Source organism: Paenibacillus athensensis (genome assembly GCF_004514475.2).
In the GTDB taxonomy this organism is placed as follows: Bacteria; Bacillota; Bacilli; order Paenibacillales; family NBRC-103111; genus Paenibacillus_AL; species Paenibacillus_AL athensensis.
In genome coordinates, this window is sequence record NZ_MYFO02000005.1 from 230,687 (window position 1) to 288,357 (window position 57,671).

Annotated in this window: 48 protein-coding genes (2 of these 48 running past the window's edge); 8 read left to right on the top strand and 40 right to left on the bottom strand. The window is 49.0% G+C overall.

Annotated features, from left to right (window positions below):
• The 3 genes from B5M42_RS11725 to B5M42_RS11735 form a co-directional block, all read left to right on the top strand.
• Window positions 1–157, top strand: partial view of a glycoside hydrolase 5 family protein gene (locus B5M42_RS11725; protein ID WP_134751421.1) — the final stretch only. 1,103 nt of this gene lie to the left of the window's left edge; the window shows 157 of its 1,260 coding nt (coding positions 1,104–1,260); its start codon lies beyond the left edge, outside the window; it ends in the stop codon at window positions 155–157.
• A gap of 127 nt (window positions 158–284) precedes the next feature.
• Window positions 285–1,721 carry an FAD-binding oxidoreductase gene (locus B5M42_RS11730; protein ID WP_134751419.1) on the top strand — a complete coding sequence of 479 codons (1,437 nt, stop codon included), beginning with the start codon at window positions 285–287 and terminating at the stop codon, window positions 1,719–1,721.
• A 7-nt stretch (window positions 1,722–1,728) separates the two neighbouring features.
• Entirely contained in the window at window positions 1,729–2,466 is a 738-nt protein-coding gene (locus B5M42_RS11735; protein WP_134751417.1) for an MFS transporter, read from the top strand.
• Window positions 2,467–2,577: 111 nt separating this feature from the next.
• Here B5M42_RS11735 and B5M42_RS11740 read toward each other — a convergent pair whose 3' ends face one another.
• The 27 genes from B5M42_RS11740 to B5M42_RS11865 all read right to left on the bottom strand — a co-directional run bounded on the left by B5M42_RS11740 (window position 2,578) and on the right by B5M42_RS11865 (window position 33,313).
• Window positions 2,578–3,984, bottom strand: coding sequence for an undecaprenyl-phosphate glucose phosphotransferase (locus tag B5M42_RS11740; protein WP_134751415.1), 1,407 nt, complete (start codon window positions 3,982–3,984; stop codon window positions 2,578–2,580).
• Between the two features lie 26 nt (window positions 3,985–4,010).
• Entirely contained in the window at window positions 4,011–4,883 is an 873-nt protein-coding gene (locus B5M42_RS11745) for a glycosyltransferase family 2 protein (RefSeq protein WP_134751413.1), read from the bottom strand.
• Window positions 4,884–4,986: 103 nt separating this feature from the next.
• Window positions 4,987–5,835, bottom strand: a complete 849-nt coding sequence (rfbD, locus tag B5M42_RS11750; RefSeq protein ID WP_134751411.1) for a dTDP-4-dehydrorhamnose reductase — start codon at window positions 5,833–5,835, stop codon at window positions 4,987–4,989.
• Window positions 5,832–6,854: a dTDP-glucose 4,6-dehydratase gene (gene rfbB, locus B5M42_RS11755; protein WP_134751409.1), complete on the bottom strand. Its 1,023-nt coding sequence runs from the start codon at window positions 6,852–6,854 to the stop codon at window positions 5,832–5,834. The genes rfbD and rfbB overlap by 4 nt, the downstream gene beginning before the upstream one ends.
• Before the next feature lie 18 nt (window positions 6,855–6,872).
• On the bottom strand, window positions 6,873–7,421 hold the full coding sequence (gene rfbC / locus B5M42_RS11760) for a dTDP-4-dehydrorhamnose 3,5-epimerase (protein ID WP_134751407.1): 549 nt from the start codon (window positions 7,419–7,421) through the stop codon (window positions 6,873–6,875).
• An 11-nt stretch (window positions 7,422–7,432) separates the two neighbouring features.
• Window positions 7,433–8,176, bottom strand: coding sequence for a sugar phosphate nucleotidyltransferase (locus B5M42_RS11765; RefSeq protein WP_134751405.1), 744 nt, complete (start codon window positions 8,174–8,176; stop codon window positions 7,433–7,435).
• A gap of 25 nt (window positions 8,177–8,201) precedes the next feature.
• Window positions 8,202–8,579 (bottom strand): GtrA family protein, encoded by a 378-nt coding sequence (locus B5M42_RS25740; RefSeq protein ID WP_134751403.1) that lies wholly within the window; start codon window positions 8,577–8,579, stop codon window positions 8,202–8,204.
• 28 nt (window positions 8,580–8,607) lie between these two features.
• Window positions 8,608–10,428, bottom strand: a complete 1,821-nt coding sequence (locus B5M42_RS11770; RefSeq protein ID WP_134751401.1) for a tetratricopeptide repeat protein — start codon at window positions 10,426–10,428, stop codon at window positions 8,608–8,610.
• Complete coding sequence (locus tag B5M42_RS11775; protein WP_134751399.1) at window positions 10,425–11,372, bottom strand: glycosyltransferase family 2 protein; 948 nt, start codon at window positions 11,370–11,372, stop codon at window positions 10,425–10,427. The genes B5M42_RS11770 and B5M42_RS11775 overlap by 4 nt, the downstream gene beginning before the upstream one ends.
• A 1-nt stretch (window position 11,373) precedes the next feature.
• Window positions 11,374–12,279 (bottom strand): NAD-dependent epimerase/dehydratase family protein, encoded by a 906-nt coding sequence (locus tag B5M42_RS11780; RefSeq protein ID WP_134751397.1) that lies wholly within the window; start codon window positions 12,277–12,279, stop codon window positions 11,374–11,376.
• The gene (gene rfbG, locus B5M42_RS11785) at window positions 12,276–13,346 is read right to left on the bottom strand and encodes a CDP-glucose 4,6-dehydratase (protein WP_209280678.1); all 1,071 of its coding nucleotides are present in this window, start codon (window positions 13,344–13,346) and stop codon (window positions 12,276–12,278) included. The genes B5M42_RS11780 and rfbG overlap by 4 nt, the downstream gene beginning before the upstream one ends.
• Window positions 13,336–14,136: a glucose-1-phosphate cytidylyltransferase gene (gene rfbF, locus B5M42_RS11790; RefSeq protein ID WP_134751393.1), complete on the bottom strand. Its 801-nt coding sequence runs from the start codon at window positions 14,134–14,136 to the stop codon at window positions 13,336–13,338. Before rfbF ends, rfbG begins: the two co-directional genes overlap by 11 nt.
• 14 nt (window positions 14,137–14,150) lie before the next feature.
• Window positions 14,151–15,707 (bottom strand): lipopolysaccharide biosynthesis protein RfbH, encoded by a 1,557-nt coding sequence (rfbH, locus tag B5M42_RS11795; RefSeq protein ID WP_230632866.1) that lies wholly within the window; start codon window positions 15,705–15,707, stop codon window positions 14,151–14,153.
• 33 nt (window positions 15,708–15,740) lie between these two features.
• The gene (locus B5M42_RS11800) at window positions 15,741–17,498 is read right to left on the bottom strand and encodes a hypothetical protein (protein ID WP_134751391.1); all 1,758 of its coding nucleotides are present in this window, start codon (window positions 17,496–17,498) and stop codon (window positions 15,741–15,743) included.
• Window positions 17,499–17,522: 24 nt separating this feature from the next.
• The gene (locus tag B5M42_RS11805; RefSeq protein WP_134751389.1) at window positions 17,523–18,059 is read right to left on the bottom strand and encodes a D-glycero-alpha-D-manno-heptose-1,7-bisphosphate 7-phosphatase; all 537 of its coding nucleotides are present in this window, start codon (window positions 18,057–18,059) and stop codon (window positions 17,523–17,525) included.
• Window positions 18,056–18,742: a nucleotidyltransferase family protein gene (locus B5M42_RS11810; RefSeq protein WP_134751387.1), complete on the bottom strand. Its 687-nt coding sequence runs from the start codon at window positions 18,740–18,742 to the stop codon at window positions 18,056–18,058. Before B5M42_RS11810 ends, B5M42_RS11805 begins: the two co-directional genes overlap by 4 nt.
• A 1-nt stretch (window position 18,743) precedes the next feature.
• Entirely contained in the window at window positions 18,744–19,328 is a 585-nt protein-coding gene (locus B5M42_RS11815; RefSeq protein WP_329959293.1) for a D-sedoheptulose-7-phosphate isomerase, read from the bottom strand.
• Between the two features lie 14 nt (window positions 19,329–19,342).
• Window positions 19,343–20,953, bottom strand: coding sequence for an acyltransferase family protein (locus B5M42_RS11820; protein WP_134751385.1), 1,611 nt, complete (start codon window positions 20,951–20,953; stop codon window positions 19,343–19,345).
• A complete protein-coding gene (locus B5M42_RS11825) occupies window positions 20,953–21,978 on the bottom strand; it encodes a GHMP family kinase ATP-binding protein (protein ID WP_134751383.1) in 1,026 nt (341 codons plus the stop codon). The genes B5M42_RS11820 and B5M42_RS11825 overlap by 1 nt, the downstream gene beginning before the upstream one ends.
• The gene (locus tag B5M42_RS11830; protein WP_134751381.1) at window positions 21,975–25,259 is read right to left on the bottom strand and encodes a glycosyltransferase; all 3,285 of its coding nucleotides are present in this window, start codon (window positions 25,257–25,259) and stop codon (window positions 21,975–21,977) included. The genes B5M42_RS11825 and B5M42_RS11830 overlap by 4 nt, the downstream gene beginning before the upstream one ends.
• The gene (locus B5M42_RS11835) at window positions 25,252–26,463 is read right to left on the bottom strand and encodes an N-acylneuraminate cytidylyltransferase (RefSeq protein WP_134751379.1); all 1,212 of its coding nucleotides are present in this window, start codon (window positions 26,461–26,463) and stop codon (window positions 25,252–25,254) included. The genes B5M42_RS11830 and B5M42_RS11835 overlap by 8 nt, the downstream gene beginning before the upstream one ends.
• On the bottom strand, window positions 26,414–27,292 hold the full coding sequence (locus B5M42_RS11840; RefSeq protein ID WP_209280674.1) for an N-acetylneuraminate synthase family protein: 879 nt from the start codon (window positions 27,290–27,292) through the stop codon (window positions 26,414–26,416). The genes B5M42_RS11835 and B5M42_RS11840 overlap by 50 nt, the downstream gene beginning before the upstream one ends.
• Entirely contained in the window at window positions 27,279–28,406 is a 1,128-nt protein-coding gene (locus B5M42_RS11845) for a glycosyltransferase family protein (protein WP_134751377.1), read from the bottom strand. Before B5M42_RS11845 ends, B5M42_RS11840 begins: the two co-directional genes overlap by 14 nt.
• 9 nt (window positions 28,407–28,415) lie before the next feature.
• Complete coding sequence (locus tag B5M42_RS11850; protein ID WP_167689755.1) at window positions 28,416–29,540, bottom strand: polysaccharide pyruvyl transferase family protein; 1,125 nt, start codon at window positions 29,538–29,540, stop codon at window positions 28,416–28,418.
• Between the two features lie 19 nt (window positions 29,541–29,559).
• A complete protein-coding gene (locus B5M42_RS11855; protein WP_167689753.1) occupies window positions 29,560–30,795 on the bottom strand; it encodes an ABC transporter ATP-binding protein in 1,236 nt (411 codons plus the stop codon).
• An 11-nt stretch (window positions 30,796–30,806) separates the two neighbouring features.
• Window positions 30,807–31,616 carry an ABC transporter permease gene (locus B5M42_RS11860; protein ID WP_134751373.1) on the bottom strand — a complete coding sequence of 270 codons (810 nt, stop codon included), beginning with the start codon at window positions 31,614–31,616 and terminating at the stop codon, window positions 30,807–30,809.
• Window positions 31,617–31,639: 23 nt separating this feature from the next.
• Complete coding sequence (locus tag B5M42_RS11865) at window positions 31,640–33,313, bottom strand: DUF6044 family protein (RefSeq protein ID WP_329959305.1); 1,674 nt, start codon at window positions 33,311–33,313, stop codon at window positions 31,640–31,642.
• Window positions 33,314–33,487: 174 nt separating this feature from the next.
• On the opposite strand from B5M42_RS11865, the gene B5M42_RS11870 reads away from it, so the two are divergent.
• Entirely contained in the window at window positions 33,488–35,935 is a 2,448-nt protein-coding gene (locus B5M42_RS11870; RefSeq protein WP_167689751.1) for an O-antigen ligase family protein, read from the top strand.
• Between the two features lie 114 nt (window positions 35,936–36,049).
• Here B5M42_RS11870 and B5M42_RS11875 read toward each other — a convergent pair whose 3' ends face one another.
• The 3 genes from B5M42_RS11875 to cysD form a co-directional block, all read right to left on the bottom strand.
• The gene (locus B5M42_RS11875) at window positions 36,050–38,953 is read right to left on the bottom strand and encodes a discoidin domain-containing protein (protein WP_134751367.1); all 2,904 of its coding nucleotides are present in this window, start codon (window positions 38,951–38,953) and stop codon (window positions 36,050–36,052) included.
• Between the two features lie 384 nt (window positions 38,954–39,337).
• On the bottom strand, window positions 39,338–40,972 hold the full coding sequence (locus tag B5M42_RS11880) for a GTP-binding protein (protein WP_134751365.1): 1,635 nt from the start codon (window positions 40,970–40,972) through the stop codon (window positions 39,338–39,340).
• Between the two features lies 1 nt (window position 40,973).
• Window positions 40,974–41,897: a sulfate adenylyltransferase subunit CysD gene (gene cysD, locus B5M42_RS11885; protein WP_268999163.1), complete on the bottom strand. Its 924-nt coding sequence runs from the start codon at window positions 41,895–41,897 to the stop codon at window positions 40,974–40,976.
• Between the two features lie 884 nt (window positions 41,898–42,781).
• On the opposite strand from cysD, the gene B5M42_RS11890 reads away from it, so the two are divergent.
• The 3 genes from B5M42_RS11890 to B5M42_RS11900 all read left to right on the top strand — a co-directional run bounded on the left by B5M42_RS11890 (window position 42,782) and on the right by B5M42_RS11900 (window position 44,995).
• Window positions 42,782–43,975: an oxalate decarboxylase family bicupin gene (locus tag B5M42_RS11890; RefSeq protein WP_268999164.1), complete on the top strand. Its 1,194-nt coding sequence runs from the start codon at window positions 42,782–42,784 to the stop codon at window positions 43,973–43,975.
• Between the two features lie 497 nt (window positions 43,976–44,472).
• A complete protein-coding gene (locus B5M42_RS11895) occupies window positions 44,473–44,706 on the top strand; it encodes a hypothetical protein (RefSeq protein ID WP_209280673.1) in 234 nt (77 codons plus the stop codon).
• A gap of 22 nt (window positions 44,707–44,728) precedes the next feature.
• Window positions 44,729–44,995, top strand: coding sequence for a PIN domain-containing protein (locus tag B5M42_RS11900; protein ID WP_329959306.1), 267 nt, complete (start codon window positions 44,729–44,731; stop codon window positions 44,993–44,995).
• Window positions 44,996–45,132: 137 nt separating this feature from the next.
• On the opposite strand, the gene groL is transcribed toward B5M42_RS11900, so the two are convergent.
• The 8 genes from groL to B5M42_RS11940 all read right to left on the bottom strand — a co-directional run bounded on the left by groL (window position 45,133) and on the right by B5M42_RS11940 (window position 51,620).
• Complete coding sequence (groL, locus tag B5M42_RS11905; protein WP_134751361.1) at window positions 45,133–46,767, bottom strand: chaperonin GroEL; 1,635 nt, start codon at window positions 46,765–46,767, stop codon at window positions 45,133–45,135.
• A gap of 168 nt (window positions 46,768–46,935) precedes the next feature.
• A complete protein-coding gene (gene groES / locus B5M42_RS11910; RefSeq protein ID WP_134751359.1) occupies window positions 46,936–47,217 on the bottom strand; it encodes a co-chaperone GroES in 282 nt (93 codons plus the stop codon).
• A gap of 228 nt (window positions 47,218–47,445) precedes the next feature.
• A complete protein-coding gene (gene tatC / locus B5M42_RS11915; RefSeq protein ID WP_134751357.1) occupies window positions 47,446–48,207 on the bottom strand; it encodes a twin-arginine translocase subunit TatC in 762 nt (253 codons plus the stop codon).
• Between the two features lie 57 nt (window positions 48,208–48,264).
• Complete coding sequence (locus tag B5M42_RS25520; RefSeq protein ID WP_329959295.1) at window positions 48,265–48,903, bottom strand: twin-arginine translocase TatA/TatE family subunit; 639 nt, start codon at window positions 48,901–48,903, stop codon at window positions 48,265–48,267.
• Between the two features lie 33 nt (window positions 48,904–48,936).
• Entirely contained in the window at window positions 48,937–49,947 is a 1,011-nt protein-coding gene (locus B5M42_RS11925) for a molybdopterin-binding protein (protein WP_134751355.1), read from the bottom strand.
• Window positions 49,937–50,437, bottom strand: coding sequence for a molybdopterin adenylyltransferase (mog, locus tag B5M42_RS11930; RefSeq protein WP_134751541.1), 501 nt, complete (start codon window positions 50,435–50,437; stop codon window positions 49,937–49,939). The genes B5M42_RS11925 and mog overlap by 11 nt, the downstream gene beginning before the upstream one ends.
• Before the next feature lie 41 nt (window positions 50,438–50,478).
• A complete protein-coding gene (gene moaC / locus B5M42_RS11935; RefSeq protein ID WP_134751353.1) occupies window positions 50,479–50,988 on the bottom strand; it encodes a cyclic pyranopterin monophosphate synthase MoaC in 510 nt (169 codons plus the stop codon).
• A 5-nt stretch (window positions 50,989–50,993) separates the two neighbouring features.
• Window positions 50,994–51,620, bottom strand: a complete 627-nt coding sequence (locus B5M42_RS11940) for a 5-formyltetrahydrofolate cyclo-ligase (RefSeq protein WP_134751351.1) — start codon at window positions 51,618–51,620, stop codon at window positions 50,994–50,996.
• Between the two features lie 187 nt (window positions 51,621–51,807).
• Here B5M42_RS11940 and B5M42_RS11945 point away from each other — a divergent pair, with 187 nt between their 5' ends.
• Complete coding sequence (locus tag B5M42_RS11945; protein ID WP_134751349.1) at window positions 51,808–53,757, top strand: ABC-F family ATP-binding cassette domain-containing protein; 1,950 nt, start codon at window positions 51,808–51,810, stop codon at window positions 53,755–53,757.
• A 372-nt stretch (window positions 53,758–54,129) separates the two neighbouring features.
• Here the strand turns inward: B5M42_RS11945 and B5M42_RS11950 are convergent, their stop codons facing one another.
• On the bottom strand, window positions 54,130–55,233 hold the full coding sequence (locus B5M42_RS11950; RefSeq protein ID WP_134751347.1) for an S-layer homology domain-containing protein: 1,104 nt from the start codon (window positions 55,231–55,233) through the stop codon (window positions 54,130–54,132).
• A gap of 78 nt (window positions 55,234–55,311) precedes the next feature.
• A protein-coding gene (locus B5M42_RS25525) for a glycine-rich protein (RefSeq protein WP_134751345.1) crosses the window boundary here: on the bottom strand, window positions 55,312–57,671 show its 3' portion. It continues 3,640 nt past the right edge of the window; only the last 2,360 of its 6,000 coding nucleotides appear in the window; its start codon lies beyond the right edge, outside the window; the stop codon is at window positions 55,312–55,314.

Below are 57,671 nucleotides of genomic sequence, written 5' to 3' on the forward strand. Positions count from 1 at the left end.
GGTAGGCTGGCATTTGTTCCAGTGGGCCGACCAGCCGCCACAGGGCCGCTTCGACGGGCAGAACAGCCGCTTTGGTCTGGTTGACGTCGACAACCGGCTGCACACTGAATACGCCGATTATATCCGGCAAGCGAACGGATTCCCTTCATCAGTCTGAGAACGCCAGACAGCTGGCCCCTCCGGACAATAAAGGGCTCGGAATAGGCAACTTCGGGTTGTTTTTGTATACTAAATACGACATCCGTGTGATATAATCGTTTCATACCCCGTTAACGGAGATGTCTATGAAACTTAAACTGCTGGCGCTGGCTGCACTCACGGCCGCTTGTGCGCTGAATTATGCCGCGACCGCTACACCCGATCAGGACCCGTTCCTCATTACCGATTACAGCCGGCTTCACCCGGTCAAGGTGGAAAGAATCGAGCATGGACATGAAGAGGAGCAGCTTGTAGAGCTAGTCAAGGAAGCGCGCGACCGCAAGCTGACAATCTCGATCGCCGGTCAACGGCACAGTCAAGGCGGCCATACCTATTATAAAGACGGACTCGTCGTCGATATGACGCCGTTTAATCGCATACTCGCCGTCGACCCGCAGCGCAAGACGGTTCGCGTACAAGCCGGGGCGACCTGGAAGGACGTGCAGGATGCCGTCAATCCGTACGGACTTGCTGTTAAAACAATGCAATCGCAAAATATTTTTACCGTCGGAGGCTCCATCAGCATTAACGCCCACGGGCGCGACATTCGCAACGGCTCCTTGATCAAAAGCGTCGAATCCTTCCGCTTGCTGACAGCCGACGGGCATATTCTTCCTGTCAGCCGTACGGAGAATGCCGATTTGTTCCCGCTGGCTCTCGGCGGCTACGGCTTGTTCGGCATCATTCTCGACGTAACGCTAAGCCTGACCGACGACGAGCTGTATCGGACCGCAGCGGACATCATGACCGTTGACGAATATAGCAATTATTTCCGCAGCCGGGTTCAGGCCGACCCGGACGTCCGCATGCACATCGCGCGCATATCCGTTGCCCCGGAAAGCTTTTTAACCGATATGTACGCAATCAATTACCGTCTGGAGCGGGATCAGCCGCTGAGCGGCCATAACCGCCTGCAAACGAAGGAAGCTTGGGTTGCGCCGCTCAAGCTGCTTTTTCAGTTAAACCGTTCGTTTGACTGGGGCAAAACGCAGCTTTGGTCGCTGCAAAAAAATTACTTCGCCGGCTCGGGAACGCTCATCAGCCGCAACAACGCCATGCGCTCAGATTCCGGTTTCATGGAATACCGTCAGGCCGGAAGCAACGATCTGCTGCAGGAGTATTTCATTCCAGTCGACGCCTTTGCCGATTTTGTCCGCGATATGCGTAGCGACCTGCAGGCCGAACCGCTGAATCTACTGAACATCACCGTCCGTTACGTCAATGAAGACCGCGAAGCCGCCTTGTCCTATGCCACAACCGATATGTTCGCTCTCGTCTGCCTGTTCAACGTACCGCTTTCCGCAGAAGATCAGGCTGAGACCGGAAAGGGCATCCGGCGCATTCTCGATTCAGTGCTGAAGCATGGCGGCACGTATTACTTACCGTATGCCGCCTACCCGACGGAGCAGCAATTTCACGCCGCTTACCCCGAATACGCCGCTGTGAAGAAAGCCAAAGATCGCTGGGACCCCGACCGCTTGTTTATGAACTACTTTTATGAGCAATACCTTCAAGGAGAGTGACGATACGATGAAGCTGCGCTGGCTCATCCGCTCGCAGAGCATAGCCACGCTCGCCGCGGGCATGATCTACCCGTACTACCTGTTGTTTCTCAAAAATCTCGGCAACAGCTATTCCAAATACGGCTTGGCTTTTGCTGTATTTACCATCAGCTCGGCCGCTGCCGCCCATTGGCTCGCCCCGTTCGTCGACCGCCACGGCCGGCTGCTGCTCGCCCTCAGCTCGTTTGGCATGACGGCTGCCATGCTGCTGTTCCCTTGGGCCGGCGCCTACATATGGGTGCTTGGCCTGCAGCTGCTCATGGGCTTGTGCGCCGCCATGCAAAAAATGAGCGAGCGGCTGCTGCTCGCCGACCATACCGAGCCGGGCGCGCGCGGCCGCTTGCTGGGCTCGTATCAATTCTGGACCTCCGTATCGTCCGGCTTCGCCGTTGTGTTCGGAGGTTATCTCATCGATTGGCTGACCATCGATGTTCTGTTCTACCTGAGCGCATTGCTATATGCGCTCAGCGGCTGGGCCGTGCTGCGCGCGGCACGGCAAACAGCCCCGCCCCCTGCGGGTAGGGCTCATCTGCTGCCGGCCACGCGCCGCTGCCGGAGTAAAGCCGCCGGCGCGCGTAGCCGGCCCGACCGGGTATACATCCCCCGCTACCACATATACACAATGCCGCCAATAATCGCGGCCCACAGCAATGCCCCAAGCACAACGCCGACAATCAGCCCTTTACCAATCACCGAATGTTCATGATGGAAAGCGTCTTCATGATCAATCATACAAGAAAACCTCCCCGTACCAAGTATATGCCTTAGTATGGGGAAGTTTCCCACGAATTATGCTGTCGAAATGAATTTTCGCAGCTCAATATGCATTTTTATTAATGAAACCATTCACCACGGTTTTCCAGATGATTTTCAGATCAAATAAAAAAGACCAGTTTTCGATGTAAAAAATGTCGTGCTTAATCCGTTCTTCAATCGACGTATCCCCGCGCAAGCCGTTGCTTTGCGCCCATCCGGTAATGCCCGGGCGGATATGATGCTTGACCATGTATTTGGGGATTTCTTCCTTGAACTGGTCAACAAAATGCGGACGCTCCGGCCTTGGTCCCACAACACTCATATGGCCGAACAACACATTAAAAAACTGCGGCAGCTCGTCCAGACTTGTCTTGCGCAAAAACGTTCCGAACCACGTGCGCCGCGGATCGTTGGCTACGGTCCATTCCGTATCGGAATCCTGCTGCGAGCTGACCCGCATCGTCCGAAATTTGTACATCATGAACGTACGGCGGTTCAGTCCAACCCGCTCCTGCTTGAAAATAACCGGTCCCTCCGAAGTCAGCTTCACACCAACAGCAATCAGCAGCAGCAGCGGAAGCATGGCGATCAGCGCGCATAAAGAAAACAGCACATCGAACCCGCGCTTGAGCGCGCGATTCGACAGCTCGTCGAGCGGAATGTCCCGCACATTAATTAAGGGCAAGCCTGCAAAATAATCAAAATGAGGACGAGAAGGCAAATAATCGTAAAAATCTGGGATGATCATGGTCCGCACTCCAGCTTTCTCGCAAACGCTGATAATCTGACCGAATTTCGTGTGCGCCTCCAGCGGAAGCGCAATGACCACTTCATCCACCAATTGCGTTTGCAGCGTTTGCTCCAAATCGTCGGTTTTGCCGATAATCGGTTTATAATGCTTGTACGGGTACTCGTGCTGCTCGGCATAATCATCCAGAAACCCGGTAATTTCAAAGCCCAATTCGGGGTGCTGCCGCAAATTTTCATAAAAACGGCGGCCCAGCGAGCCCGCGCCCACAATCAGCACAAACTGCTGATTATAGCCTTTTTCGCGCAGCCGTTTCAGCGTTAATTTCAACAAATAACGATAAATCGAAATAAAACAGATGCTGCCGACAAAAAATATGATCAGAAACGCCCGCGAAATATGGACCGCTTTAAAGAAAAACAGCAGGCTGAGCAAGCCAAAAATACTGATGACGTGGACCTGCACAATCTTTAGCGCTTCATCGGAAAAACGCTTCTTGCGCTTGGGCGAATACAAAGAAAGAATATATCCCACACCTACGGCAATCAAGCCGTAAACGACGCTCCACAAAATATAATCGCGAAAAGGAAGCGGAGAATTGTAAGGAATCCAGCCGCTCTTGAATTTCAACCACCAGGAAAGCAAAAAGATGATCTGAATGGTCACAAAATCGGTTAGCGCGTAGGCTTGGGACAGAAATTGTTGATTCCGGCGGATCACTTTCATACCTCCCATGCAGGTTCAACTTAAACGGTTTGTCTCTTTATGATTACATTCTTAATAACGGCTGCTGTCAGCTTTACCGCAACGCCTGTATACACCAGACCGTTGATCCAGAAGGGATAACGGCTGCTATAATGCTTGTTGTGAAAAATCGCCATAGCGCGATGAAACTCATAGACGATTTTCAATGGCTTTCTGCGGCTGCTGGCTCCTTTGTGATGAATGATGCGCGTACCCGGATAATAATAGACGTCCCAACCCGCTTGCTTGATTCGGTAGCACCAATCGATGTCTTCGCCATACATAAAAAACTGTTCGTCCAGCGGGCCGATCTGATCAATGACCGCTTTTCTCACGAGCATAAATGCCCCGACCAAACAATCGATCTTATGGGTTTGCTGCGGGTCCAAATAGCCAAGCTGATATTGATTGAACCGCGGCACGCGTGGAAATAATCGGGCTATACCAAACGCATAATAAAACGAAGCGGACGGTGTAGGAAATCCCCGTTTGCAAGCCTTGTCCAACGAACCGTCAGGCAAATCCACCCTGCAGCCCCCTGCGCCGGCATGCGGATGCTCTTCCATGAAATCCGTCATCTTTTGCAGCGTATCGGCTTCCACAGTCGTGTCTGAATTCAACAGCAGCACATACCGGCCGTTAGCTAAAGCGATGCCTTGATTATTCGCTTTGGCAAAGCCGACGTTCTGACGATTCGCAATAACACGCACCTGCGGGAAATGCTTCCGAATTTGCGATACCGAATCATCGGACGAATCATTGTCAATCACCGTCACTTCAAACTCATATTCGGTTTGCGACGCGTACACGGATTGCAAGCACTCGAGCGTAAGCTTCCGTGTGTTGAAGCTGACAATGAGGATGCTGATATCCACTCAGCAACAACCCTCCAATAATTATTTCATCTTGAATCCATTATAACACGGATTGCCATGCAACTGGCAGTTGGCATTAAAAAGTAAAACAGCGGAAGGAAGCTCAGCTTTCGCCAAGCTCCCGCAGAAAAGCGCTTACCGCTTCAGGCCAAGGTCGCATTTCACTAAAGCCGTTAGTCCGAATGGCCATGTGATTCATCACGGAAAATCGCGGCCGCGGAGCTGGACGGGAAAATTGCTCTGTCGTGCATGGCTCCACCTCTACCGGGACAGCAGCTTGCTTGAATATTTCTTGAGCAAACTCATACCAGGAGCAACTGCCTGTATTCGAGGCATGGTAGATACCGTAACGCTCCGTCTGCACCAACTCACCTAAAAAAGCAGCGAGATCGATCGTATATGTCGGCGAACCAAACTGATCGTGAACAACCTGCAGCCGATCCTTGGTACGGCCCAGCATCAGCATCGTTTTCACAAAATTGGCCCCATGCTTGCCGAATACCCACGATGTCCGCACAATAAAATAACGGCTGCACAAAGACTGTAGCAGTTGTTCTCCCGCAAGCTTGGATTTACCGTAGACACTCTGGGGAAAAGTAGCATCGAATTCAGTATATGGCGTTGTTGCCGTGCCGTCGAATACGTAATCCGTACTAATGTAGACCACCTTGGCGCTGATCGCTTCCGCAGCTACAGCTATATTTCGCGTCCCCCACGCATTGACTGAATAGGCCAGATCCGTTTCGCTTTCAGCCAAATCCACCGCTGTATGCGCCGCGCAATGAATAATCGCTTCAGGCCGGATTGCCTGCAAGCAGGTCCGACAGGCTTGCAAATCGGTAATATCCAGCTCAGTTCGGCTCAAGCCGATAACCTCATGCTGCGCGCGCTGCAATGACTCCAGCACATCGCGGCCTAACTGCCCGCTAGCACCTGTTACCGCGATTCTCATTGGTCCTCCCCCAAACGTTCTTGATATTGTCGGGAGAAGTAGTTGCGGTAGTCGCCGGACAAAATACGCTGCCACCATTCCTCATGACCCACATACCAGCGAATGGTTTCCTGTATACCGGACTCGAAATTGAACCGTGGATTCCAGCCCAGCTCTCGGCGAATCTTAGAGGCATCAATCGCATATCGTCTATCATGGCCCGGACGATCTTTGACGAACTGGATTAACGACTCCGGCTTCCCCAGCGCCGCAAGGATCGTTTTCACGATGGTCAGGTTCGTCTTTTCGTTGTTTCCGCCAATATTGTATACGTCACCGGGAACGCCGCGATGCAAGACCAGATCAATGGCATTACAATGATCCTCTACATACAACCAGTCCCTTACATTCAATCCGTCCCCGTACACGGGAAGCGGCCGATCCGCCAAAGCATTGGCGATCATCAACGGAATCAGTTTTTCCGGAAACTGGTACGGACCGTAGTTGTTGGAACACCTCGTGATATTGACCGGCAGGCCAAAAGTTTCAAAATAAGCCCGCGCCAACAAATCCGACCCCGCCTTACTGGCCGAATACGGGCTGTTCGGTGCAAGCGGCGTTGTTTCACTAAACAGCCCGGTTGCTCCTAAAGTGCCATAGACCTCGTCCGTCGAGACGTGAACAAATTTCTGCACGCCATATTGCCTTGCCGCTTCAAGCAGCACCTGCGTTCCAAGCACATTCGTTTTCACAAATACATCGGGTTCCAGAATACTGCGATCGACATGCGATTCCGCAGCAAAATGAACGACAGCGTCGAGCCCCTGCTCGAACAAATCGTTCACTTGGTTTCGGTCTGTAATATCGCCTTGTACGAATCGATAGCCCGGCGCTGCTTCTACTTCCGTCAGATTCTCCAGATTGCCCGCATAGGTCAAGGCATCCATATTCATCAGCTCATATTGCGGATAATGCTTGAGCATATAATGAACAAAATTGCTGCCGATAAAGCCGGCGCCGCCCGTTACCAGAATTCTCATCAGATCAAACCTCCTGCTTTAGTTAACATGGATCTGGGCATCCTTCAGCAGCGGATGGTTGCGATCCTTTTCCGATAAGATCGGCTTCACAGCAGGCCAAGCAATGCCGATGGCCGGGTCGTCCCATCTAATACCACGATCATGCTCGGGAGAGTAGTAATCATCCACCTTGTAAAGAACCTGCGTATTGGCAACAATCGTACAGAAACCGTGAGCAAACCCGCGGGGAATCAAGAGCTGCTGTTTGTTGCTTTCACTCAAAATGACGCCAAACCACTGACCGAACGTGGGCGAACCGGCTCGAATGTCAACCGCAACGTCGTAGATGGCGCCGGAAATGACGCGAACCAGCTTGGTTTGCGCCTTGGGCGGCAATTGATAATGCAATCCGCGCAGCACGCCCGGCTCTACCGATAGGGAATGATTGTCCTGAACAAATGCGAAGTCGATTCCCTGCTCCTTGAAGTTGTGACTGTTATAGCTCTCAAGAAAAAATCCCCGGTGATCCTCATGAACCTTCGGTCGGATTACATAAAGCCCTTCCAGTCCAGTCTTGACGACTTCCACAACGTCTCCTCCTATAGCTTCAACTTTCCGAACTCTTCACCAAATACAATATCTTTGGCCAATTCATTCGCCTTTGCCAAAGAAGCATGGGTTCCGGCGTCCGTCCACCAGCCTTGCAATACATCATATGTCAATTCTTCCCGTTGGATATAGGCGTTGTTCACATCAGTAATTTCCAGCTCACCGCGGCCCGACGGCTTTAACGTTTGAATGATATCGAATACCGAGCTGTCGTACATATAAATGCCGGTAACCGCATAGCCGCTTTTCGGTTGAGCCGGCTTCTCCTCAATCGATACGATGTTGCTGCCAGAAAGCTCAGGAACGCCGTAACGCTGCGGATCGTGCACTTCCTGAATCAAAATTTTGGCACCGCGCTGCTGCTCGCGGAAATTGTTCACGAACGGAGCAATGCTGTCTTCGAACACATTGTCACCCAAAATAACGACTACTTGATCGTTGCCCACGAAATGGCGCGCCAAACCCAGCGCCTGGGCAATGCCACCGGCTTCATCCTGAACCTTGTACGTAAAGGAAAGGCCCCAATCCGTACCGCTGCCAAGCAAGTTTACGACATCGCCCATATGCTCTTTACCTGTGACGATCAGAATATCTTCAATCTCGGCCTGCTGCAGCTTTGCGATCGCATAAAAGATCATCGGATACTTGCCCACAGGCAGCAAATGTTTATTCGTCACTTTAGTTAACGGATATAACCGGGAGCCTGTGCCTCCAGCCAGAATGATTCCTTTCATATATCGCCCTCCATATGTAGAGAATTTACGTTGGTCGCTTGATAATAAGCTTACTTAGCAGGAACGTAACGGGTATCGTCAATATAATTACTAGCAGTGGAGCTAGCTTCGCGTTTAAACCCAACCGATTAATACATATGTAAAGAATGACTTCACTTAAAATAAATTGAACACCATATACCAAAGGAAATTGCATGCCTTTTTTGATTGAAGGCTTGCTCTTGAACACAAAAAAAGTATTCATAAAATAGGAAAATACTATACCGGCCGAATACCCGACAGCGTAAGCCATTGTATAATTAACCCAATGATCAAGCAGTAAATAAATCAGATAGGTCAAAAGGGTATTCAGCAAGCCTACAGCGACAAACTTAGCGAATTCCTTGGAAATAAGCTTTACCAAGCGACCCGTTCTCCTTGCTTAACGCTCATTATTTCGTAACCTGTTGTTTCATTCGTTCTACTGCATCATTAAAATATGCATTGGTTTGCCCTTCATTATTTAAGCCCGTCAATGCTTTTTGATAAAGCTCCATAGCTTGCGCGTACTTGGCTTCATTTTCTTTAACGTTACCCAAATAAAAATACAAATACGGATTTGGAACAGCCTCCGTTTTCTTTAACTCAAGTGATAGTGCGCGTTCGAGATAAAATCCGGCTTTATTGAACACCTTGTTTTGCAAAAAACTACTTCCGACTTGCATTAACGTTTGTGTGTCATCTGGATTGGCTGCAAGTTTTTTTTGTGCTTCCATAAGCTCTGGGATAAGCGAGATATCAACTTGATTCATTTCCAAGCTGCTTGAATCCATATCGGAAATGCTCTTGATTTGTTCACGCGTCATGAAATTCGCCAAATAACCCTTTTCGTCGAAAACAAATATTTTATCGTAGTCTTGAATGTGAATATGTTCCAAAGTTTTCTTGGAGATGTAGGTTCCCGCTTTCTCCTCACTTTCATTTGTAACTCCGATGGTCCAATAAGACTTATGAATGTGGTTAAAGCTCCTATCGATGAATTTAGAAGCTTTAAAAGGGTTAAAGCTCGAAGTAGCGCCTATGACTAAAACATGATCTCCCGGTTGAATTTGCTGTTGAATAAACGGAAAATTGTTGAGCATATGTCTATTGATTTGTTCTTGGCTTAAAATCCAGACAGATGTTTGACTGTGGTAACTTCTATGATTCCATACAATGCTTAAAAACGCCAAAATAGCTGCTCCCACCATCAAAGAACGTCGATTAAATAAACGATGGCTAAAATAGGTTTCCTCCACGAGCATAATAAGGGAAAAACTAAGCGGAGCGGCTAACCATGCATAGAAATTAAATAAATGGTTGGGCAAAACAGCGTTTGGAGCATACGTTAATAGCCCCATGCCGAATAATAAAATCATTTTGTTCCAATTGGTCTTGGCCATGAAGTTGATCGCAAAAGCGGCAATAAGGGTAACAAGCGTAAATGGATTCGTAAAATGTTTCAAATAAAACCAGTACGTTTTGACGATAGAAATTGGATTCACGCTAATATAATATGTGTCTTGATTATTGGCCTCGGAATTGATAAAGGGACTGTTGGTGATGAAACTGCTTTGGAAAAAAACAAGACCGTACATGAAAATTGTATATAAGATTAGAAGACTTAAATAACGTCTGTATTCTTTCTCATAAAACCATTGATACCCCCAAAAAAACAATAAAACTAAAACGTAAGTTTCTTTGGAGAAAAAACACAAAAATATAGTAACGAAAGGAAGGATCTTAAAAATAAACCGTTGATCTGATTTATACTTTAACCATGCAATCAAGGTATTGATCATAAAAAAATAAGCGATTGTATTATAAATATCAAACCAGTAGTTACTATAGAATTCAGGGTGAGCAAATATGGAGATCAAATAAATGAAAACAAATACCATACTTAACTTCGTTTTACCTGAAAGCAATTTAACAAAATATATCGTTAATCCAATATTTAACAAGACGATTCCAATCAAACACAAATTAAAAACTTGAAAATTAAAATCGGCAAACAACGACATGACAATGGTTGAAACAAAGCGGGTTTGTTTAAACAAATCGCCACCTATATGAAAATCTATAGCGGAAGTGTAATACACATAGTTATCCGCATGATAGGGCACTGAGGGGTCAAAATAACCGGGATAAATAAACTTCAAACAAAGATAATAACAAACGAATATTAATATAGCAATTTTGAACAAGCTGATAAATGAACTATTCGATTTCATCTTATTTGTTCCTTCTCTACATTGAACTGCTTCTCAATAATGGTTAACGGCTTTCTTTTCACCTGCTGATATATTCTTCCTAAATACTCGCCGATTATGCCTAGGAACAAAGCGTTTAAACTTAGCGATAATAAGATTAATATGGTTAAGGTCGCAAAGCCGGCCGGCCAGTCGGCCCCCAAAATTTTACCAATTAAATAACAAACTAACCCGAGAAATGTGATAACACTGACGGATAAACCAACATAAGTAGCAAACCGAAGCGGGACCAAGGAGTGATTTAAAATACCATCGAAGGCCAACTTCATCAATTGACTGAACGAAAATTTACTGCTCCCTTTTAGACGTTCATTACGATCATAGGGAAGGCCGATTTGATTAAATCCCATTGAAGCAATAGCGCCGCGCAAATAAGGCTGTTCATCATGAAGTTGCCAAAGCTGGTCTAGAATTTGACGATCAACTAATCGAAAATCACCAGCATCGCGGGGAATTGTTTCCTCACTTAATTTATCAATAATATAATAAAATAGTTTGCGGATTTGATTGATGAGCCAATTTTCTTTTCTGGATTTGCGGATTCCATACACCACTTGATAGCCTTGCTTCCACTTCTCTAAAAAAGCAGGTATCATGTCAAGGGGATCTTGCAAATCGCAATCGATTTGAATAGCTACATCACCGCGTGCATGCAAATACCCGGTTAAAATCGACTTTTGATAACCAAAATTTTTCGAGAAGCGAATTACCTTTACTTTTTTGTCTGATTGAGCCAATCGCTCCAATAGTTCTGGCGTTCGGTCTACACTATGATTGTCTGTAAAAATGACTTCATAATCGTATTCCGGCTGCAAGGAATCGGTCAGTTTTTTCAACTCAACATACAAAGTTTCAATATTCTCTTCCTCATTGAAAACTGGCACGACAAAAGAAATTAAACGCATGTCAGGATTCCCCTTTAATTAAGCAACTTCGCACGATCTGCTCAATCCCTTCCTTCAAACTGGTTGAATGGCTCCAGCCCAGCTTCCGCAAAGGTTCACAGTCTGCGACTGAGTATAAAATTTCGTTTTCCCGATCCGGCAGTGCGCCAAAATTCAATTTCGTTGTGGCTTTAGTAACCTCCTTAGCCAACTTTACGAAACTCTGTATGGATATGGCCGCTCCACTTCCTAATTCGAAAGCAGAAATTTGTTCAAGCTTGCTTCTTTGTTTAATTAGATAAAGGTATGCCTTTACCGCGTCGTCGACAAAAATAAAATCTCTCTGCTGTTCGCCGGAAGTCAAATCAATCTCAGATTCGTTACCGATCAAGCGATTGATAATACTCATTACAAATTTGGATTCGTTATCCAACGGACCATATAAATGCTCCAGTTTCACATTAATAAACTGTGCCGAGTCCAGAGCAGCAACGTGCTTCTCTGCCATTTCCGCAAAACATTGCTTGCTCCAACGATAATTATGTAAATAACCGTAAGCTTGATAATTCGGTTTATTAAAAAAAGTATCCGTATTGATAAAAGCACCCTGCGGATGGGTGGCTGTCAAAGCTTCCAATACTTTCAATGGAAAAACAACATTATCTTCGATGACTGCACTGCCCTGCTGCTTGTGACCGTAATTTGTGGCAGCATGAATAACCGTATCGATTCGATGAACACGGAAGATGTCTTCAACCGATGTCATATCGATATTGTACAGAAACATGTTGGGAAGCACCTGTTTCAACCTGGACGAGTCCGACGAAGACCGTTTCAGAGCAATCACCTTATATCCATGTTGGAGCAATCCCTTTACCAGATGACTGCCCAAAAATCCGGCCGCTCCTGTTACCGCAATCTCCATCATTGCTGATACTCCATAATTTGTTTGACGCTGACTTCAAACAAGGACTCGCCTTTTAAGTCCGCTTCTGTCCACTCGACTATTTTGTCAAGGGCTTGATGTAAACTCCATTTGGGTTTCCATTGCAGCTGGCTGTGAGCTTTCGAACAGTCCAATTTCAAATAATGGGCTTCATGGAAATTTCCATCTTGTACAATGGTATAACCTTGATGGGGGCCATTCCATTTCTCGCACAAGGCTTCAACGATCCAACGAACTGGTTCCACATCCTGATCATATGGGCCGAAATTCCAAGCTTCAGCAAACTGCGCTCCGTCTCGATACAGCTTCTCGGCCAATTTCATGTAACCGCTTAAAGGCTCCAGTACATGCTGCCACGGGCGAATAGCCTGAGGATTACGAATGATGATGGGTTGTCTATTCACTAATGAGTGAATAATATCCGGAATTAATCGGTCTTGGGCCCAGTCGCCGCCGCCGATCACATTGCCCGCTCTTGCAGAAGCAACAGCAACCCGGTGCAGTTCATACTGGTCAGGATGAAAAAAAGAATTGCGGTAAGCAGAAGTAACCAGCTCGGAACAAGCTTTGCTGCTGGAATACGGGTCATAACCGCCCAACGCTTCATTTTCTCTATATCCCCAAACCCATTCCTGGTTCTCATAACATTTATCTGTTGTAATATTGATAACTGCGCGGATCGTAGAACATGCTTTTACCGCTTCCAACATGTTGACAGTCCCCATTACATTTGTAGTATAGGTTTCAACCGGAGAACGATAAGACTCCCGAACCAAAGGTTGCGCAGCCATGTGAAATACGATATCGGGCTCAGCCTGCTGCATGCTTGCTGTTAAATAACTTAGGTCGCGAACGTCGCCAATAATGGATGATTCCAGCCGGTCCGCCAAACCGCATTTTTCAAACATCGACGGCTGTGTCGGAATATCCAACGAATATCCGGTTACAAGAGCGCCTTTTTGCAAGAGCCACAAACTTAACCACGAGCCTTTGAAGCCCGTATGTCCTGTAACAAACACTTTTTTATTATTCCAGAATTTATCCACGATATTCCCCCGCAAATGATTCCCAGGTTTTCCAAGGTGCTTGTCCGGTTTTCCAAAGCTGCTCCAATTGATTCTTATCCCGTAAAGTGTCCATCGGTTGCCAAAAACCATGATGTTTATAAGCCATCAATTCGTTTTTTATCGCCAAATTTTCTAAAGGCTCTTTTTCCAAAACAGTCTCATCTCCGTCGATAAAATCAAATACTTCAGGCTGCATGACGAAGAAGCCCGCGTTGATCCAAGCGCCGTCCCCTTTTGGCTTTTCTTGAAAGCCAAGAACCTCGTCCTGATCCGTCAAGCTGAGAGCTCCAAAACGACCACTTGGCTGAACCGTAGTTACCGTAGCAAGCCTACCGTGAAGCTTATGGTAATTCACTAACTCTGCGATGTTAATATCGGAGACGCCGTCTCCGTAAGTCAGCATAAACGGTTCATCTTTGACGAAAGGCTGAATACGTTTGACCCGGCCTCCGGTCATTGTATCTAAGCCGGTATTAACCAGTGTTACCCGCCAAGGCTCAGCCGAATGCTGATGAGTGATCAGTTGATTTTCGTTGGTAAAATCAAAAGTGACATCCGATTCATGTAGAAAATAATGGGCAAAATATTCTTTAATAAAGAACCCTTTGTAGCCTAAACAAATAATAAAATCATTAAATCCGTAAGCCGAATATCCCTTCATAATATGCCACAGAATCGGTTTTTCTCCAATTTCAATCATCGGTTTCGGCCTTAAATGCGATTCTTCACTGATGCGAGTGCCATAACCTCCGGCAAGGATCACAACTTTCATGCTAACAATCCTCCTTAAGAATGCGCTTTAACAAATTCTTGAATTTTGCCGATGACGTAGTCAATCATCTCGGCTGTTAATCCCGGGTACACACCTACCAGAAAAGTATCGTTCAAGATTTTGTCCGTATTCCGCAAATCACCAACTACACGAAAGTTCGCATTGGCAAACGCCGGCTGTCTAATTAAATTTCCAGCAAACAGCATCCGGGTCTGAATCCGATTTCGCTCCAAAAACGCGACAATTTCATTACGCGAAAATTTGACCTGCTCACGTAACGTTAAAATAAAGCCGAACCAGCTCGGCTCTGAACCCGGTGTAGGGTGCGGCAATATAAAATAATCATTCAAGTCCTGAAGTCCCGCAAGCAAACGACTGAAATTATCTCGGCGCGCTTTAACGAATCCGGGCACTTTTTTTAATTGCTCGACACCTACGGCCGCTTGCATTTCTGTCACCCTCAAATTATAACCGATATGAGAATATGTATATTTATGATCATATCCATAAGGAAGGGAGCCTAATTGCCAATCAAATCGTTTTTTGCACGTATTGTCACACCCCGAAGGACACCAGCAATCCCGTCCCCAGTCGCGGAAAGATTCAAGAATCATTTTCAGCTGAGCATCGTTTGTATAGACCGCACCGCCTTCTCCCATTGTCATATGGTGCGGCGGATAAAAACTGGACGTGCCAATATGTCCATGAGTGCCCGTCAATTTACCTTGATATAGCGAACCCAGGGCATCGCAGTTATCTTCAATTACCCAAAGCTGATACTTGCGGGCTACAACCAGAACTGTGTCCAAGTCAAACGGATTTCCCATCGTATGCGCGATCATAATGGCTTTGGTTTTGGGCGTGACAGCAGCCTCGATCTGATCGGCCAATATATTGTAAGTTCCCAAGTCCACGTCCACAAAGACTGGAATCGCCCCGTTTTGAATAATTGGCGCTACCGTGGTAGGAAATCCCGCTGCCACTGTAATCACTTCATCACCCGGCATAACTCTGCGCTCACCCAGTTTGGGTGATGTTAATGCAGAAAAAGCCAACAAATTGGCTGAAGAACCGGAATTGGTCAGTAAGGCGTATTTGACTCCCATAAATGCAGCAAATTCTTGCTCGAATCTTTTATTATACCGCCCGGCTGTCAACCAGAAATCTAACGAAGCGTCAACTAGGCTTTTCATTTCTTGTTCATCGTACACTCTGCCTCCATAAAAGATCGAAGAGGATTGTGAATCGAATGCCACTTCTTTTTTATGGAATAGCTGATAAAATGTATCGACTTTCGACATGAGCTCGAACCGCAGCACTTTCTCCAGTTCAGCTTTGGCTAAGCTACCTGCCGGATCAAACGCTTCATCCGAACGTATGAACATTTTATTTCTTATATCCAGAACATAGCGAGCAGAGCTTCCTTCCACGTTCACATAAATTTGAAACGCTTCGTCAGTAATCGGGCTTTCCTTTAAGCCAATAGCTTGAAACGCCTGATCTGCCATTTCAATTATCACTACTGATTGTTGTCGTTGCTTCAAATGAATAAGATCCCCTAATTTAAACATTTTCGTCACTGTCTCCTCTAAGCTATAGGACTTTTATTGTAGTATAGTCTTTCCCATTTTCAAATTATTTGGTATAGATATCCACAATAAACACATTTGATTATCGATTCTATAGAAGGCAAATTTTCCGGGCTCCAGCTTCGACAATGACTCATTGTTTACGGCTGTATCCGATAGAGAGTAAGTAACATTCCGATCCTGATCAACCAAAGAAATGTCTTTCATTTTATCGAAATTTGTAACTATTTTGTAAAACAATTTTTCTCCGGAAGCCGTTATCTGCGCATAGGCTGAATCGGGAATAGCCCAATCTTCCGGCCGAATTGTGACCGGAGTTGAATGTTTCGAACCTATATAGAAATCAGTCACATCTTCCATCAAACGGGTAGTGGTATTGAATTTTAGCAACAAGAGATCCGTTTGAGCTAAATCGACGGCTGACAAGTCATCAACATACGTAACTTTTAAGCTTGGATTCTCAGCATACACTTGAAAAAAGGTTGAACCTTGTAGCGTCCATATTAATGCCGGATCATTTTGTATATAAATGGTCTTAAATCTAATGTTTAATCCATATTGCTTTATACTGCTTGCATAAGTGCTATCAGCAATATGTAAAGCATCCATAAAATAAACTCTATCCAAAAATTTCCTAACATACAAATCATTTTTGAATACAGGAATACAAATGAGTAACAAGAGTATATATTTCACTACATTTTTCAGTTGCAGCCGGGGCAACACGTAAGCTGTGAGCAGCAGCAGTACCGCATAAGGAGCATATAACCATCGATACTCCTGTCGAATTGTGATGGAGGCTGCCAGCAACAAAGACAGCATAAGTACCATACCTAGTCCAAAAATTACGAAGCTCTTATTATGCTCCAATTTGCTCTTGAGAAATTGCCTTATTAAAGCAATTAACAAAACAAGGTAAATACCTGAAATCAGAACGCTTAATGTTTGTGTCATCAAAGATTCTTGCGGAAAATTAATACCATTCAAATATGGCGCTCCTACATTTATACCCACCATATTTAATAAGCCACAACCTACGAATATAACAATTTGTAAAAAGTCAAATCCAATGGCTGCTCCTCCGGTTCCTTGGAGAAAGGTAATATCAATAACTATTTTTTTTAGAGCTACATTCAGCAATACAGGAGTAATCGTCCACAAAGCATAGTACCACTTCTTTTTTTTATAAATATACATTAATAACAGGAACAAGAATGGAACTGTAACAATATAGCGTTCATGTGTAAAAATCAATAATGTTTGAAGCAGTAGCAAAGCATAGAGATTAATTCTCTTCGGATTTTGATAAATATATACGCAAAACAACAGCATAAGTAAAAAAAGGATTAGTGCAACTGCTTCCATTAAACCATATATCTGCAGCACATTGTAGTAAGAAAAGCGGCAAGTGACAAAAATCAATGCAAATATGAAAGCATAGAGAGTTTTTCGAGTAAGCAGCAGCAATAAACAAAACATCAAAACAACCGCTATAAAATTCACGATTATGTTAAAAAAAATATATAACTGGAGGTCAGTTCCAAAAATTTTAGCCGTTACATACTGAAAAAAATTAAAAACTGGACGGTATTTTCCGAATGGTGCAGAAAACAAAGTGTAATGCAATAAACTCTCTTGACCGCTCTGAATTGCATGCAAGCTAAAAAGATCATCGCCCATAATGGTTTGAAATTTAAATTTAACGAACCAGCTCAAATTAACGAAAAACAAAATTATGACTGCAATTGAGTTCCGATACTTTAATGCACGCATACTTATTCCGATCCTCCATAACTTCTATATCCACTTCACCAATTCGGAAAGATTTTGAATAACGCTAGTTGCTGCTGTCTCTCTTTGCTTGATGGGATCTGTAGCCAGTAAAAGGTTTGTCTTTACGCCTGCATTCCTTCCGGCTTGAATGTCCGATTCTTGATCACCTACAAGCAATGAACTTCCCAAATCCAAGGAAAAGGCGTCCCGCGCTGCCAGAATCATTCCGGGATTCGGCTTGCGAAACATACTATCCTGCCTGTACGGCGGAATACCGTCCAAATGGTACGGGCAAAAGTATACCCGATTAATCAGGACCCTGGCTTCCGCAAAGCGTTCAAGCATCCAATTATTCAACGTATGAAACTGCTCCTCTGTATAATAACCCTTGGCTATTCCAGCTTGATTCGTAATAATGATCAATTTGTATTGTGCCGCCTGAAATTCCCGTAATACTTCAAACACATGAGGCTGAAATTCAAAATCAACAATGCGGTGCACGTAATTTTTCTCTACATTAATTACACCGTCACGGTCCAAGAACAGCGCTTTTGTTTTCATTCCGGCAGATCCTCTTGCGCCCTGTGATAATCTTCCGGGATACCGATGTCAATGAAATAAGCATCTGATGGATACGCCATAAAGGCTCGATTATGAACGTAACGCTGCAAGTAATCGACTTCCATCGAGAACGAACCGGGAAGTTCCAGCCCGTCAAACAACGAGGTTTGAGCCGCATAAACACCTCCGCTGATAAATCCGGACTGTACCCACATCTTTTCTTGAAAATCCACAACGCGATTTTGCTTCAAATGAAGTGAACCATAGCGATCAAAATTAGTCATGGGCTTAACCGCAATCGTAAGCTCGGCTTTCGTTGTAATATGAACATCCATCATATCCTGTAAATGGACAGCAAACATAGTATCACCGTTAAGGATTAAAGTATGATTACCTTCAATCAGGGACATAGCTTTTTTTATGGCTCCCCCCGTACCTAAAGGCATTTCTTCCCGAGAATACACAATAGCCGCTTGTTTGAATGCTTTTCCATAATAAGACTCAATGATCTCATGTTTAAATCCTGTAGAAAGGACGATCCTCGTCACACCCGATCGGCACAGTTGATTAAAGATATAATTTAAAAACGGCACTCCCCGCACGGGGGCCATCGGCTTCGGCACATCGGATACGACCGATTGCAGTCTGGTGCCAAAGCCTCCGGCTAATACGATGGCTTCCATCTTAAAACCCATCCCCGAAGATCGCTTGCTCGACAGCCGCACAAATGATATGACCTACCAGAATATGCGCTTCCTGAATTCTTGGCGTTTCATCTGAAGGAATCTTGATGCAATAATCGCAAAGCGCCTCCATCTTGCCTCCCTTGGCTCCGGTGAGGCCAACGGTAATGATGCTTTTTTCTTTACAGGCTTCAAGCGCCTTAACTACATTCGCGGAGTTGCCCGAGGTAGAAATTCCGATAAACAAATCTCCTTCGTTCCCATTGGCTTGAATTTGACGCGAGAACAATCGCTCATAACCGTAGTCGTTGCCAATCGCCGTCAGGATAGAGGTATCCGTCGTCAATGCGATGGAGGCGAGGCCCGGACGATCAAAATAAAAACGGCTTACGAATTCCCCTGCAATATGCTGAGCATCGGCTGCACTTCCCCCGTTGCCGGCAATCAACGTTTTGTTGCCTTTCTGATAGACCTCGATCGCCTTTGCACATACGGTTTCGATTAATTGAACCATTGCAGGATCCTGCAGCATGGCTTGCTTTATTTCATAGGATTTTTGAATTTGATTGGAAATAAATGCGTTCACGGATATTCTCTCCTTTAATGAAATGCGATTCGGCTAACTAAGGCGCTCATCACCCTTTGGTCGGCGTCTTGCGCACCAGGCTGATGGGCTCCGTCAAACATGATGGTAATAGTATAACTCGACAAGTTGTCATGAACGGGCGCTTGGAGTTGCAACGATTGGCCGGCAGAGATGTCCTGCTCGGCTACTTGCTTATTGTTGAGCAGCAGTCGAACGTGGTGGATTTCCTTAAAGGCTTCCGGAACAAATCCTTCGACAATCACGTTATGGGCATCGGCGGGCTTGGACAGTTGGACCGATGCGCTGGTATTAATCCAGCGATAAGCTTCATCGGGGCTTTGCGGATGCCAGCCGCCGGAGAAGATAGATTCGCTTTTCGTGTAAGGAAACGTTACGATAGCCGGTTTCTCGTTATAGAAATGCGCAGCGATGACAAGCAATACAAACACAGCGGCAAACTGCCACCAGCGGATGCCCGCCAGCTTGTCCAATACGTAGGCATAACCGCGAGCGATGTTTGTCCATGTGGTGACGAATACGCCGGGTACAAACGCTTCCGGAACAAAGCGCTGTTTTTTGAGCGCAAGCGCTCTTTTTTCAATCAAATGCCAGGAAAGCACAGATAACAACAGTGTAATGAAAAAACTATAAAGAAAATTCAGCGGAGCCGACATGCTTCCGCCGTGATAATAGGTTACTGCTTGCTGAACTGGAAACGCGTAAATGTACATACCGTAAGAGAAATCGCCCAGTCGGGAAAATTCAGCAAATTTCCATATCGTGATATAGGCGACATACAACGTTAAATAACTTCCGAATATAATAAAAAATTCTTTAAGACCGCCGTAATTGGCTGCCAGGTAAAGGATAACCACGCAAAACATCGCGAAATATTTGTTCATCGGGATGTACGCGCGAAATATATACATCATCATGCCCGCCGAGAAATAACAGAAAAGCTGACAGAGATCAATGACCTGCAAGCCGAAAATTTGTTTGCCGAAAGGCCAGATCTGGTCGTAAAAGAAATACACAAACAGGGTCAAGGAAAACAAAACGACCATAAACGTCTTATAACGAAGCATCCCCAAAATACCTGCGATGGCCACAATTCCGTAACACAACACCTCAAACGGAATGGTCCAGAGGGAGCCGTTAACGGAGTTCTTATATACATTCCCCTCGAATACGCCAGGAAGGTTCCATTGCATCGGGTATAACAATAACGCTTTGACATATTGATACGTTTGCGAATTCGTCAAGTACTCGCCCGTCGGCAAGCTGGTCACAAGCGTGCCAAGCACAAACGCAGATAACAGGATTGCAACAATCAAAGCCGGGTAAATTCTTAAAAACCGCGCCTTCGCAAATATAAATATATTTTTTGAACGCTCATAGCTTTGCGTAATCAGGAATCCGCTAATAATAAAGAAAATGGCCACGCCAAGCGCACCGCTGTTCCATTTGCCGTGAGTCAGAACAGCAATCGCATCTCCGCCTCCAATACCTGCTCCAAGAGGATAGGAATGATCGTAAATCACCAGTATGGCAGCGATAAAACGCATAATATCGTAATTATTCCTGCGCCCGACCGCGACGCTTTCCAAGGTCTTGAACCGTTCCATTATACCCTCCAGCTCTGCGCCCCGTTTTCCGTAAAATGAAAGTTGATTACCGTACCCGGATGTTCGTTTAACGCTGCAATCAGTTGAAGTCTATGTACAGGGTTGACCATAAACATCATAAACCCGCCGCCCCCGGCTCCGGATACTTTGCCTGCGTAGGCTCCCGCTCCGATTGCGGCATCATAGATGGTGTCGATCGCGGTGTTCGTGATGGATTGCGCCATTCTTTTTTTAGCCGCCCATGATTTACCGAGATACTCGGCAAAGTTCATGATATCTCCTTTTAAAAGGGATTCTTTCATAATCAAGGCGTCAGCCTTTAATTCGTGCATGGCATTGATCGATTTTTCATTTTTGTTTTCGGCATTCTGCACTTGTTCTTTGATGATGTTGGCCGATTCCCGCGAAGCGCCCGTGTAGTACAACACAATGGAATTTTCCATTTCGTTGACGATCCAATCCTTCACGCGCAGTGGATTCACGATAACGCGATCTTCAGCGTAAAATTCAATAAAATTAAAGCCACCGAACGTAGCCGCATACTGATCCTGACGTCCGCCGCTTAGTCCTACGTCGATTCTTTCGATTTCATAGGCGAGATGAGCCATGTCATATTCGCCGAACGGCAAGTTCAGCCACTCGGTAAAAGCGCTCAGAATGGCCACCACCATGGTAGACGACGAGCCGAGACCGGACCCCGCCGGAGCATCCGAATAAGTCGTCATGGTAAATGAAAGCGGATTGCCTCCATTGTACTGGCGAACGATCCGGTTGTAAATTCCTTTGTGCAGATCTAGTATGCCGTCTAATTCCAAAAACGATGCGGTTTCCAATTCGACCCGCTCATTCCGGTCCGCTGCATAAAACACGATTTTATTGTCATTTGTTGTTTCAATTGTGCAATAGGCATACATATCGATCGTGACGTTTAATACATATCCGCCGTACTGATCGCAATATGGAGAAACATCTGTCCCCCCTCCCGCTAATCCAAGTCGCAGTGGCGCTTTTGAACGTATAATCATTTGGATTCGTTCCTTTCGATATCAAAATCCTCGGCAATCGTATTCCAGACACTGGAAAATGAAAAATATTGGTTTACATATGCAGATGAACGCATGGCAAGCCGGCTCAACTGCTCTTCGCTGCGGTATAAAGCAATCGTCTGTCGGGCAAATTCAGACGAATCATCCGTTCTGACCACGTAGTCGTCAATATCAGGAAGTCCCTCTGCACCAACACTCGTTGTTATAATCGGCAACTGATTGTACAGCGCTTCGACGACCTTGCCCTTCACACCGGCACCATACCTAAGGGGAACTACGACCAATTTGCAACGATCATAATAAGACTGCAGTTCTTCATCGCTGACAAACCCCGTAACGACAATGTGCTCGCTTTGCAACTGGCGTATCCGTTCAGGCGGCTTCGAGCCAACAATATAAAAACGAATCTCGGGAAGACTTTTGAGCACCTCCGGAAAGACATGCTCGACAAACCACATTACCGCATCGACATTCGGCTTGTGGCCGAATCCGCCGACAAACAGCAGCCCGCTTCTGTGGCTGAAATTTGCAGGTACATATTCTCGTTCATCGAAGATGTACGCTGGAATCGCTTTAGCCGGTGTAGATATGTGCTGCTCGTGCAATGCATTGATTTCAACCTGCGACGGATAATAGACACGGTCCGCTTTACGACACAATTCCAGCTCAATCTGCTTCCAATTCGCTGAAGATTGCAGCAATGCGGGATTTCCCGAAAGCTCGTATTCCCGCTGCTCACGCAAATAGTGCAGATCGTGTCCGTAATACACAATTCGCGCAGAGGTCAGCTTTCTAAACAAATCCATATATTTAATGGAGATATGCGGTCGATTCAAAAGCACGTAATCAATGTACAAGCTATGCGACTTTATCCATTCCCTGATATGAGACGCATACCATTTCCCGTACAGAACTTCAACGCCCAGTTGCTGCAATACCGTCGTATAGGGTTCATGTCTGAAAAAGTTATCCCCAATGAACTTTACGTTAAAACCGCATTGTACAAAAAAACGAATATATTGAAACACCGTCCTGCTGCCTGCATCCTGATCGAAGTGTGGAACATAGTGGTCGACGATCACCAGTGTTTTTTTATAACGACTGCGATCCCGGGCCCAGTAAACATGCGTCGCATTCTCAAACTGTCCGCTTTCAAGCTCAGCAGCCCATTTCGCGATGAATTTCTCGCGATTTTGAAGCTGATAGTTTTTCACGCCTTGGTTCACATCGGTGCCGTGCGAAATTCCCTCAAAGTGAACAACGACAGATAACGGCTGCAGCACGACACGGTAACCGATCCTGCGAATTTCAAACGCCAAATCGGAATCCTCAAAATAGGCCGGAACGTACCGCTCGTCAAATCCGCCAATCCGCTCCCACAATGCGGATCGCACCATAATGGCCGCACCTGAAATGTAGTCTACGTCTTTCACATAATTAAATTCCGGTTTCTCCGGATCGTCCAGCCTGCCGAAATTCCAGCCGCTGGCGTCCTTCCAGATGATACCGCCCGCCTCCTGCATCCGTCCGTCCGGATACACCAGCTTGGAGCCAGTCATCCCGATCGTATGATCCCTGTCCATCACATCCATCAAATGCTTCAACCAGTCACGCTGCACGTTCGTGTCGTTGTTTAAAAATAGCAGGTATTTCCCTTTGGCAAACTTGGCTGCATGGTTGCAGTTCAAAAGAAAGCCGCGGTTCGTTCCATCGCGTATAATCGTGATATTCTCGACAAGCTCGGCCAAGTGAACCGTTCGGTCAGTAGACATATCGTCGGCGATCACAATCTCATAAGCAATGTCCGTGGTATGTTTCAGAATGCTCTTTAAACAACTGTAGGTAAAAGAAAATTGGTTATAAACAGGAATAATAATTGAGACTAGCGGCGCAGCGGACACTGGAAAATAAAGCCTGTCATAAGCTTCTTGATCCACAGGAGCCTGAAATGTTTGGATTGTGGGAGTCTTTATTTCCTGATGACGGTCGACAAACTGATCAATACGTTCGGATAACAGCCGGCTATCATCCACTTTCCAGTAATACGCCAGCTTCTTGAGATTGTTCCGATTCAGGCTTCTCCAAACGAATTTGGGACTGAGAACGGCTCGTTTCGCCAGCTTCAACAGCAAACGCCTTCTGCTATGAACTGGAGCGAGAACGTCTCTTAATTTATAGTATTTCAACAAAATTTTCCATCCGCCGGAATTTAAAATGACTTGCAGCCGTTCGTTCAGCTCGCGTTCTTTCGCCGTTAGTTCAACGAGAGAAACCGACTGCTGCTCGATGAGCTTCTCGTAGCCGATCAAGTTGTCGATTTGTTGCAATGCCTCAGCCATACTGCTAGACAATCGGGCTACCTCATCATTTCTATCAAGCAACCTAACGTCCAGAGCTGTCGCCTTTTCCGATAGCTCGGCAATCCGCTGTTGCGCCGCTACGGCATCAACCATCGCTTGCTCATAGGCCTGCTGCTGTAATCTCAGTTCCTTGTCTTGAAGCTCAAGGGCATTCTGCAACCTTTCCCTCGCCGTCTGTTCATGCAGAAAAACTCGTTTCCACTCGATAAGCTCTCGATGCTTGTGAAGAAACAAAATCTGATCAAATTCTCGATTTAACAACTTTTCATGCATTTCTAGAAAATAATGATGAACTCTGCATTTCGGCAGATCGATCATACGAGCAGGTTCTAGTTTATGTAAAAAGGAATACTCAAAAAAAGATTCCCGATAATCCTGATCGAAGGAGTAATGCTCCAGAACCTCTTGGCTGAGAACAAAACACGCTTCGGAGCAAGAGGCAAAAACAGGGATCCGATCCGGTAAATTTTGAAATAATTGCCGATAGTGCAACTGGCCTTCGATATAATCAATTCCGAGTTGATGTTTACCGAACAACTGGCCGTCTACGTAATACTGCTCCACCCAAGCAGCTTGTGTTCCTGGCTCCAGAACCAGATTGGCAAAGAAGTCGGAGGCAAATTCAATGTCGCTGTGCACAAACACAACAAACTCACCTTGCGCCAACTCCGCTCCTTTATTATAGAGTGTGCCTTTATTTGCAACGAAATGTGGAAATACATAAATGTGCTCAATTCCATAAGCACGCGCCAGTTCTACCGAAGCATCTTTTGAATGGTTATCAATGAATACGAGTTGAACGTGATCCAGCGGGATTGTTTGATTCTTCAGGCTGTCAAACAAACGGCTGCAATATTCAGCTGCGTCGGCATTAATAATAACAAGCGAAAGATTATTCATGATTCCTCCCCAACACGATGATATCACAGAGCTCTCTTACGCAGCCTTCGCCGCCCTTCTTCGTGCACACATAATCGGCGATACGAAGGATTTGCTCGCTTGCATCAGAGGGAGCCGCGGCCAAATAAGCATGACGCATGCTTTCCAAATCGTTCACATCGTCGCCGATATAAGCAGTTGACGCAAAGGAATATTGCGGGTGCTCTTCGTAGAACTTGTCCAGAAATCCCTTTTTATCTTTGATGCCCATATGGACATAATCAGCATGCAGCTTCACCCCTCTACGTTCGACAACCGAAATATGCTCGGATGTCAACAGCATGACATGTATGCCACATTGCTTGAGCAGCTCAATCCCCTTACCGTCACGGGTATTGAATTTTTTCATCTCTTCTCCCGATGTCGAGTAGTACATGCCCGCATCCGTCAACACGCCGTCGACATCGCAGACCAACAAATTGATGCGGTCGAAGTGACAAGGCGGACTGGTCCTCATCTTCAAGCCTTCGGCAATCACCCAATCCGACGGCTCATCCAGCTCAAAATAACTCGCCTCCGACATCTCATAGCCCACAATTGCTCCGGATATTCTGCATCCGGTCGCAAGCAACAATTCGCGCCGCGTTATGTACATTGCGCCGTTCTCAACCAAGTATCCCGTCCAATCCTGTCTCCGGGGTCTTTGCCGGTAATCATAATTGAGTGGAGAAATCCGGTTGCGCTCATCCTGCTCCCATACAAATCGCTTTTGTCTCACGACTGATACCAGACTATCGGCCTTGGTCTCCATATATTGGGCAAAAGCGGCTGTCAGGTCTGCCGCCTCCAGTAATGGAGAAGTCGCTTGAATCAACACGATATGACTGCAAGGATGTTCTTCAGCGAATTCCAGCATGACGGATTCCGTTGAAGCCGTATCTGTTGCGCTTTCTTCGGAGCGAGAGATGACGCGTACCTTGGAGAAGCCGAATGATTCCACCGTATTGTGGATTTCCTCATGATCTGTCGCCACGTAAATTTCATCGATGCACCCGGCTTGCTCCGCTGCCTGCAACGTCCAGTACAGCAAAGGCTTGCCGCAAAAGTTAGCGATATTTTTCAACGGAATACTCTTGCTTCCTCCTCGTGCGGGAATAAAGGCAACCACTTTTTGCTCAACCGGAGAATTCACGCTTGAGCTTTCTTCTTTGGACCTTTTCGACATCGAGAATATCCTCTCTTTTGTAAGTTAACGCCTTCTGTACATTAGCCAGATCTCTGCATAACCTTCTCATGCCGTCAGGCTCCAGGCTTGCTGCATGATCCGTTCCCTTCCAAGTGCGGTCCAGCGTAAAATGTCTTTCAAAGTAAGTAGCTCCCAGCGCCAAAGCCGCTACATCCGCGGCAATGCCCAGATGATGTCCGGAGAAGCCAATACCCTTCACCCGATCTCCATATTGCTCCTGCAAACGGCGAATATCAAGCAGCGACAAATCCTCAAAACTTACAGGATATCCCGAAACGCAGGAATACACGACCAGGTCGCGATTCCGTTTTCTCTCAGTGAAAAATTGCAAAATCCGTTCTTCTTCTTCAATTGTGGTCATTCCGAACGAAAGATGTATTTCGCCTTCATAGTGTTCTGCCAGATAGCCCAACATCGCAAAATCAAGGTTGCAGGCCGAAGGAATTTTCAAAAATTGCGGTTCGAGGGCAACGATTTCCTTGGCCGAAGTCAGATCCCAGACTGAAGTACTGTACACAACTCCGTTTGCTTCACAATGACGCTTCAGCTCCTCGTGCTGCTCGGCCGTAAGCTCCAGAAACTCGCGATGCGCACCGTAGGTTTCGCCGTAAGCATGCACGGGATTCGGGTGTGGCGCATTGTATTCTGCTTCGTTTAATAAATCTTTAGGGCTGCGTTTTTGTAATTTGACAGCGTCTACCTTGCAAAATCGAGCTGCTGTCTCAATCATTTCCTTGGCAATTGCCATATCTCCTTTATGGTTACAGCCTATTTCCGCTACAACAAAGGTTAGCTTATTCGGGTTCACTTATGTTCCCTCCGTTTTCAAATGGAAGATCAAGTTGACGATAGATCAGGTTTAGAATCCGCAGCAGCGCTTGCCCATCGTTTCGATCGTTGACATACTCCGCCGCGCGACGAATCCGCTCCGGAAGAGCTCTATAGGTGAGAAACTGTTCCAGCGTTTCCCTCATGTCCTCTTTCTTGTAAACACCAAGCGCTGCATCCATCCGCACAAAAGGAAGAAACTCCTCTTCTCCACTCAAATTGATCAGCAGCAGCGGCTTACCCATAATAATCGCATCTAAGGCTGTCGTGGAAAAAAAGGTCATCATCCGGTCACAGCTGGCGATCAATTGCTCAGTATCCCGATATTTCATCACGATCGCATCTGAGGCAACCTCATCGACGATTGCCTGGATCTCATCTATTTGCTGTCCTGGATGAATCTGCAGCAGCAACTGGCAACCTCTACTCGCTCCAAAAAATTGGGCCGTTTCCGCTATACTATGATGAATTTCTTCCGGGGTCGGCCGATTGCCTGCTCCCGGACCTTGCGTCGTGAACAAAATCCATTGTTTGTTCAGATCAAGCCGCAGCTCTCGCGCAAGCTCCTCGCGCTGCGGCTTTTTATTCATCGAAGCATCGAAGGGAATGCCGCCGGTTAGGACAATTTGGTGAGGATTCATCCCTTCCCGAATGAGAAAATCGCGAGTAAATTCCCCCCACGCAGCAAACAAATTCCCTTCAAACGGTACAAAGGCATGCCGAGAATAGCGATTCGGCGTACCGTGCTGCAAGATGATGCTGGGAATACGCGTCTGCTTGCAGAAACGGACGGCATTCCTCAGGATATAATTCACTTCTATGGCAATAAACAATTCGGGCTCCAAATCGGAAATCGCGCGAATCAGCGGCTCCAATCCCCAACCCAAATCAAAATCGTGATTGCGGGGGAGCTGTGTAAACTCATCCAGCATCCGGTAGGGGAGGTTAAGTTGTGCAGCAATCGCTTGTTCTTCTCGAGTCATCAGGACAAGCGAGACATGAAAGCGAGTGTCCTGAACGAGCTCCGCAACCAGTGGGAGCAATTTTTTCAAGTGTCGAGGCAGGTAGGAGAAGATCAGCACATTTTTTCTCATGACATTCCTCTATTTTCTCAAAATGTCGACATTCAACCGTGCTTTATCATACAAACTTCTGGCGTGGCGGAGCATTTGTTGACGCAAATCGAAATTGTTTTCGATCATCCGCTCCAAGCTTTGTACAATTTCGTTTTTTTGTTCCTTTAAGCGATAAAAGCTATACACGGGCCAATCCCAGTCCAATAACTGAAAATCCCCCTCCATCTTTCGGGTATTCGCCGTCAGTCCGAGCAGCGGACAGCCTGCTATTGCAGCCAGACAGGAACCGTGATGCCGGCCGCTTAAATGAACTAACGCTTTACTTGCCAGCAGCATGTAATCCTGATACGTAAACTTCGCGTAGAAAATTCCTTCTTCTACATCGTAACCCCGCAGAAAATCGTCACCGCCGACATCCGCCAGCATAACTTGTACGCCTAAATGATCGCGAATGCTGGTAATCAGCTCTTTAAAATCTTCCCTCGACCAGGAACCGTACCATTTTTCATAAATAGGATGATTTAATGACGAGCCTCCAATAATAATAAACTTGTCATCAAAGCGAAATCCCAACGGCAAGCGATTGGCAAATTGGGAGGGCATGTCTGTAAATTTGAATACAGCATCGGCTCCAAGCTGTACATGGTCGATCCCTGCAGTTTCAAGCTCTGCCTTGGTAAGCGGCTCACGTGCTACGATGCCATCCAGTTGGACGTAAACAACCTTTGCCATTGCTTGAATCAGCGACAAGTCGGCCGTATGGTTGACCATATAGACGCGTTTGCCGAGATATTTTTTGGCCAGGTAAGCAAGAAATAATTGATACCGGCATTTTACGACATCTTTGTAAATCGAGCCCTCTCCATTGATCAGTACAATGTCGCATTGCCTGATTTTGTCCAACTCAAAACGGAACGCCGTATCCTGATTGAGCACTTGCAGACACTTTTCGTCCAGCTCGTGCTCCGAATGGGGAAGCAAGCCGATAATTTCGGAGCGCTCAGTATGAAACAGCTTGATCACTCCGCTTACGCGGTATTGCGGCAAACGTTCTTCCATCAATTCATACATAGCTTGCGTTGTCGCCTTGCACCCCAGGTTGAAATCATCATACGTATCATTAATAAAAAGAATATTTTTAACGGCGTTCATGCTGCCCCTTCTTTCCTCGTCATTGATCCGGATTGACATCCCATGCAGCAGGGATGAAGTATACGGTTTTCTGCTCCATCGGTCCGTAAGCAATTTTTAAGGTTCTCATTTCAAAACAAATAGTCCGGTTCACTGCAAAAATGATTTTGGAATTCTTGTCCCAAATCGAGATGCCAAACAAATATTTCCCGGTATTTAGTTGAATGTTCTTCAAGCAAAGCTGAATTGTTTTCAAACCCCTCACATGACCTTGAGCCTCAAGTTGATCCTCGTAGCTGCTTTTGGCCAACGCCACAGGTACCCCCTCGTCTGTATGAATCAAAACGCTGTAGATCGGTTCTTCAATCCCGTGATGGGCCCGGTAGACCATCTCAAAGTGTAAATCCTCATCCGTATAAAACAAGCTGCGTTCTTTCCCGTTCCGGTCCTGAAGCTTGACGGATACGATCTCCACTTCATCTGATTGTTTCACAACCATATGCTTGTTTCCGTCCTTGACGAACGCTGTCTGCATGTTTTCTTTCTCTGTCATCATCGCCACGTATGAAGAAATTACTTTCTTGGCTTCGCCGGATTCGGCAATTCGTCCGTTCTGTATCCACACGACTGAATTGCAGAACTCCCCGATTGCATGCATGTCATGGGAACAGAACAGGATTGTCTTACCCGAACGTTTGAGTGCATCGATTTTCTCCAAACACTTCTTTTGAAACTTCATGTCGCCAACGCTTAACGCTTCGTCAACAATGAGAATATCGGGGTCCACATTAATTGAAACTGCGAATGCTAGACGGACAAACATCCCGCTTGAATACGTCTTGACAGGCTGGTACAAGAAGTCACCGATATCGGCAAACTCAATGATCGCCGGAAGCCGTTCCTCCATCTGGCTTTTGGTGAAACCCATAATGGCCCCGTTCAAATACACATTCTCAAGGCCCGAGTATTCCGGATTAAACCCGCCCCCCAATTCCAGCAAAGCAGAAACTTTCCCTTCCAGCTGGATGGTGCCTGAAGTGGGCGTCAGCGTTCCCGCAATAATTTTCAACAGCGTCGATTTACCAGATCCGTTCTTCCCAATGATGCCCACAGTTTCACCTTTACGCACTTCAAAATCGACATGCTCCAACGCGCGAAATTCTTTATGAAGCTTGCGACCGAAGGAAAACACCTCTTTTAGACGATCTGAAGGCTTGTCATACAGCTTGTAAGCTTTAGTTATATTTTCAATTCGGATAGCGATGTCACCGCTCATGGCCAATCCCCCTAAATCACATCGGCGAAGTGAGGCTTCAATTTTTTAAACAATACGATGCCGATCAACATAAGTACCGCAGTGATTAGCCAGAATACACAGGTTTGCTGCATGTCCTGCCAAAACCATCGATGATATATCAACGAGTCGCGGTAGCCTTTCGTTATATAATATACAGGATTAAATGTATATAAAAAATGAAACTTTTGCGGTACCGTCTCCAGTGAGTAAAAGATCGGCGTAAGCCAGAAGCCGAACTGAATAAGCATGGCTACGATTTGCCCTACATCTTTTAGGAAAATGACAAGCGTCGAAGTAATCCAGGACAAGCTCATTAGCAACACAAACAAAGCAAACAGATAATAAATCAATTGGAAATCATACACATCCGGGTAGTAACCGTACAACGCGAACATCGCAATCAAGAAGACAATAAAAAACAGATGAACAAAAAAAGCTGAAATAATCTTGATCAGCGGCAGCATGCTGACGCGAAACACCACCTTTTTCACTAAATAACTGTTTTCCGAAATGGAGTATGTAGCGGTCTGCAGCCCGTCAGAGAAAAAAAACCAAGGGATCATCGCCCCGCACAACCAGAGAATAAAAGGGAAGTTATCGATAGGCGTTGATTTGAAGCCAACCTGAAAGATAAACCAGAAAATAAGAATGGAAATGGTTGGCTGGAGAAATGCCCACACAATACCGAAATAGTTGCCGGCATATTTGCTTCGGAAATCTTTGCGAGCCAGATCGAAAATCAAGCGCCTGACACGAAACAAATCGATAAAAAATTGACACAATTCCCTTACCTTGCTCATTGAAACGTCCTCCTGTCTTGCCCTTACATAACTTGATACAAAAATATACGCCACGGAGAATCCGTTTCTTCGAAAACGCGCTGCAACTGTAAGCCGTTGGCTGGCGCGTTTTCGATAAAGGCCGTCGACAGGATGTAGTCGGCCTTCATCTCTTTCAGCTTGTCCAGCCGCAGTTCCAGATTGTGAATGACGGCATTCTCTTTTTTATCAAAATAAAACTTACGACCGGGGAGCTCGTTGATAAAAATGTAACAGCGATTGCCCCACTTATCGAAATAAGTTTTTAAATCTTCATTTTTATCCAATTCTTTCTCTATTATTTCTCTGAAGCGATGCTTGTAGTTCAAATCATAATTCGTCAGATATCCATCAAGCGTATACATACCGTTATATTGAGGAATGCTGGGCCAAAGTCCGATACTCAGCACTCTGTAGTCAGAGGGATCTTTACCTATGTAAGCTTTAATCGAATCGAACAGTTTGACCGAATAATACTCTTGGAATGAATATACATTGTTTTTGGCACTAGCAGCGTTCGCTTGGCCAATTACCAGTAGCTGCGCAACGATTAGCAGGGCGGCTGCATAACTGCCGCTAGGCCGGAATTGCGTAATTGCCCGCAGCGAGAGCGCAAACAGCGAGTACCATAGCAGAGGGTCCAGCCAATGAAATCTGGAAAAATTAGCCGTTTTCAACAGCTCAATATGCTCGCGAAGTCCTGCCCATCCCCAATAGCTCCAAAAGCCGTACCACATCGATATGATAAAAATCAGCGCCAACAGCGCAACCTGCAGAATCAGTTGCTTCTTGTACGTTCTATATTGCAGCGCCGATACTATAATCCCCAAGATGATGGCCCCCAGCATGATGGGCTTATGAAATGTATAAACGTGGAATTGCCCGTTAAGAAAATTATCCCAGCCGTTATGCAATGATTGCGTAAAGCTCATGGTGGATATTTCTTTTTCAATCCGGTGCGTAGGAAAACGGTCAATAAAGGTGGACAAAAGCAGCCTGTATTCGACCAGCACATATACAAAGGACATCAAGCAAATCGCTGCAAAAAAAGGCTTATTTACTCGTTTATTTGTCACCAAGTCATAACCAAATAATCCGAGCATCAAGGCCAAAAAGAAGGAAAATCCCAAAACTAACGATGAGTAAAAAGGTATGGCGGCGAGAATTAGCCAGTCGCGCCTTCTGTTGTTTCCATTGCGGATATGCAAAAAGGCGTATAAGGCTAGCGGCTGAGCAGCAACTGTAGCCCCGACTGAAGATAAAAATGGCAGCAGCGCGAACAATACCGCAATCCCCGCAGACAACCAGCGGCTCCGTATATTAAAATGACCGGAAAGCAACAGGTACATGCCGATCAACGCGATCATGTGAACGAAAATTTCGTTGACGGCATAAGCCCAGTAGCTGTCCAAGGCATATTCTAGCAGCAATTGTAAGTTGAACTCGGAACCCAGCGAGTTTCTTGGTACACCATCCAGCATATTGGGTATTACAGCATGCAAGGAGCCGAACCATTGCCCGCTCTCCACGAGGATTTTATTGATCGGAAGATTGTAGTCCAGATTGTCGAGAATCGGGACATGATAACCGGGTCCCTGAATGAGCATAGGAGCCTGAAACAGCAATACCAGTATCCCTGCCAGCCAAAGCGCCTTGTGATACCTGACTCCGGTAAAAATACGTCTCTCCCCCTAAACTTATCGTTTTCTTTACCTATTGTATAGGATTCGTCGGCATCTGTCTAAAATCTGCATATTCTTGGAGAAAATCGTCTTCCAAAATGAAGAATTGGAATACCATCCAGCTATATGATAAAATATTGTCGTATTTTAGGGAAGGAAGGTCTCAAATTTATGTATAAACAACAAAAAAAAGCACCACTTGAGCAATCGTCATTTTTATTTTGGTTGCTGGTTTGTCTGACAACGATTCTGCTGGTCTGGTCGCCCTTTCAAAAGGCACTCTTTAACGGAAATTCCTTCTCTTTCGAGCGGCCGATCTTTATCACGCTCCTAATGTCTTCGCTGGCGCTGCTGGCCGTGTCGATTCAATTCTTCCTGAAATGGAACACGAGGACGATTCGCGATGCGCTCACCCTCTTCGGGCTGCTGATTCCGCTAACCTACCTGATCTCTATCTTTCCCGCAGCTTCCCATTATAATGCAATGACGATGTTACTCGCACAGATTATCTTCTTCACCTTCTTTTTACTCGGCTCGTACTTTGTCGCGACCAACAAGGGTTTGCATTTCGTGGCGGCACTTTTATGGATGACCGCGTATGCCATAGTGGTTTTTGGCATGATGAATTGGCTGGGGGGAGGAAAGCTGGCTGCCAAGCTGGTCGGCTGGTTCTCCAACTCGATTGAATCGGGGGTCTATCGCGATGCGGTGATGACCGATTCCAACGGACTCCGACTAACCTCGGTGTTCCAGTACGCAAACTCCTACGCCGCATTTCTGATTGCGTTTATGCTGTCAGCCTTGTATATGACGCTTATATCGCGGAAATGGCAGTGGACCTTTGTACATGCGTTCATGCTGGCTCCGATGATCGTCTCCTTCTTCTTAACTTTGTCTCGCGGAGCTATCGTGCTCATTCCTGCTATTGTGCTGATTATCCTGTTTTTCCTTCATATATATCGCCAACTTCTTTTCCTGTTGTATGCAGCCGTTGCATTCGCCGCATCGCTGCTTGTACTAGGTCCGATCACAAGCCGTGGTACTGACCTGCATACGCAATTCAGTTCTTCCGCCGCATGGTCGGGCTGGATGATCCTGCTGGCTGCTTCCCTGATCGTGGGGGCGATTGCCGTTGTCTCTCAACGCTATCTGGCCCCGTTGCTCGAACGGAAATTGCAAAATCTTCAGCAAAAGCGCTTCATGTTGTTTGTGGTTCCGGCAGGAGCGGTTATCGTCGCGGTGCTTGGTGCTATTTTGTTTATCGGCGACACGCCTGCTGCCAAGCTGTTGCCTGAAAACGTACGTAGCCGCTTGCAGACGATCAACTTTACACAAAACAGCGTTCTGGAACGCGGTACCTTTTATAAAGACGCAATTAAAGTTTTCAAAGATTATCCGGTTATCGGCGCTGGCGGTGGCGCTTGGTCAGCGCTTTACGAAAAGTATCAGAACAACCCCTATATCAGTCGTCAGGCGCACAACTTCTTGCTTCAGTATTTGACGGAAGTCGGATTAGTTGGCTTGCTTGTATTATTGATTTTCCTCGCATCCATTGTTTATTTGTATATCCGATGGCACTTCCAAAGATCCAAGGAAGACCGCCCGCACTTGCATTTTATTTTCTTTATTATTCTGATTTCCTTACTCGGCCACAGCTTGATTGACTTTGATCTCAGCTATTTATATCTGGAAATCTTGGTCTATATTTGCTTGGGTGCTTTGCTCGCCATAGCCGGCGATGTTCAGCTGAAACACAGTAGCTGGAATCGCGCTGCCGTCAATAAAACATTCGCCGCTGTGCTCGCAGTAGTGTCGGTAGTCGTATTGATCGTCTCCGCCCGAACACTTAGCGCTGAGAATGCCTACAACGAATTCCAACAGGTACGGCAGAGCAGCAATAATTATTCCGATATCATCAAGCCGCTGGACCGGGCACTTGATTTGTCGGCTTCCAATCCGACGTATACGTTACAAAAAGTAGCCATTTTATTCAGCGTGTACAATCAATCGAAAGATGAAAATTTCTATACTCAAGCGACGCAACTCGTCGATCAGCGTCTCCGGCAGGAGCCACATAACCGCCAACTGGTCGATCAAAAGCTTTCTCTTTACAAGATGAAACAAGACTATAAAGGCGCATTGGATTTCATCTCATCGGAGATGGTAAACTTTCCTTGGGACATTAGCGTATATGAGGAAAGTATGTCGCTGAAGGCTCAATTGGGCAATGCCGCAAGAATTGCCAACAACACACAGGAAACTGATCGATATTGGAACGGGGCTTTAGCCGACTACAATCAGATACAGGAACGGATTCAATCGCTAGAATCGCTGCCTGAAGGGCAGCAGCAAGGCCATCCATTTGCAATTACCAACAAGATCGCGCTGTCTTTGGCTCAAATCCAATATTTAAAACAAGATTACTCGGCAGCGTCATCAACCTTACAGCCGTATATGGACGTACAAAACTTCAAAGACGCGACAAATAAATCCGTCATTCGCTGGTACGTGGCCTCTATGAAGAAGCAAGGACTGGACGTGGCGCAGCTTTATAACAATCTCGTTGCCAGTGATCCTAATGAAGTAGTCGAGGTTCAAAAAATCATCGACAGCCGCTAAGTCTGTTACTTGGGACAAAACAAACAAACGAAAAGCTCCCCCCAGCCTCCGGTTGAACCAACCGAAACGCTGAGGGGAGCTTTATTCATGACGGCTCAAGTGCGGGCGCGTCTGTTATTGGTAAACATTCAGCTCGCGGACCGACCACCAGTTGGAAGCCGTTCCGGTTTGCACGACCTTGAGGTACCGCGCGGATTGCATTGTGAAATCGGCAGCGACAACCGGGCCGGTTCCCGTTCCGCTGGCCACCGCGCTGCCCCAATTTACGCCGTCGGCCGACACGTAAATCTCATAACCGCGCGCATAATCGTTGTTGCTGCCGGTGGAATCCATGACCACACGGTTAAAGGTGCGCGTCGCAGTCATGTCTACCACGATCGACTGGCCGGCAGCCATGTTTTTGCCTGTCGTCCAGCGGGTGCTCATGTCCGCGTCAAACAGGTAGCCCGGCGTGCCGTTGACCGGATTGGTCACCGCTGTCCAGCCCGTGCGCGCCAGCGCAGTCGGCTGCGTCGGCGTACCGCTTTGCCCGTAAACGTTCAGCTCGGCAATCGACCACCAATGCGAATCAGTACCGGTTTGCACGATTTTGATATAGCGGGCGGTCTTCGCAGCAAAGTTTGCGGTAATGACGGCACCGCTGCCGGAGCCGGAAGCTACGGCGCTGCCCCAGTTCACTCCGTCGCCGGACACATAAATCTCGTAGCCGCGCGCGTAGTCGTTGCTGGAATTCGTCGCGTCCATGACAACTTGGCTGAAGTTCTGAGCGCTGCCCATATCGATGGTCACGGATTGGCCGGCAGCCTGGGCTTTACCGGATGTCCAGCGCGTGGTCAAGCTGCCGTCAATCATGTTAGCCGGCGTGCTGTTGACCGGCGACGTCGTCAGCGTCCAGTTGGAGCGGTCAAGCGCCGTTAACGCGCCGGACGACGTGACGGCAGTTGCGGTATTGCTGGACGAAGAAGTATTGCCGGCCGCATCCTTGGCTACCACCGTATAGCTGTACGAGGTGGACGGTGTCAATCCGCTGTCTTGATAGGAAGTAGCAGCCGTTGTAGCAATCGGCGCGCCGTTGCGATAAATCACATATTGGCTGACGCCGACATTATCGGTAGAAGCGCTCCAGGCCAATTGAACGGCTGTGCTGGAGGCGGCTGTAGCCGTCAGGCCCGTAGGCGCAGTGGGCGGCACGGTATCGCCGGAAGGCGTGCCGCTGCCGGCAAACTCGGATACGGTTTGACGCATTGCTGTGCTTGGCGAATTGGCATAAACCGGGCTGCCCGTATTGTTGATGACATGCGAGATTTCGCTGCCGGTCATGCCGGACAGCCAGATCGTCGTCATGTGATGGATATTCACGCCCTGCACATCCGGAACCTCGATCGCGCTGTTCAGCTTGACCGCCGCATCGCGGAAGAAGCTGTACACGCCAACGCCCCATGCCTCGTGCGAGGTCACGTTATCCGCCACCTTGTAAGACGCATAGCCGTTCACCGTGTTGTTCTTGCTCATCCAGGACGCCTGATTCGGAACGTCGTACGGAATTTCGGATTGATAGAAATAGACACGTCCACCATTTCCGTTCCACAACGTCTGGTATTCTTGATGATGCTCGTTGAACAAGCCGTACATCGTCACATTGCCGCCGTTAACGACCAGTCCGTTCTTATCCGTATTGCTCGACCAGCCTGCGCCTGCACCGTGGTCCGCGCGCCAGATCCACAGATCGTCACCGATCACGTCATTGCTGTTGATCAGCAGCGACGTATCCGTCTTGCCGTTCACCGCACCGCCGACGCGGAACGATAAATCGTAGAGCGCTGTCGGATTCGTCGCATGGCTGGCTGCACTGCCCGCCGGTCCTACCTGCAGCAACGCCGGCGAGCCGTTCGCTCCGGCGTCAAAAATCAAACCGGCGATGCTGACCCCATCCACATCCGCAACCGAAATCACATTTTTCCCGGTATCCGGAATCAGTGTCGCAAAGCCCAGCCCCATGACGACCGTATTCGCATGCGTCACTTGAAGCGTATCACTGAGATGATAAATCCCCGGCGTGAAGATCAGGTTCTTTCCTTGGCTCAACTGGCTGTTCAGCGTTGCTGCCGATACGCCCGGCTGCGCAATGTAGAATTGACTGATCGGGATCGCTGTACCCGGCGTCGCGCCCGTTGCCCAGGTGACGCCCTTCTTGTTGGTCTGCAGCGATGGCACAAACACGTTAAAGTTGCCCGAATTGTCTGTATACAGATACGGCTTTTCGCGCATCACCGGCGTTTGGTCGACCACGGTATACGGCGGATTCGGGAAAGCACCGGACGGCGGCGTTTGGTCGCCGACGAACACCATATTCCATACGCCGTTGGCCCAGCTGCCGTATTTGCTGTTCCGCGAAATCCATTGCTGCTGCGACGCCGGCGTAATTTTTCCGTCCACGACAGTATCGGCATTGAAGCCGCCGCTCGCCCAGCCAGCGTTCCAGCCGTTATCAAAATCGAATAAAAACAGGTTGCCCTTGATATGCACCCGCCGCATAGGCGCCGCCTGGGAAACCGCCCACTGCGCGGTGCCGCTGGAGACGTGCGCCGAGCTGCTCGTCGGATTGACGCTGATATTCTCGATCGAACGCCAGAAGTTGAGCGTGGAGTTGGCATTGTCCCACTGTGCATCGGCATTGACGCCGCCGTTGATCGTCACATCGTCGGGATTCTGACCAAGACCGGCCACCTGGGTATAAAAGCCGACGCGAACCGTATTGCTGTAAGAGCCCGGTTTGAACAGCAGCGCCGTTCGCTGATTGCCGAATTGGCTGCTCTCCTGTGCGCTAAACACGCTGTTCGCGGTATTTTGAATATCTCCATAGGCCATAGACGAATCAAACACATACACATTGGGCCCAAAAATCGTGCTGTTCGCATTGCTGATCGGCGTTGCCGCCTGTGATACGCCGGCCGGAGCCGTCAGCAAGCTCACGGTCACGACCAACGTGGAAAGGGAAGTTAACGCTTTTTTTAACATGAATATTCCTCCTTAAATCTTTGGGATCAGTTTTTCCGGACATCACCTTGCCAGAAATCTTCGCATGCAAATGTGCATGTCGAAGCTTGTTGCCACGCTGTTCAGATCAACTCGTTCTGAGCAACACCTTCCTTTTTTTCAAAATAAAACGCTTACAACAACTCTGCTCACCTCTTTCCGTCAATTGTTATTGGGTTCCTTTCCATTCTTTAACATCGTCCGGCGATGTATTTTTATCCTAATAAAGTCCGGGCCCGATCATAAGAGAAAATCTTTACTGTTTTTAAAATATATTGACTTTCATAAAAAAAGCATCCCGGCATCATGAACAACCATGATACCGGGATACCGGAATGGAGCAATCCTTTTGTTATTATATGACTGCTAGTGGACCAAATGCTTCATCAAACGCTTCACTACGTCATGGGCCGCTTCATCCACCGAAGGCTTGTCCGGATCGATGGAAACCTCCACATACTCTTTGCCCAGAAGCTCCTGCGCGTGCTCGGATGTGGAGCCGGCCCATACCAGCGCGATCAATCCGGCATCGTTCAACAGCTTAGCCACCTCTGCGACGCGTTGCAGGGGCTCGCCTTGGCTGTTCTCAAGCAGCATGGTGTGATAGCCCGACGACACCAGATGCTTCTCCACTTCCTTGGCAATGGCGGCTGCATGCGGGGCCGAGCCGGTCAACCAGAAGGTCAGCGGCGTTTGTCCTTTTTGCTGGGCGCGAACATCGCGGGTGACTTCGGCATCCAGGCGAATCCGCTTGTCGGAGCTTTGCAGCGCATGCTCGATGACGCCACAAGCCGAGGTCATGTTGGTCACGCGGTCGATCAGAATGAATCCGCCGATGCTTTTGTTTTGCTCGAAGGAATCGAACACAATGTCATCCGATAAGGAGAACTCGCATTGCGCCAATTCATTTTTGACGACATGATCGGCTGCAACGGTTTTGCCCGTATTAATATCGATTTTATGCGTGATGGCTGTTACTGTACCGGGCAGAACCTTGGTTCCGACCTTGACCAGATAGTTTTTGCCGGGAGTCAGAACGGAATCGTCCATCCAGAGAATCGTGGCGCTGAAGCTGTCCGCTTCCTGAATGTGATCGTCCTTCGTAAATACGCAGCCCCGCGAAACGTCGACTTCACGATCCAACTGGATCGTCACCGGCTGTCCGGCATACGCCGAATCCCGATCCTGATCGGTCACCAGAATGCGTTTGACCTTCGCCTTTTCCCGGCTCGGCAGCGTCGTCAGCTCATCGCCCACCGCGATGCTTCCCGCCTCAATCTGGCCTTGAAAGCCACGGAACGTATGGTCAGGCCGGCATACACGCTGGATCGGCATCATAAATTGCTTCGTATTGTCGGTTTGATGAACATCGACCTGCTCCAAATACGGCAGCAAAGGCACGCCGTCATACCAAGGCGTATGGTCGGATTTTTTCGTAATGTTATCGCCTTCCGTCGCCGAAACCGGGATCACCTGGATGCTTTGAAAATGAAACTCCGAGCTCGTCCGCGCGAACTCTTCCTTGATTTCTTCAAAGCGCTTGGCATCAAAGCCGACCAAATCCATTTTGTTGACGGCCAATACGAGATGCTTGATGCCCATCAGCGCGCAAATCCGCGTATGGCGCTTGGTTTGGGTAATAATGCCTTTGGTGGCGTCGACGAGAATGACCGCCAGGTCGGCAAACGATGCGCCCACGGCCATGTTGCGCGTATATTCCTCATGCCCCGGCGTGTCCGCGACAATGAAGGAACGGCGCTCCGTCGTAAAATAACGGTACGCTACATCAATCGTAATCCCTTGCTCGCGCTCGGCCAGCAGGCCGTCAAGCAACAAGGAATAGTCGATTTTGCCGCCGCGGCTGCCCAGCCGGCTGTCCAGCTCCAGCGCCTTCTCCTGATCGGCGAATAAAAGCTTGGCATCATACAGCATATGTCCAATCAAGGTCGATTTTCCGTCGTCCACGCTTCCGCATGTAATAAATTTAAGCAGACTTTTCATTTTAGAAATAGCCCTCCCGTTTGCGTCGTTCCATACTTCCAGCCGCTTCCTGGTCAATCACCCGGGTGGTCCGTTCGGATGAAACCGCGCCCAGCGTCTCTTCAATAATCGTATCCAGCGTATCGGCTTCCGACTCGGCGCCGCCCGTCAACGGGTAGCAGCCCAAGGTGCGGAACCGCATCTTTTTCATTTCGATCTTCTCATGCGGCTCCAGCTTCATCCGGTCGTCATCGACCATAATCAGATGGCCGTCGCGCTCAATAACCGGTCTTTCCTTGGCAAAATAAAGCGGGACGATATCGATATTTTCGCGGCGAATGTATTGCCAGATATCTTTTTCCGTCCAGTTGGAAATCGGGAAAACGCGCATGCTTTCGCCTTTGTTGATCCGGGTATTGAACAGCCGCCACATCTCCGGACGCTGATTCTTAGGGTCCCACGCATGATTTTTATTCCGGAAGGAGAAAATCCGCTCTTTCGCCCGCGATTTCTCCTCGTCGCGTCGGCCGCCGCCAAACGCCGCTGTAAACCCGTATTTGTCCAGCCCCTGCTTCAACGCTTGAGTTTTCATAATATCCGTGTACGCCGAGCCGTGATCGAACGGGTTAATGCCCAGCTCAATCCCTTCCTGATTGGAATGAACAATCATCTCAATGCCGAATTCTTTGGCTTTGCGGTCGCGGAACTCGATCATTTCTTTAAATTTCCACTTTGTATCAATATGCATAAAAGGGAAGGGCGGCTTCTCGGGATAGAAAGCTTTTAATGCCAAATGCAGCATCACCGAGCTGTCCTTGCCGATGGAATACAGCATCACGGGATTTTCGCATTCTGCCGCTACTTCTCGTATAATATAAATCGCTTCAGCCTCAAGTTGGTCCAGATGCGTCATTTCATGTATGGAATCAAGCATCTTATTTTCCATGAAAGCGTGCCTCCTCTTAAAATCCTACTAAGGATATCGTAATCCTTTCTTATTCTATCAGATTCTGAGTTTTATGCAAAGTGGAAGAAAGTAATTTTGCTGCGGTGTACCAAAAAATTTTATGTGACGCAGGTTTTGGGATCGATGTGTGAAAATCGGCTGTTACCGGGGTGAACGTTGGCGGTATCGGTATATAATTTGTACACGGGGAAATACGATTGATGTGGGCCGGGCGGTGTCCGTCAAGCTAATTATAGGTTATACTAATAAAAAAGAGCTGATCTCATGTTTGTGAAATTGACCGATAAAAATGGGCACGTTTTTTCGACGCAACAGATGATCGATATGATTCGAAACAGAGACCTTTAACTGACTGTAACGTGGTCCGACGCGCTTCTAAAAGCTTTTCCAGCATAAAAAGCATTCACTTTTCATCCGAAGAAACCGCTCAATACTAGCTATAGCTCCTACAACGGATTCATAAAAAGATCATCGTACAAACTGGACGATTGTTCACGTCGAAAACTCATGAAAACACTTACTACATTCGAATTGATTGTTATGTTATCTCTTATGAAGTATCAGCGGATCAATCCTTGTATACGATTACGGCATGCAAGCATATGAAACAAAATTAAAATTGGGCATGTTTCGTTATTTGGCAATAGGTCCGCTTCCCTCCCCTGAGAATTCATCGGAATCCCCAGGGGTTTTTCAATGTCTTTTCTATGGGTGTACTCCACATGCTTAACGGATTTTCCCTCTTTCTCAAAAAACAAAAGGCACCCCAGACATGTTTCCACTCCTAGGTTAAATTCATAACTTATATTAGGCATTCACCTAATCACGATTAAGTAATGAATAGAACGAGAGGTGCAAAACATTTGGAAATCAAAACACGGAATGGCAATATACCACAACCGATTAGAAATGATGGTGCTGGTTGGTGGGATTTAGGGCCGCGAGACATAATGCGAGACATTGAAAACCCTGACATGCTTGTTTCACCTGCCACCGATGCCGGATCGCTTCCTAACCTAAAATTCTCTTTCTCCGATACGAATATGCAGTTAAATCACGGTGGCTGGTCACGGGAAGTAACCGTTAGACAGCTTCCGATTGCGACCGAGCTTGCTGGGGTGAATATGGCACTGACTCCCGGCGGTGTTCGCGAGATGCATTGGCATCAACAAGCGGAATGGGCGATCGTTCTTGTGGGGAAAACGCGCATTACATCGGTCGATCAAAACGGGAGGAACTTCATTGCTGACATAGGTGTGGGCGACCTTTGGTACTTCCCTCCCGGAATTCCTCATTCTCTTCAAGGCCTTGAGGAAGGCACTGAGTTTTTGCTTGTTTTCCCTGACGGCAACTTCTCTGACCTTAATACATTGGCTATCACCGATTTCTTCGCACATACCCCAAAGGAAGTACTTTCCGCGAATTTTGGTGTTCCCAAAAGTACATTTGACAATATCCCGAACCATCAGGTGTACATTTTTCAATCAGATGTTCCGGGGCCAATAGAAAGTCAACAGGTAGATGACCCTCAAGGAACGATACCATTACCATTTAAACATCGACTATTTGCACAAGAGCCCATCGTAACGCCGGGCGGGAGTACGGTGCGTATCGTGGATTCAACCAACTTTCCGATTTCCACTCAAATATCCGCAGCATTACTTGAAATCAAACCGGGTGCAATGAGAGAAATGCACTGGCATCCAAACGCTGATGAATGGCAATATTACATCTCTGGTACAGCGCGCATGACGGTTATGGCACCCAATGGTACGGCTCGTACCTTCGATTATCGTGCTGGAGATGTCGGCTATGTACCTCGTGCCTTTGGACACTATATTCAAAACACAGGTAATGAAAGCGTGTGGGCTTTGGAGATGTTTAAGAGTGACCGTTTTGAAGATGTTTCACTTAATCAGTGGATGGCGCTCACACCTAAGGAAATAGTAGAAAAGAACTTACATGTAGGACCTGAATTAATGAATGCATTGAAAAAAGAAAAACAATTTATAGTAAAAAATCCGGGATGTACTTATTATCCTGGAACGAATAAATAAATGTGTAAACAAGGTAAGACTCGCATTTTGCTGGAGACCTTGCTGCTAAAGTAAGACAAGAGAGACTGTTACAGAAGTCGTAAATGACGGAGTAATAGTCCCTCATTTTTTTGTTCAGGGGTGCCTTCATTGCCCAGAGGAGAATCCCTTGCTACGCAAGGGCTCAGGCCCTCAACTTACATCATTCCGCCCATGAGACAACAGCGTTTTTATGGTTTTATTGAGTCTCTTGATGGGATATTTGTCCCATTTTCTTAAAAACTTGGTTCGATAAATCCGTGTGAATACGATGCCTGCGTAGAGTTCGTGGGCAAAATGTGGGCAAGTTGTGGGCACTACCCTCAATCTCAATCGTACAAGAAAGGCACACGATAATGGCTCGTTCTGTGCGCCGCGGCCGTAACCATTCATTCCATTAGCGGGTATAATTGTTTATAAGTAAAGATCGCGGAAGCGAACCGATTTAGCAACATATCTTGATAAAGGAGTGGTTCTCCATGTCAATGGTACGCAAACTCCATCCTCATATAGCAAAAGACTTAAGGGAGTTTTTATCTGAAAACAATATTTCCACCAAAAAGCTTGTCATAGACCTTGAAGCAGAAACCATCGAGGACTATGATGATTACTCAGTCGATGACATTTTAAGTGTGGCTGGAATCCTGAAGCCGGGGGAAGCCCAACAATTATTAGATCACATTCAGGAGCCACGGGAGGACTGGGGAAAGTGACCCACGGCCACCCGATTCGAACATCGTCATCGCCATTCTGGACAACGATCATGCCGCCGTTAACTTGGTACGACAAGCCCAAGAAGAAAAACGGCGAATATTCTTTTCGCCGATTACGGAATGTGAAGTGCTGAGCGGTGTCAAACACGATCAGTTCTTAATCGCAGAAAGGCTTTTCTCCCCTAGGCATAGGATATATGTCGATTCCGCTATCGCAAGAAAAGCGGCTTCTATGCAAAGCGAGCAAAGAAGCAAGGGTGCTGCTGCGAGAAATTCAAAAGAAATTTAGCGTTCTCCTATATGCTTACAAAACAAAAGACACCTTGGAGCAATTTACATCGCTCTAAGGTGTCTTCCTTATACACAAGGCCGGCAATCCGGGTTTCTCCGAGGAGAAATCCTTGGCCTAAGGCTTTGCGGCCCTTATTACATCATGCCGCCCATACCGCCCATGCCGCCCATGTCCGGCATACCGCCGCCAGCGCCTTTTGGCTCAGGCTTGTCGGCAATGACGGCTTCTGTCGTCAGGAACATCGCCGCAACGGATGCTGCGTTTTGCAGCGCGGTGCGCGTTACTTTCGCAGGGTCGACGATACCGGCTTCAAACATGTTGACCCATTCGCCGGAAGCGGCGTTGTAGCCGATGCCTACCGCTTCGTTTTTCAGACGCTCAACGATCACGGAGCCTTCTTGACCAGCGTTGGCAGCAATCGTACGCACAGGCTCTTCCAGAGCGCGCAGGATGATGTTCACGCCTGTTTGCTCGTCGCCGGCAGCCGTCACCTTGGCTACTGCGTTGTAGACGTTCACGAGCGCTGTACCGCCACCGGAAACGATGCCTTCTTCAACCGCAGCGCGAGTCGCGTTCAATGCGTCTTCGATGCGCAGCTTGCGCTCTTTCAGCTCGGTTTCAGTAGCAGCGCCGACTTTGATCACGGCTACGCCGCCGGACAGCTTCGCCAGACGCTCTTGCAGTTTTTCTTTATCGAACTCGGAAGTGGTTTCTTCCAGTTGGGCGCGGATTTGCGATACGCGTGCGCCGATGTCTTTGGAATCGCCAGCGCCGTCCACGATGATCGTGTTTTCTTTGGTGATGCGAACTTGACGAGCCGTACCGAGCTGCTCGATGCGCGTCGATTTCAGCTCCAGACCCAGTTCTTCGGTGATCACTTGGCCGCCGGTCAGGGCAGCGATATCGCCCAGCATCGCTTTGCGGCGGTCGCCAAAGCCAGGAGCTTTAACAGCCACGCAAGTGAACGTGCCGCGCAGACGGTTGACGATCAGCGTCGCTTGCGCTTCGCCTTCTACGTCCTCGGCGATGATCAGCAGCTGCTTGCCGGATTGAACGACTTTCTCCAGCACAGGCAGGATTTCCTGAATGTTGGAGATTTTTTTATCCGTGATCAGGATGTAGGGATTGTCGAGAACGGCTTCCATTTTATCCGTGTCTGTAATCATGTAAGGCGAGATGTAGCCGCGGTCGAACTGCATACCTTCTACAACTTCCAGCTCAGTGGCAAAGCCACGGGATTCTTCAACGGTGATAACGCCGTCTTTGCCGACTTTTTCCATAGCTTCAGCGATCAGTTCGCCAACTTCTTCGTCTGCTGCGGAAATCGCCGCAACTTGTGCGATCGATTGTTTGCCTTCGATCGGCTTGGCGATCGCTTGCAGCTCTTCTACAGCCGCTCTAACCGCTTTGTCGATGCCTTTGCGGATGACCATCGGGTTCGCGCCGGCCGTCACGTTTTTCAGACCTTCGCGGATCATCGCTTGAGCCAGAACAGTAGCTGTCGTCGTACCGTCGCCGGCAACGTCGTTTGTTTTCGTCGCTACTTCTTTAACCAGTTGAGCGCCCATGTTCTCGAACGCGTCTTCCAGCTCGATTTCTTTGGCGATCGTCACGCCGTCGTTCGTGATCAGCGGGCTGCCGAATTTCTTCTCCAGCACAACGTTGCGGCCTTTAGGGCCGAGGGTTACTTTTACCGCATTCGCTAAAGCATCAACCCCGCGAAGCATCGCGCGGCGTGCGTCTTCACTGAACTTAATTTCCTTTGCCATGTGTGGATAACCTCCTTGAATTTGCTTGATACGTGTAACGTACAGGTGCAGTTCCTAAGTACTGCCATCGGAGAACTTAAGTATAAACTCACGGAACGCTGCCGCCAGACATGCAAAGCTGAGGCTGGGCCGCTGGCGGGCAGGTCTATTTATGCCTGAATGCTACAATTAGGCTAATACAGCGAGAATATCGCTTTCGCGCAAGATCAACAGTTCGCGGCCTTCGTATTTCACTTCAGTTCCAGCGTATTTGGAGAAAATGATGCGGTCGCCCTCTTGAACTTCAAGCGGAACGCGCACGCCGTCTTTCAGGGCGCCTGCGCCTACAGCGAGAACGCGGCCTTCTTGCGGCTTTTCTTTGGCTGTGTCCGGCAGCACGATGCCGCTGGCTGTGGTCTCCTCTTTCGCAATGGCTTCAATGACTACGCGATCACCTAACGGTCTGATCATGGAAATTTAGCCTCCTTCAGAAATGGGTTTAAAATGGATTCGCTCTACGTTAGCACTCGATTACTTATAGTGCTAACAACAATTCTTATAATAATCATTCCTGCATCATTTTGCAAGTCCTTTTACACATTTTTCAATTGTCCACATCGCCCCATTGTACCCATTCCCTGCCCGCTATATTCCCGCTCGACAAGAAAAAACAGCCTGCGACAAACGCAGACTGCTTGCTTACTTCGCACCGTATTCCCGTTCCCATTCGGCGTCCTGACGCAGCTGCTTGCGATACACAAACCCGGACAGCAGCACGCTGAATTCATACAGCAAAATGAGCGGCAGCGCGACGAGAATCGCCGAAATTGCATCCGGAGGCGTAATGACCGTCGACAGAATCACCAGCAGCAGGTAGGCGTACCGCCGCAGCTTGTGCAGCCGCTTGGGGTTGAGCAGGCGGATTTTGGTCAAAAACATCACCACGATGGGCAGCTCAAACAGCAGCGCCAGCGGCAGGATGATATTGAACATGAACGCAAAATATTGCGCCGCCCCGTACATTTCGTTAATGTCGAGGCTTTTGCTGATCGACGACGTGAAATAAAACGCCAGCGGAAACACGACGAAATAGCCAAACGCCACCCCGAGCAAAAACAGAAAAAACGCCGCCGGAATGTACGCAATCGACGCCTTTTGCTCCTCAGCGCGCAGGCCGGGCTTCACGAACGCCCAGATATGATACAGCGCCACCGGCAGCGTAACGAGCAAGCCGACGGCCAAGCCGAAGTTCATATACAGCCGCAGGGCATCCCACGGCGAAAACACGTTCCAGCTGATGCCGCTCGCCGGAGGCAGCTCCTTCAAAAAGCGAATCAGCGGCCGGGCGCAAATCAGTCCGACGACCATGCCGACGACCAATACGGCCACAATCCACATAATTCGCTTGCGCAGCTCGCCCAAATGCTCGACAAGCGTCATTTCTTCGTTGGTTGTTGTCATTGGTCCTTCACCTCATCTGCGGACGGCGCAGCGCCGTCCGCGGGTCCCGCCGGCTGCCTAATCCGGCAGCCGCCTTGCGCCGCCCGGCTTCGCCGCTGCGGCATGTCCCTCGCCGCCCGCGACCGGGGCGGCGTCATCGCTGGCGTCTGCGACGCCGCTGCCCGCCCCTTCCGGGGGGGCGGGCGGCGCGGCTGCAGACGTTGCTTCAGCGGACGGCCGGGCGCCGTCCGCGGGGGTCGCCCCGCCTGCGGTGTGGGGCGCAGGGGCCGGGCGCGCGTCGTCCTGCATCAGCTGGCGCGCGCCTTGTTTGAGCTGGTGCAGCGCCGTGCCCAGCTTGCGGCCGATTTCCGGCAGCCGCTTGGGCCCGAACAGCACCAGCGCCACCACGGCAATCAGCAGCATTTCCGTAAAGCCGATATTCTGAAACAACTGGATGTCCTCCCTTGGTTGCGGCTGGCCGGCTTTAGGTCCGGGACGGGCATGCTTGCTCGCTGTCGTGCCGACGGCAGCTTGAAAGCAGCCGCCAAGCCTTACGAACGCGGCTTCGGGCGGGGCAACAGCCTCCAGGCTCATTCGCGTCGCAGTCGGCTCGCCGCTCACGCCGAAGCACGTCGCGTTTTCACGCTCATTGAACGTCGCTTCATCTCCGTCACTCGTGCTCCGCCCAACCTCACTGGCCTGCGCTCCGCCGCTCACTCGCCGTCTCTCATACGCCGCCCCAACCGCACGTTAGCAATGATGCAGCCCGCCATAGCCCAGCTCCGTAATATCACTGCGTTCGATCCGCTCGCCGGCGCAAATGCGCGGCAGCAGCACATCAAACGACGTGTAGGGATCGTGCATGACGCAGCCGGGCAAGCCCATCACCGGAATGTCGCCAAGATACGCCATCATCAGCATCGAGCCCGGCAGCATGGGCGTGCCGTAGCTGACGACCGATGCGCCTGTCTGGCGAATCGCTCCCGGCGTGCGGTCGTCCGGGTCGACGGACATGCCGCCCGTGACGAGAATCAGCTCGGCGCCCCGCTCGGCAAAGCCGCGAATTTCCTCGACAATCGCGGCGCTATCGTCGGTCACCAGACGCTGCTCCATGACCTCGGAGCCCAGCGCCTCGACCTTTTCTTTCACGATGGGGCCGAATTTGTCGGCGATACGTCCCTTAAACACCTCGCTGCCGGTCGTAACGACGCCGACGCGCAGCTTGCGCAGCGGCTTCACTTCGACCAGCGCCGTCCCTTCGGCGCGGCAGCGCGCCGCTGCCCGCTCGACCTCGACGATTTTCGCCTCTTCCACAATCAGCGGAATCACCCGTGTGCCGACGAGCGACTGCCCTGGCTGCACAACGGTATTCGTGCGGATCGTCGACAGCACCAGCTCGTCGATGCCGTTGACCGCATCGATAAACGGCTTGTGCAGCTTGGCAAGTCCCTGAATCGCCGCCTTGACGTTCACCTTGCCCTCGCGCGGCTCGGTCAACGTGACATGGGCACCGGCAACGGCTCGCGCCATCCGCTCGGCCGCCTCGTCCTCGTGCAAATAACCGGGAGCCAGCTCCATGACATAGATGTGCTCTTTACCGATGCTCAGCAGCGCGGGGATGTCCGCTTCACGGATTTGATGCCCCTTGCGGAACAACTGGCCCTTGAAAGCGCCCGGGATGATCTGCGTCAAATCGTGCGGCAGCAGCATGCCGATCGCGTCTTCAACCTTGACCTCGCGCAGCATCGGCTCAAGCTTCATCGCCGTGCCCGCCTTCCCGTCCGGTCAAAATCGCCAGAGCATGCGGCAATTGATCGATAATGGCCATCAGATTTTCCTGAACCCCTTTCGGGCTGCCGGGCAGGTTGATGATCAACGTCCGCCCGCGAATGCCGGCGACAGCGCGCGACAGCATCGCCCGCGGCGTCTTTTGAATCGACGCCATTCGCATCGCTTCGGCGAAGCCCGGCGCCACCCGATCGATCACGTTCAGCGTTGCCTCCGGCGTCACGTCGCGCGGCGCCAGTCCCGTGCCGCCAGTCGTCAAAATCAGCTCGGCCTGATAATAATCGGTCATCTCAATCAAAGAAGCCATAATTTCATCCATCTCGTCCGGCACAACCCGGTACTCGATGATTTCACCCTGGATTTCCTCTTCAACCAGCTCGCGGATCACCTGTGCGCTCGTATCTTCTCTTTCCCCCCGGTAACCGCGGTCACTGGCCGTCAATATCGCAACCTTCCAGCGCAGCATCCATGTCACCTCTCCTTAGTTTCACTGTATCAGAAATGTTATGAAGAAAGTGTATCGTTTCTGTGAAAATCGCCGCTTTTACCGCCGGTTTTGCTCACCAGCAGCGTCGGCCCGATGACGATTCCCTTGTCGACGGCCTTGCACATGTCATAAACCGTCAAAGCCGCGGCCGAAACCGCCGTCAACGCCTCCATCTCGACGCCCGTCGGCCCGGTAATCCGAACCGTCGCTTCAATATACAGCTCGTCCGTTCCATTGTCGGAAAAACAGATATCGACGCCGGTCAGGGCGAGCGGATGGCACATCGGGATCCAGTCGGCGGTTTTTTTGGCCGCCATAATTCCCGCAACTTGGGCCACGGCGAGCACATCGCCTTTTTTCATCGTCCCGTCCTGGATCCGGCTTAACGTCTCTTTCCCCAGCTGCAGCGTCGTGCGGGCGACGGCCGTGCGCTTCGTCTCGCTTTTGTCCGACACGTCGACCATGCGCGCCCGTCCCTGCTCGTTCATGTGCGTGAACGCTCCCGAGCCGGCATTCGGATTGTCCATCGCCATCACCTCTTTTCCGACTTGAACAGCTGCTTCGACTCGGTAATCAGTCCGTCTACGCGAAAATCGTGCCAAGACGTCGGCACCTGCTCGATCAGCTGAATGTCGAAGGCCGCAGCAATCGCGGCAGGGCGTTCCAGCCCGCGCGCGGCAAAAAGCTGCATGAAACGGTCGTAATAACCGCCCCCATAGCCCAAACGGCCAAAGCCCGTGTCAAAAGCCAATCCCGGCACCAAAATCAGCGAAATGGTCGCCAGATCGGTTTCCACCGACGTATGGGGTCGCGGCTCGCGTATGCCATAAGCACCGCTGTCCAAATCCTTGTAGCCCCTTACCGCATGCAGGCTCATCGCTTTCGTATCCTTCGCGACGCGCGGCAGCAACACGCGCACGCCCTGCTTCCAGCACCACTCCATCAGCGGAGTAACGTCCGGCTCGGAGCGGTGCGGCATGTACGTCAACAGCGTTGGCACGGCTTCGCTTGGACGGCCTTGGGCCAAATAACGCGAAGCCAGCTCCAGCAGTCCGGCGTTGATGCGCCGCTGCTTGTCTGCGCGCTCCGCGGGGCTCAGCGAGGCGCGCCGCTGCTCCATATCCTTGCGTAGTTCAATTTTCCGCTCTCGAATATTCATCGATCGTCAGCCTTCCCCAAGAGTGGTTTTCCCCATTTTAACATAAACATGGCAAAAAACGATACTTTCCTCCTTCAGCGGCCCGCCCGCTCCGTCCGCAGCCGGACAATTTGCTGCAACGCGGCTTGTAGGGATAGTGTATACTAGAAAGGAACGACGATTTTAGAATCAGGAGGTTTCAGGCTAGATGCTGCTACAGGTTTCCAACGTATCCAAAAGCTACGGCGTCCGCTCCGTGCTTTCCCATATAACTCTGCAAATCGAAAATCGCGAGCGCATCGGACTCGTGGGCGTCAACGGCGCGGGAAAATCGACGCTGCTGCAAATTATAGCCGGCGAGCTGTCTTATGACAGCGGCGACATTTTCAAGGCCAAAGAAACGAAAATCGGCTATTTGAAGCAAAATAGCGGCTTGAACAGCGACAAATCCATTTGGGACGAGCTGCTGGGCGTCTTTGCCCCGCTTTTGGCCGCCGAGCGTGAGCTCCGCGAGCTGGAAGCGCTGATGGCCGATCCAACGCTGGCCCAAGACGAGAAGAAATATGAAGACACCATGCAGCGCTACGCGCGCCGCTCCGACTGGTTCCGCGAGCAGGGCGGTTACGAAATTGAAGCCAAAATCCGCGGCATTCTCAGCGGGATGGGCTTTAGCCATCTGCCGCCGGAGACCCCGGTCAACGCCCTCAGCGGCGGGCAAAAAACCCGGCTGGCGCTGGCCAAAATGCTGCTCGAAGAGCCCGATCTGCTCATGCTCGACGAACCGACCAACCATCTCGATATCCCTACGCTAACGTGGCTGGAGGGGTATTTGCGCGGGTATGCCGGGGCGATTCTGGTCGTGTCCCACGACCGTTTTTTCCTCGACGCGCTCGTCACCTCGATTTATGAAATCGAACGCAACGCCTCCAGACGTTATACCGGCAACTACACGCGATTCATCGAAATCAAGGAAGCGGAATACGAGATTCAAATGAAGCACTACGAGCGCCAGCAAGAGGAAATCGCCAAGATGGAAGAGTTCATCCAGCGCAACATTGTCCGGGCATCGACGACCAAGCGCGCGCAAAGCCGCCGCAAATTGCTCGATAAAATGGACCGGCTCGACAAGCCGCTGGGCGATTTGAAGCGCGCCTCGTTCTCCTTCGAAATCGAAGCGGCGACCGGCAAGGATGTGCTGACCGTCGATGGACTCGCTCTGTCGCACGGCGGCGGCAAGCGGCTACTGGACGGCGTCTCGTTCCAGCTGCGGCGCGGCGAGACGGCCGCGCTGATCGGCCCGAACGGCGTCGGCAAATCCACGTTGCTCAAGACGCTGATCGGCCAGCACCGGCAGGATGAAGGCAGCTTCAAATGGGGCGCGAACGTCACGATCGGCTACTACGATCAGGAGCAAACCGCCTTGAATCCGGCCAATAGCGTTCTGGACGAGGTGTGGAACGCTTACCCGCATCTGGAGGAAGCCCGCATCCGCACCGTGCTCGGCAGCTTCTTGTTCAGCGGCGAAGATGTGTTCAAAAAAATATCCGCGCTCAGCGGCGGTGAAAAAGCGCGTGTCGCGCTGGCCAAGCTGATGCTGCAAAAAGCCAACGTGCTCATACTCGACGAGCCGACGAACCATTTGGATCTGTACAGCAAAGAGGTGCTGGAGTCGGCGCTGATCGACTACGAAGGCACCTTGCTGTTCATCTCGCACGACCGCTATTTTCTGAACAAAATGGCGGAAAGCATGCTGGAGCTTGCTCCGGGCGGCATTACGGCCTATCTCGGCAATTACGACGACTTCGTCGAAAAGAAAGCCGAATTGGCCGAAATCGAAGCGCAGCGGCTTGCCCGCGCAGCGGAGAAAAAGCCCGCTGCCGCCGGAGCTGCCTCGGGAGGAGCGGTCCCCGTGGGCACGCTCGGCTACGAGGCCGACAAAGCGGCCAAGCGGGAAGAGCGCAGCCGCCAGCGCAAGCTGGAGCAGCTGGAAGCGGATATCGCCCGGCTGGAAGGCGATGTCGCCACCCTTGAGGCCGAGCTGGCCGACCCGGCCGTGTTCAACGACTACGTGCTCGTGCAGACGAAGTCGGAGGCGCTGGAGCTCAAGCGCAGCGAGCTCCAGACCATCTACGAGGAGTGGGAAACCCTCCTCGTCTGATGTGCCGGCCGGCGCTCCACTGTTGGGTAAGCTCGCACACTGTACGGTCATTCGCCGTCATGTCAGCACGCCCACCGCACATCGGCCTGTTGGCCACGTACGCTTACCGCCAGACGATATCCGAAACTTTTCAAACTAAAAGGTTGGACGACGAAACGCAATGTTTCCCGCCCAACCTTTTTTCGTTCGTTTGCTTCTGCAAGATCAACTATCCGTGAAGTCTGTGCGCTTAGCCTACCGGACGCTCCTCAGGCTGCCTGCTTGCACGGCACGACAATCGCGTACCTGTTGGGCAAACGCGGTGAGAATCATCGGCCTCCCCCGGGCCACCCTGATTGGAATAATGCCGTGCAGAGCTGCCGCCTACAACACCTACCAGGAAATTTGCAGCAAGAAACCTGTTTTTTGCGTCCCGCTGCCCAGCTCGATCACATACTCACCGTCTCTAACGGAGCGTTGACCAGACTCCAGCTGCTCAATGGCTTTGGGACTGAATGAGGCTGCATGCGCATGCTGATGGTCAGACTCCGCTTTGAATTTTGCCAAGTATGCCTCGGCCGTCCCCAATCGCTCGGTCCACAAAAACTTCACACTGCTGGTTCCCACCAGAGCAGATACGGGTCCAGCCTTGTTGGCTTTGGCCTCATCTGTCGTTCCCAGTTCGCGAAGATGAAGGACCACACGGCCCCTAAGAGAAATAACAGTCGCTTGTCCCTCATAGTTGAGCAGTCTTCTCATCACAGCTATCGCTTGTTCTCTTGTGTAATAATCCTGCGGTCGAAATCCCTGATCCGTGCCCTGAAACAACTTGACGTTACTCGTCACATCCACCGCATCCAAAGCCCATCCTGCAATCGCATCGCGATCGGGGTAGTGAAAATCGCCAGTGGACAAGTTTTCCGCTTGAATGCTTTGCAGCAAATTCGACATCATCATCGCCGCTTCTTGACGATTGATAGATTGCTTGGGCTTAAATTCCGTATCGCTCACTCCATTTACAATACCGTAGCTGTAGGCTTTGGCGACCTCGGAATTAGCGGAATCCTGAAACGGATTTTCCATCGTCGTATGTACAAAGTTGATTGTGCCTTCACTCATGAAGTTGACAACGGAAACAGCCAGCTCGGCAAACTCTTCTCTCGTAATATACGACGTATAGTTGTACTGCAGCTGTGGCGGCACGATGTGATTAGACACCATCCAATCCACATCTGCGGCAGCCCAGTCCGATGTTTGCTTATTGGAATTATCGATCACTGTAATTACTTCTTTTGCAGGCTTGTCCAGCACGGACTGCTCATCCGCAGCCTGCGGATCAGACACCAGATTGGCCGGATAACTCCCCGCAGTAGGACTTTGCTGTAACGGGTCCGCAGCAGTTGCAGGCAAAACAGAAGCGGGTCCAGCAACCATACAAGCCGTATACACAAATACAAGTGCAAATCGCATCAACAATGCACGCCGAACATCCTTCATATCAAGTAATCGCTCCTCATCGCCCGAAATAGAAAAAATGAGAGAGAGACTTGCGAGCCTCTCTACTCATGGCGTACCTTAATGTGTTCCTGACACGCTCAAATCGTTGGCCGAAGATTTATTGGCCGAAAATACAGCTACTACCGGATACGGTATACTTGAAATATCGCAAGATACGCCGGCAATCGTCACCCGATCATTTTCACCGGAAGCTTTATACTTTAAGGAATACGTATCGCCAAACGCCGTAATATCAGCAGCCATCAAGATTACACTTGTATTCGTACGCAGCTGATCAATATTAGCTTGTTTAATAGGCTGGTCTTTAGGAATGGCTACGGCAGATGACGGGAGCTCAAATTGAAAATGCCATCTTTGCGCCTGCATCCCGTATTCCATCAAGGACAGCTTGCTCCCCGGATTTTTGTTCCAACCATATGTCTGATCTTGCCCGACATACGTCCTGTTCCTGCCAGTCAGATTCATGATTTGTGAGGAGCCGTATTGATAGTTGCCAAATGGTTGGGCTGCTTTGCCCGTGGCTGAATCTCCCCCGGACTGTGCAAATAGATTAGCAATCTGATCGGTCTGCTCAAGCTCAGCTTCTTTCACATTCCGTCTGCCGACTTCCTCCTCCCAATTCATCCTGACGGGATTGAAATAGACGCTTGAAGATGTCCCGCCAAACTTATTGATCAGCTTGTAGGTTCCGTTCACATCCATATACATATCTACCTTGGTGATTTCCTTCGTTGTTAAATTCAAATGATAGTAATAGGGGATCACTTGAAGGTCACTATAATAGTTCCCCATTGTCTGGATGTCTGTAAATACTTTATAACCGATCCGCAGCGGCTGATTTTTCAGTGCTGAAATATTGTTATTTTCCGGAAGCAGCGGAAAGGCAACGGGATTTTGCTGCATGTGCGTCAGCAAGCCCCACGTATTTAACCATTGGGTGACGCTGCTCACCGGATTTCCCCGGATATCGGTTTTGTCTCCGATAATTAAATTCTGCTGATTTGGGTCCACCTTTTTAACTACATTCGGGATCAACCATTGCGTAGGATCAACCGGCTGCTTAAAGAAATTCGAGAACCTGTAGTCACCGGTATCCTCGATCACCATGTTTCCGATTCTTCCCACTACATCGATATTGAACTTTTTGACCGTACTGTGCTTGGCCGCATAGTTCTCATACCTTGTTTTGTTCGTCGGCAATTCGTTATCCTCGAACGAAGCATTGATCGCAATGCTCTTGAATTCCACGAGAGCGCTAATCTTTTCTCTGTTCGCCAGCGGAACATAAAAGTCGTATTTCCAATCTCCGGTCGGACTGTTGAGAGGAAGCTGAATCCAGTCACCGGCTTTATAAAGAGTTCCATTATAAATGACATGAAAACCAAATTTAACGTACTTTTCTTTGGTCCACTCGGTAACGTCCATTTCATCTCCGTTACCTTGCGGCGGCAAGCCTACGAAGCCCTTTCCTCTTGTAGCCGTCGTTTGCCCCCATCCCCATTGTCCATTTCCATAGAAATCTCCGGTATTCGGGAAGTACACCTGAAACCCGTAATCAAGTAAAACGAAATTGCCGGGCGTATAGCCACCTGAAGGAGTCATCGGATTTTGTGTCTTGGTTTCGAGCTTGTAAGCTTCAGACGGTGGATTTGTGTCCGAACCGCCAGCCAAAGAGGACACGATGATCGTAGGGCTCCCAACAGCGGGTGTCGGCGGTGACGTAATGACTACTTTTCCGTTGCCGGAATTGACCCCCGTTGACCACGAAGGACTGGTCACCCCACCAACGTAACCGGAGCCCCCTCCGCCAGATGCATTAGGATTGCTGCATCCATGCGACTGAGCGCCTTGCCCGCCGTAATACCCGCCTCCCCCGGCACTTGCATCTCCGCTAACGGAGCCACCGCTTCCCAGCGAATAACCCGTGAGCTGCGTACCCCCAGTACCGCCGTCTACTTCAGATGTACCTCCTCCATCGCCTCCGCTGCTGCCTCCGCCAGCGCCGCCCCATGTTCCGGAGCCTCCGCCGCCTCCGCCGCCAGCGACGATGATTCTGTCGCTCAGCGCATTCCCTCCTTTACGTACGTCGGAAGCACCTCCGCCTCCGCCATTCGAGGAATTAGCGCTGCCGCCTCCGTTCCAGCCCGCAGCACCGCTGCTGCCTCCTTGACCGCCTACGTAAATATTCAGGACGTCTCCTGCATTCAAAGTGATGTTTCCTTTTGCATATCCGCCGCGGCCACCGCCGCCGCTGCATCCTTTCTGACAACCTGTCCCCCCTTCGGCCCCCCATACTTCAATCGTAAATGTTCCGCTGAATGCTGCCTTGAAGGTTTGAACAGTGCCGGTATAGTTGTACGTATCGGTGCTGCCGGAAGTCGGGGCCACATAATCCGGATTATTAACAGCTTTCGTTA

Excerpts from the sequence above, each read along its gene's own strand:
- rfbB (WP_134751409.1), bottom strand. The coding sequence starts at position 6,854 with ATGAGAATTCTGGTAACGGGCGGCGCCGGCTTTATCGGCAGCAATTTT.
- B5M42_RS11945 (WP_134751349.1), top strand. The coding sequence starts at position 51,808 with ATGCTGCTACAGGTTTCCAACGTATCCAAAAGCTACGGCGTCCGCTCC.
- B5M42_RS11895 (WP_209280673.1), top strand. The coding sequence starts at position 44,473 with ATGTCAATGGTACGCAAACTCCATCCTCATATAGCAAAAGACTTAAGG.
- B5M42_RS11830 (WP_134751381.1), bottom strand. The coding sequence starts at position 25,259 with ATGAATAATCTTTCGCTTGTTATTATTAATGCCGACGCAGCTGAATAT.
- B5M42_RS11800 (WP_134751391.1), bottom strand. The coding sequence starts at position 17,498 with ATGCGTGCATTAAAGTATCGGAACTCAATTGCAGTCATAATTTTGTTT.
- B5M42_RS11805 (WP_134751389.1), bottom strand. The coding sequence starts at position 18,059 with ATGAAAACAAAAGCGCTGTTCTTGGACCGTGACGGTGTAATTAATGTA.
- B5M42_RS11860 (WP_134751373.1), bottom strand. The coding sequence starts at position 31,616 with ATGAGCAAGGTAAGGGAATTGTGTCAATTTTTTATCGATTTGTTTCGT.
- B5M42_RS11775 (WP_134751399.1), bottom strand. The coding sequence starts at position 11,372 with ATGCGTTTAATTTCTTTTGTCGTGCCAGTTTTCAATGAGGAAGAGAAT.
- B5M42_RS11835 (WP_134751379.1), bottom strand. The coding sequence starts at position 26,463 with ATGTCGAAAAGGTCCAAAGAAGAAAGCTCAAGCGTGAATTCTCCGGTT.
- B5M42_RS11950 (WP_134751347.1), bottom strand. The coding sequence starts at position 55,233 with ATGAAGGATGTTCGGCGTGCATTGTTGATGCGATTTGCACTTGTATTT.
- B5M42_RS11770 (WP_134751401.1), bottom strand. The coding sequence starts at position 10,428 with ATGAAATCGAATAGTTCATTTATCAGCTTGTTCAAAATTGCTATATTA.
- B5M42_RS11810 (WP_134751387.1), bottom strand. The coding sequence starts at position 18,742 with ATGGAAGCCATCGTATTAGCCGGAGGCTTTGGCACCAGACTGCAATCG.
- cysD (WP_268999163.1), bottom strand. The coding sequence starts at position 41,897 with ATGGAAAATAAGATGCTTGATTCCATACATGAAATGACGCATCTGGAC.
- groES (WP_134751359.1), bottom strand. The coding sequence starts at position 47,217 with ATGATCAGACCGTTAGGTGATCGCGTAGTCATTGAAGCCATTGCGAAA.
- B5M42_RS11765 (WP_134751405.1), bottom strand. The coding sequence starts at position 8,176 with ATGAAAGGAATCATTCTGGCTGGAGGCACAGGCTCCCGGTTATATCCG.
- B5M42_RS11880 (WP_134751365.1), bottom strand. The coding sequence starts at position 40,972 with ATGAAAAGTCTGCTTAAATTTATTACATGCGGAAGCGTGGACGACGGA.
- B5M42_RS11730 (WP_134751419.1), top strand. The coding sequence starts at position 285 with ATGAAACTTAAACTGCTGGCGCTGGCTGCACTCACGGCCGCTTGTGCG.
- B5M42_RS11845 (WP_134751377.1), bottom strand. The coding sequence starts at position 28,406 with ATGAGAAAAAATGTGCTGATCTTCTCCTACCTGCCTCGACACTTGAAA.
- B5M42_RS11820 (WP_134751385.1), bottom strand. The coding sequence starts at position 20,953 with ATGGAACGGTTCAAGACCTTGGAAAGCGTCGCGGTCGGGCGCAGGAAT.
- B5M42_RS11855 (WP_167689753.1), bottom strand. The coding sequence starts at position 30,795 with ATGAGCGGTGACATCGCTATCCGAATTGAAAATATAACTAAAGCTTAC.
- B5M42_RS11780 (WP_134751397.1), bottom strand. The coding sequence starts at position 12,279 with ATGATGGAGATTGCGGTAACAGGAGCGGCCGGATTTTTGGGCAGTCAT.
- tatC (WP_134751357.1), bottom strand. The coding sequence starts at position 48,207 with ATGACAACAACCAACGAAGAAATGACGCTTGTCGAGCATTTGGGCGAG.
- B5M42_RS11875 (WP_134751367.1), bottom strand. The coding sequence starts at position 38,953 with ATGTTAAAAAAAGCGTTAACTTCCCTTTCCACGTTGGTCGTGACCGTG.
- rfbH (WP_230632866.1), bottom strand. The coding sequence starts at position 15,707 with ATGTTTAAATTAGGGGATCTTATTCATTTGAAGCAACGACAACAATCA.
- rfbF (WP_134751393.1), bottom strand. The coding sequence starts at position 14,136 with ATGAAAGTTGTGATCCTTGCCGGAGGTTATGGCACTCGCATCAGTGAA.
- groL (WP_134751361.1), bottom strand. The coding sequence starts at position 46,767 with ATGGCAAAGGAAATTAAGTTCAGTGAAGACGCACGCCGCGCGATGCTT.
- rfbD (WP_134751411.1), bottom strand. The coding sequence starts at position 5,835 with ATGAGAATCGCGGTAACAGGTGCTAGCGGGCAGTTAGGCCGCGATGTG.
- B5M42_RS11825 (WP_134751383.1), bottom strand. The coding sequence starts at position 21,978 with ATGATTATACGTTCAAAAGCGCCACTGCGACTTGGATTAGCGGGAGGG.
- moaC (WP_134751353.1), bottom strand. The coding sequence starts at position 50,988 with ATGGACAATCCGAATGCCGGCTCGGGAGCGTTCACGCACATGAACGAG.
- B5M42_RS11925 (WP_134751355.1), bottom strand. The coding sequence starts at position 49,947 with ATGAAGCTTGAGCCGATGCTGCGCGAGGTCAAGGTTGAAGACGCGATC.
- B5M42_RS11940 (WP_134751351.1), bottom strand. The coding sequence starts at position 51,620 with ATGAATATTCGAGAGCGGAAAATTGAACTACGCAAGGATATGGAGCAG.
- B5M42_RS11735 (WP_134751417.1), top strand. The coding sequence starts at position 1,729 with ATGAAGCTGCGCTGGCTCATCCGCTCGCAGAGCATAGCCACGCTCGCC.
- B5M42_RS11850 (WP_167689755.1), bottom strand. The coding sequence starts at position 29,540 with ATGAACGCCGTTAAAAATATTCTTTTTATTAATGATACGTATGATGAT.
- B5M42_RS11870 (WP_167689751.1), top strand. The coding sequence starts at position 33,488 with ATGTATAAACAACAAAAAAAAGCACCACTTGAGCAATCGTCATTTTTA.